At 67.1% G+C, this 47,746-nt stretch carries 42 protein-coding genes; 26 read left to right on the forward strand and 16 right to left on the reverse strand.

The genetic code is table 11. The features are described from left to right. Positions 1-170: 170 nt before the first annotated feature. Genes RT614_RS28275 through RT614_RS28285 form a run of 3 tightly spaced genes read right to left on the reverse strand, consistent with a single transcriptional unit; the run spans position 171 to position 4,754 of the window. Positions 171-1,604, reverse strand: a complete 1,434-nt coding sequence (locus RT614_RS28275; protein WP_313625824.1) for an efflux transporter outer membrane subunit — start codon at positions 1,602-1,604, stop codon at positions 171-173. Between the two features lie 5 nt (positions 1,605-1,609). After that, a complete protein-coding gene (locus RT614_RS28280; protein WP_313625825.1) occupies positions 1,610-3,568 on the reverse strand; it encodes a MacB family efflux pump subunit in 1,959 nt (652 codons plus the stop codon). Position 3,569: 1 nt separating this feature from the next. Then, the gene (locus RT614_RS28285; RefSeq protein WP_313625827.1) at positions 3,570-4,754 is read right to left on the reverse strand and encodes an efflux RND transporter periplasmic adaptor subunit; all 1,185 of its coding nucleotides are present in this window, start codon (positions 4,752-4,754) and stop codon (positions 3,570-3,572) included. Between the two features lie 401 nt (positions 4,755-5,155). Here RT614_RS28285 and RT614_RS28290 point away from each other — a divergent pair, with 401 nt between their 5' ends. The 6 genes from RT614_RS28290 to purU all read left to right on the forward strand — a co-directional run bounded on the left by RT614_RS28290 (position 5,156) and on the right by purU (position 10,444). Next, positions 5,156-6,364, forward strand: a complete 1,209-nt coding sequence (locus RT614_RS28290) for an MFS transporter (RefSeq protein ID WP_313625829.1) — start codon at positions 5,156-5,158, stop codon at positions 6,362-6,364. A gap of 2 nt (positions 6,365-6,366) precedes the next feature. Then, positions 6,367-7,029, forward strand: a complete 663-nt coding sequence (locus tag RT614_RS28295; protein ID WP_409558531.1) for a gamma-glutamylcyclotransferase — start codon at positions 6,367-6,369, stop codon at positions 7,027-7,029. A gap of 116 nt (positions 7,030-7,145) precedes the next feature. Then, positions 7,146-7,775, forward strand: coding sequence for a pyridoxamine 5'-phosphate oxidase (pdxH, locus tag RT614_RS28300; RefSeq protein ID WP_313625833.1), 630 nt, complete (start codon positions 7,146-7,148; stop codon positions 7,773-7,775). Between the two features lie 141 nt (positions 7,776-7,916). Continuing rightward, positions 7,917-8,441 (forward strand): flavin reductase family protein, encoded by a 525-nt coding sequence (locus tag RT614_RS28305; RefSeq protein WP_313625834.1) that lies wholly within the window; start codon positions 7,917-7,919, stop codon positions 8,439-8,441. Beyond that, positions 8,438-9,547, forward strand: coding sequence for an NAD(P)/FAD-dependent oxidoreductase (locus RT614_RS28310; protein ID WP_313625836.1), 1,110 nt, complete (start codon positions 8,438-8,440; stop codon positions 9,545-9,547). The genes RT614_RS28305 and RT614_RS28310 overlap by 4 nt, the downstream gene beginning before the upstream one ends. A 42-nt stretch (positions 9,548-9,589) precedes the next feature. After that, on the forward strand, positions 9,590-10,444 hold the full coding sequence (gene purU / locus RT614_RS28315) for a formyltetrahydrofolate deformylase (RefSeq protein WP_313625837.1): 855 nt from the start codon (positions 9,590-9,592) through the stop codon (positions 10,442-10,444). A gap of 3 nt (positions 10,445-10,447) precedes the next feature. Here the strand turns inward: purU and RT614_RS28320 are convergent, their stop codons facing one another. After that, positions 10,448-11,362, reverse strand: coding sequence for a LysR family transcriptional regulator (locus RT614_RS28320; RefSeq protein ID WP_313625839.1), 915 nt, complete (start codon positions 11,360-11,362; stop codon positions 10,448-10,450). A gap of 123 nt (positions 11,363-11,485) precedes the next feature. Between RT614_RS28320 and RT614_RS28325 the strand changes: the two genes are divergently transcribed. The 4 genes from RT614_RS28325 (at position 11,486) to RT614_RS28340 (ending at position 16,967) form a co-directional block, all read left to right on the forward strand. Then, positions 11,486-13,186 carry an acyl-CoA dehydrogenase family protein gene (locus RT614_RS28325; protein ID WP_313625841.1) on the forward strand — a complete coding sequence of 567 codons (1,701 nt, stop codon included), beginning with the start codon at positions 11,486-11,488 and terminating at the stop codon, positions 13,184-13,186. Positions 13,187-13,256: 70 nt separating this feature from the next. After that, a complete protein-coding gene (locus tag RT614_RS28330) occupies positions 13,257-14,234 on the forward strand; it encodes a tripartite tricarboxylate transporter substrate binding protein (protein WP_313625842.1) in 978 nt (325 codons plus the stop codon). A 12-nt stretch (positions 14,235-14,246) separates the two neighbouring features. After that, a complete protein-coding gene (locus RT614_RS28335) occupies positions 14,247-15,374 on the forward strand; it encodes a CoA transferase (RefSeq protein WP_313625843.1) in 1,128 nt (375 codons plus the stop codon). 201 nt (positions 15,375-15,575) lie between these two features. Beyond that, entirely contained in the window at positions 15,576-16,967 is a 1,392-nt protein-coding gene (locus RT614_RS28340) for an APC family permease (RefSeq protein ID WP_313625844.1), read from the forward strand. A 12-nt stretch (positions 16,968-16,979) separates the two neighbouring features. On the opposite strand, the gene ggt is transcribed toward RT614_RS28340, so the two are convergent. Next, on the reverse strand, positions 16,980-18,740 hold the full coding sequence (ggt, locus tag RT614_RS28345; RefSeq protein WP_313625845.1) for a gamma-glutamyltransferase: 1,761 nt from the start codon (positions 18,738-18,740) through the stop codon (positions 16,980-16,982). Positions 18,741-18,959: 219 nt separating this feature from the next. Between ggt and RT614_RS28350 the strand changes: the two genes are divergently transcribed. After that, a complete protein-coding gene (locus tag RT614_RS28350; RefSeq protein WP_313625846.1) occupies positions 18,960-19,865 on the forward strand; it encodes a LysR family transcriptional regulator in 906 nt (301 codons plus the stop codon). A gap of 90 nt (positions 19,866-19,955) precedes the next feature. Here RT614_RS28350 and RT614_RS28355 read toward each other — a convergent pair whose 3' ends face one another. Beyond that, on the reverse strand, positions 19,956-20,948 hold the full coding sequence (locus RT614_RS28355; protein WP_313625847.1) for a tripartite tricarboxylate transporter substrate binding protein BugE: 993 nt from the start codon (positions 20,946-20,948) through the stop codon (positions 19,956-19,958). Between the two features lie 161 nt (positions 20,949-21,109). On the opposite strand from RT614_RS28355, the gene RT614_RS28360 reads away from it, so the two are divergent. Continuing rightward, a complete protein-coding gene (locus RT614_RS28360) occupies positions 21,110-22,090 on the forward strand; it encodes an AEC family transporter (protein ID WP_313625848.1) in 981 nt (326 codons plus the stop codon). Between the two features lie 70 nt (positions 22,091-22,160). On the opposite strand, the gene fumC is transcribed toward RT614_RS28360, so the two are convergent. After that, entirely contained in the window at positions 22,161-23,558 is a 1,398-nt protein-coding gene (gene fumC / locus RT614_RS28365; protein WP_313625849.1) for a class II fumarate hydratase, read from the reverse strand. Positions 23,559-23,720: 162 nt separating this feature from the next. On the opposite strand from fumC, the gene tsaE reads away from it, so the two are divergent. Together tsaE and RT614_RS28375 are read left to right on the forward strand one after the other, a co-directional pair. Beyond that, entirely contained in the window at positions 23,721-24,260 is a 540-nt protein-coding gene (gene tsaE, locus RT614_RS28370; RefSeq protein ID WP_313625850.1) for a tRNA (adenosine(37)-N6)-threonylcarbamoyltransferase complex ATPase subunit type 1 TsaE, read from the forward strand. Continuing rightward, positions 24,188-25,570 carry an N-acetylmuramoyl-L-alanine amidase gene (locus RT614_RS28375; protein ID WP_313625851.1) on the forward strand — a complete coding sequence of 461 codons (1,383 nt, stop codon included), beginning with the start codon at positions 24,188-24,190 and terminating at the stop codon, positions 25,568-25,570. Before tsaE ends, RT614_RS28375 begins: the two co-directional genes overlap by 73 nt. A gap of 72 nt (positions 25,571-25,642) precedes the next feature. Here RT614_RS28375 and RT614_RS28380 read toward each other — a convergent pair whose 3' ends face one another. Further along, complete coding sequence (locus RT614_RS28380; protein WP_313625852.1) at positions 25,643-26,281, reverse strand: VTT domain-containing protein; 639 nt, start codon at positions 26,279-26,281, stop codon at positions 25,643-25,645. 99 nt (positions 26,282-26,380) lie between these two features. Between RT614_RS28380 and mutL the strand changes: the two genes are divergently transcribed. Together mutL and miaA are read left to right on the forward strand one after the other, a co-directional pair. After that, a complete protein-coding gene (gene mutL / locus RT614_RS28385; protein WP_313625854.1) occupies positions 26,381-28,333 on the forward strand; it encodes a DNA mismatch repair endonuclease MutL in 1,953 nt (650 codons plus the stop codon). 1 nt (position 28,334) lies between these two features. Beyond that, on the forward strand, positions 28,335-29,294 hold the full coding sequence (gene miaA / locus RT614_RS28390) for a tRNA (adenosine(37)-N6)-dimethylallyltransferase MiaA (RefSeq protein ID WP_313625856.1): 960 nt from the start codon (positions 28,335-28,337) through the stop codon (positions 29,292-29,294). A gap of 107 nt (positions 29,295-29,401) precedes the next feature. Here the strand turns inward: miaA and purM are convergent, their stop codons facing one another. Then, positions 29,402-30,451: a phosphoribosylformylglycinamidine cyclo-ligase gene (purM, locus tag RT614_RS28395; protein WP_313625857.1), complete on the reverse strand. Its 1,050-nt coding sequence runs from the start codon at positions 30,449-30,451 to the stop codon at positions 29,402-29,404. 517 nt (positions 30,452-30,968) lie between these two features. Here purM and hda point away from each other — a divergent pair. Genes hda through RT614_RS28415 form a run of 4 tightly spaced genes read left to right on the forward strand, consistent with a single transcriptional unit; the run spans position 30,969 to position 34,219 of the window. Further along, positions 30,969-31,670 carry a DnaA regulatory inactivator Hda gene (hda, locus tag RT614_RS28400; protein ID WP_313625858.1) on the forward strand — a complete coding sequence of 234 codons (702 nt, stop codon included), beginning with the start codon at positions 30,969-30,971 and terminating at the stop codon, positions 31,668-31,670. Next, positions 31,667-32,365: an HAD family hydrolase gene (locus RT614_RS28405; RefSeq protein ID WP_313625860.1), complete on the forward strand. Its 699-nt coding sequence runs from the start codon at positions 31,667-31,669 to the stop codon at positions 32,363-32,365. Before hda ends, RT614_RS28405 begins: the two co-directional genes overlap by 4 nt. Beyond that, the gene (gene pcnB / locus RT614_RS28410) at positions 32,365-33,726 is read left to right on the forward strand and encodes a polynucleotide adenylyltransferase PcnB (RefSeq protein WP_313625862.1); all 1,362 of its coding nucleotides are present in this window, start codon (positions 32,365-32,367) and stop codon (positions 33,724-33,726) included. Before RT614_RS28405 ends, pcnB begins: the two co-directional genes overlap by 1 nt. Positions 33,727-33,730: 4 nt before the next feature. Then, positions 33,731-34,219, forward strand: coding sequence for a 2-amino-4-hydroxy-6-hydroxymethyldihydropteridine diphosphokinase (locus RT614_RS28415; protein WP_313625864.1), 489 nt, complete (start codon positions 33,731-33,733; stop codon positions 34,217-34,219). A 30-nt stretch (positions 34,220-34,249) separates the two neighbouring features. Here RT614_RS28415 and RT614_RS28420 read toward each other — a convergent pair whose 3' ends face one another. Genes RT614_RS28420 through RT614_RS28435 form a run of 4 tightly spaced genes read right to left on the reverse strand, consistent with a single transcriptional unit; the run spans position 34,250 to position 38,036 of the window. Continuing rightward, positions 34,250-35,146, reverse strand: a complete 897-nt coding sequence (locus RT614_RS28420; protein WP_313625866.1) for a sugar kinase — start codon at positions 35,144-35,146, stop codon at positions 34,250-34,252. A gap of 9 nt (positions 35,147-35,155) precedes the next feature. Beyond that, positions 35,156-36,019, reverse strand: coding sequence for a CoA ester lyase (locus RT614_RS28425; RefSeq protein ID WP_313625867.1), 864 nt, complete (start codon positions 36,017-36,019; stop codon positions 35,156-35,158). After that, positions 36,016-37,209: a CaiB/BaiF CoA-transferase family protein gene (locus RT614_RS28430; protein ID WP_313625869.1), complete on the reverse strand. Its 1,194-nt coding sequence runs from the start codon at positions 37,207-37,209 to the stop codon at positions 36,016-36,018. The genes RT614_RS28425 and RT614_RS28430 overlap by 4 nt, the downstream gene beginning before the upstream one ends. Next, entirely contained in the window at positions 37,206-38,036 is an 831-nt protein-coding gene (locus tag RT614_RS28435) for a MaoC family dehydratase N-terminal domain-containing protein (RefSeq protein WP_313625871.1), read from the reverse strand. Before RT614_RS28435 ends, RT614_RS28430 begins: the two co-directional genes overlap by 4 nt. Positions 38,037-38,183: 147 nt before the next feature. Here RT614_RS28435 and RT614_RS28440 point away from each other — a divergent pair, with 147 nt between their 5' ends. Further along, complete coding sequence (locus RT614_RS28440; RefSeq protein ID WP_313625872.1) at positions 38,184-39,077, forward strand: LysR family transcriptional regulator; 894 nt, start codon at positions 38,184-38,186, stop codon at positions 39,075-39,077. Positions 39,078-39,090: 13 nt separating this feature from the next. Here RT614_RS28440 and paaG read toward each other — a convergent pair whose 3' ends face one another. From paaG to RT614_RS28455, 3 genes are read right to left on the reverse strand one after another with little or no spacing between them, the layout of a single operon-like run. Beyond that, on the reverse strand, positions 39,091-39,897 hold the full coding sequence (paaG, locus tag RT614_RS28445; RefSeq protein ID WP_313625873.1) for a 2-(1,2-epoxy-1,2-dihydrophenyl)acetyl-CoA isomerase PaaG: 807 nt from the start codon (positions 39,895-39,897) through the stop codon (positions 39,091-39,093). Beyond that, entirely contained in the window at positions 39,894-41,006 is a 1,113-nt protein-coding gene (locus RT614_RS28450; protein WP_313625875.1) for an acyl-CoA dehydrogenase, read from the reverse strand. The genes paaG and RT614_RS28450 overlap by 4 nt, the downstream gene beginning before the upstream one ends. A gap of 31 nt (positions 41,007-41,037) precedes the next feature. Further along, a complete protein-coding gene (locus RT614_RS28455) occupies positions 41,038-42,228 on the reverse strand; it encodes an acyl-CoA dehydrogenase family protein (protein WP_313625876.1) in 1,191 nt (396 codons plus the stop codon). Positions 42,229-42,443: 215 nt separating this feature from the next. Between RT614_RS28455 and RT614_RS28460 the strand changes: the two genes are divergently transcribed. From RT614_RS28460 to RT614_RS28480, 5 genes are read left to right on the forward strand one after another with little or no spacing between them, the layout of a single operon-like run. Continuing rightward, positions 42,444-42,848: a Zn-ribbon domain-containing OB-fold protein gene (locus RT614_RS28460; RefSeq protein ID WP_313625878.1), complete on the forward strand. Its 405-nt coding sequence runs from the start codon at positions 42,444-42,446 to the stop codon at positions 42,846-42,848. Then, the gene (locus RT614_RS28465; RefSeq protein WP_313625879.1) at positions 42,845-44,017 is read left to right on the forward strand and encodes a thiolase; all 1,173 of its coding nucleotides are present in this window, start codon (positions 42,845-42,847) and stop codon (positions 44,015-44,017) included. The genes RT614_RS28460 and RT614_RS28465 overlap by 4 nt, the downstream gene beginning before the upstream one ends. A gap of 16 nt (positions 44,018-44,033) precedes the next feature. Next, the gene (locus RT614_RS28470) at positions 44,034-45,551 is read left to right on the forward strand and encodes a class I adenylate-forming enzyme family protein (protein ID WP_313625881.1); all 1,518 of its coding nucleotides are present in this window, start codon (positions 44,034-44,036) and stop codon (positions 45,549-45,551) included. A gap of 58 nt (positions 45,552-45,609) precedes the next feature. Beyond that, on the forward strand, positions 45,610-46,581 hold the full coding sequence (locus RT614_RS28475; RefSeq protein ID WP_313625883.1) for a tripartite tricarboxylate transporter substrate binding protein: 972 nt from the start codon (positions 45,610-45,612) through the stop codon (positions 46,579-46,581). Between the two features lie 19 nt (positions 46,582-46,600). Continuing rightward, a complete protein-coding gene (locus tag RT614_RS28480; RefSeq protein WP_313625884.1) occupies positions 46,601-47,569 on the forward strand; it encodes a nitronate monooxygenase family protein in 969 nt (322 codons plus the stop codon). Positions 47,570-47,746: the final 177 nt, after the last annotated feature.

Here is a 47,746-nt window from a genome sequence, read left to right on the forward strand (position 1 = left end):
GGCTCCGGACCGCAATCGTAGCCCCGCCCACCCCAGGCCCACGCCACGCCGGGCGCCTCAAGAACCAGCCCGCTGCCTCAAGAACCAGCCCGCCGCCTCAAGAACCAGCCCGCCGCCTCAAGAACCAGCCCGCCCGCTCAAGCACCAAGCCGTCGCCCAACTAACCTTCATCATTCCGACCCCGCCAGCCCACCATCTCCAACTGCCACCACATCATCCCCACCCAGCGCCTGATAAACAGTCACCTGATTCACCAACCGATTCAGCATATTCTCATCGCTGGCAATCTCCGCCACCCGGCGCTTCTCCTGCGCATCCAGCCAGTCCCTCAGCGGCACAGCTCCAGCCCGGTACCGCACCTCGTAAAGCCGCTCGGCTTCTCGCGCAGACCGTAAGGCCAGGTCCAGTTGTTCCGCCCGAAGCGCCAGTTGCGTCCTGTTCGACAGCGCGTTTTCCACGTCCGCCATCGCCTGGTACAGCGACTGCCGGAAATTGACGACGCGTTCCTCGTAGTCCGCCTTCGAAATCTTGATGTTCAGCTGCATCTGGTTCCACTGCAAAAACGGCAGCGTCAGACCCGCACCTAGCGTCGCGATGGGGTTCTGCAGCACTTCGGACAGCGTGGGACTGGAGCTTCCCAGCGCACCAGTCAGCGTCAGCGGCGGATAGAAGCTGGCCCGCGTGGCGTCGACGGTGGCCAGCGACTCACGCAGGCGCATCTCCGTGGCGCGCAGGTCCGGCCGACGGCCCAGCAGTTCCGCCGGCACGCCGGCGCGGGCCTCGGGCAGTGCGTTGGACGGCAGGCGCGCCGGGTCGGCCATGCTGCGGTCCGGCGGGCCGTCGAACAGGATCGTCAGCGCGTTCGTGTATTCCACCCGCTGCTGCACCAGCAGCGCATGCGCCGCCTGCTGGCTGGCCACGGTCTGTTCGGCCTCGGCCAGTTCCAGCGCCGACGCCCCGCCCGCGGCGTACTGCGCGCGCACCAGGTCCTGCGTGCGGCGCGCGTAAGCAATGCTCTCTTCGCTGCTAGCGATGCGCTGGTTGATGAAGGCCTTCTGCCAGTACAGCGTCGCGGTCGTGCCCACCAACGACAGCGCGGCGCTCTGGCGGTCCTGCTCGGTGGCCAGCGCTTCCCACTGCGTCGCATCACGCTGGCGCGACAGCTTGCCCCACAGGTCCACCTGATAACTGACGGTCAGCTCGGCAGAATTGGCTCGCGTGATCGAGCGGTCGCCGTACAGGTTGCGGATTCGCGAGACGTTGGCGTCGCCGCCAAGCTGGGGGAACAGCTGGTCTTCCGACAGGCCTGCCTGATACTGAGCCCGGCGCACGCGGATTGCCGCCGCGGCAAGGTCGTTGTTGCGCGCCAGCGCGGTCTCGACCAGGCCGTTGAGCACGGGGTCATCGAAATTGCGCCACCACGCGCCGCCATTGGCCAGCGAGGCCTCGGCGCTTGCCGAGTTCCCCGCTGCGGCGTGCGTCCAGGCCGGCGGCACGCTGGTCGCCGGGGCTTCGTAGTCGGTGCGCAGCAAGCTGCCGCAGCCGCCCAGCGCCAGCAGCAAAGCCAGCACGGCGGGTTTGTACAAGGGAAATGCCGCTTTCATTTTCATCATTCCCGGGCCAGGGCCTCGACGGGATCCAGGCGCGCCGCGTTGCGCGCCGGCAGATAGCCAAAAATCACACCGATCAGCGTCGAGCACGTGAATGCCGCCACCATCGATGCCGTGGAATAGATCATCTGGAACGAACCGCCCGTGGCCTTGGACACCAGCACGCCCAGGCCCAATGACAGCAGGATCCCCACCGCGCCGCCGATCAGGCAGACCAGCACCGCTTCGATCAGGAACTGCTGCATGATGTCGCTGCGGCGCGCGCCCACCGCCATGCGCACTCCAATTTCGCGGGTGCGCTCGGTGACGGACACCAGCATGATGTTCATCACCCCGATGCCGCCCACCATCAGCGAAATCAGCGCGATCAGGGACACCAGCAGCGTCATGGTGGCCGTGGTGCGCTCGATCGTCTTGCGCACCGCGTCGGTGTTGAACACGAAGAAGTCCTTCACGACGTGCCGGCGTGTCAGCACGCGGACGATGGCCTGCTCGGCGGCGGTCGGCGGTGTCGCGTCACTGACGCGCACCGTGATGCTCTTGAGGTGCTGCTGGCCCAGCACGCGCGACAACGCCGTCGTGTAGGGAATCCATACGTTCAGCGCATCGTTGTTGCCGAAGACGGTGTCTTTCTTCTGCGTCACGCCGATCACGCGCGCGGGCATCGAGCCCAGGAACACGACCTGGCCGATGGGCTCGGTGTGCGACCCGAAAAGCGCTCGACGCGTGCCCTCGTCGATCACCACTTCCTGCGCGCGGCGGGCAACGCTGGTCTCGTCGAAGAACTTGCCTTGCTCCAGCTTGATCGCGCGCACGCGGAAATACTGTTCGCCGACGCCCTGGATGGACCCGTTCACGGACACGTTGCGAAAGCGCAGCGTGTTGCTGGTGGCCACTTCCGGCGTGACGCTGTCCACGTAGGATTCGCGTGACAGCGCGTCGGCGTCCGCCGGCACGAGGGTGCGGATGTTGACCGCTTTTTCGTCCCCGAAGTCCTTGCCGGGAAAGACCTCGACGGTGTTGGTGCCGATTGCGCTGATGTCTTCCAGGATCTTGCGCCGCGAGCCTTCGCCCAACGCCACCACCGACACCACGGCGGCGATGCCGATGATGATGCCCAGCATCGTCAGCGATGTGCGCAGCCGGTGCGCGTTCATGGCCAGCAGCGCCATCCGCAGCGCTTCGCCGCAGCGGTCCAGGTAGGCCTGCCATGCCGGGCGTTGCGCCAACGCAGGCGGCTCGTCCTTCGTCGCGGCGCGGCGCGCCGCCTCCGGGTTGCGCTTGTCCGCGACGATCTCGCCGTCGCTGATCTCGATGATGCGCTGCGCATGGCGCGCCACGTTCATGTCGTGCGTGACGATGATGATGGTGTGGCCGGCCGCGTTCAGCTCTTCCAGGATGCGCAGCACTTCCTGGCCGGTGTGCGTGTCCAGCGCGCCGGTCGGTTCGTCGGCCAGGATGATGTCGCCGCCGTTCATCAGCGCCCGCGCGATACTGACGCGCTGCTGCTGGCCGCCGGAAAGCTGGCCCGGCCGGTGCTCGGATCGGTCGGCCAATCCCAGGCGCGCAAGCAGGTCCGCCGCCCGCGCCAGCCGCGCCTCGCGGCGCTTGCCCGCATAGACGGCGGGCACTTCCACGTTGCCCTGCGCGCTCAGGTCGGCCAGCAGGTGGTAGCGCTGGAAAATGAATCCGAAGTGTTCCCGGCGCAGTTCCGCCAGCTCGTCCGGGTCCAGCGCGCCGGTGCTGCGCCCGCCGACCTTGTAGTCGCCGCGCGTGGGGCGGTCCAGGCAGCCCAGGATGTTCATCAGCGTGGACTTGCCCGATCCGGACGCGCCCACGATGGCCACCATTTCTCCAGCCTCGATGGTGAGGTTGATGTCCTTCAGGACGGCAATGGTCTGGTCGCCGGCGGGGAACTCGCGGCGCACCCCGGACAGGGAAATCAGGGGGCCGTCCATGTCAGGCCCCCGGTTTCGCGACGGCCGGCGTGGAATCCGCCGACACGACGCGCTCGCCCACCTCCAGGCCTTCCAGCACCTGCGCCTGTACGTTGTTGTTCATGCCGATACGGACCTGTCGCGTCTCGGTCTTGTTGTCCTGCAACACTACGCGGACCTCGTAGCGGCCGTCCGAGCCCCGCTTGCCCAGCGCCGACGCGGGCACCACCACGGCGTTCTTGGCCTCGCCCAGCACGATGAAGACCTGCGCGGTCATGGAGATTCGGAGCTTTTCGTCGGGGTTGGGCACGTCGAACAGGCCGTTGTAGTAGACGGCGGCGCTGGTCGACGTGCTGGTGGACGACGTCAGGGACGAGGTCGCGTCGTCCTTCTGGATGGAATCCGGTGCGGGCTCCACCGCGCGCAGCGTGGCGCGGTAGCGCTCGTCGGGCTCGCCCAGGATGGTGAAGTAGACGGGCAGGCCGGTCTTGACTCGTGTCACGTCCGCTTCGGAGATCTGCGCCTTGATCGTCATGGTGTCCACCTGGGCCACCTTGATGATGGTGGGCGCGCTCTGGATCGAGTTGACGGTCTGGCCTTCCTTGGTGACCACGGCCACCACCATCCCGTCGATGGGCGAGACGATCCGGGTGTAGCCCAGGTTGACGCGGGCGGTGTCGACCTGGATCTCGGCCTGGGCGATCTGCGCGTCCAGCGAGGCGATCTCCGCGCGGGTGACGCCCAGCGTGGCCTCGGCGGATTCATAGGCCTCGCGCGAACTGGCGTCGGCCGCCAGCATCATGCGCTGCCGCTTGAAGGCAAGTTCGGCCTGCTTCAGCATGGCGACCTTGGCCGCCCGTTCGGCGCGCCGCGTCTGCAAGGCCGCCTCGGCGTTGCGCAGCTCGTTCTGCTGGGTCAGGTCGTCGATCTCTGCGACAAGCTGGCCCTTCTTGACCCGGTCGCCCAGCGCCACTTTCAGGGACTTCAATTGGCCGGTGGCCTGCGCGCCCACACTGACCCGCTCGATGGCGTCGATCGTGCCGCTGGCCAGCACGCTGTCTTCGAGGTCCGCGCGAGTGACCTCGGCGACGGCGAACGTCGGCGGCGGAAGCGCCGAGAAAAACGCGGCTCTGCCGGCGAAAGCGAGAAGCAAAAGGAATGCGGCTATCAGGGCGTAGCGCTTGAACTTGCTGCGGGACTTTTTCATGGAACTGGACGAAAGGGACGGCGGGGCGCCGCCGGTGGCGCCGTAATGCTGGCAAATGACGGCGTCGGCAACGGGGACTGGCCCCGAAAGCCTGCACATCCTAAACGGCAGACGGTTTCAAACGATTGCCGGCAGACCTGCGAAACGTGAAAAACGGTAAGGCGGGTGGCTAACCCAAGGATTACTCCGTTGCGCGAACGATACAACGCGTTCGCATGAGGGCCAGGAACCCTTTTACCGCACCTGCGCCGAACGTGCCGTCATCTTGCCCCGTAAGCACATGACTTGGCTTCTAGATGAACGCTATCTCCGCGCAGTGACTAGTCACTGTTTGACGCAGCACAAAAATCCCCCTGCTCGACATAGGGCGATGTTACGAACAGAATGAACGCAGTTAAGCCGTGTCTACCTCTCACAGATCCCCCTCCTCGCCATCCAGTTCCCCGGAATTTTCCGGGGCGGTGCTTTTGTGCCTGCTGGCAATGATGAATCACGTGGCGTTGACAGGGGGACGGATTACCGTATCCCTGACCGCGCTGCAGATGGGCCTGTCCACGTTCAAGGTGGGCACGCTGGTGGCGGTGTTTGCGGTGCTGCCCATGCTGTTTTCGGTGCGGGCGGGACGCTGGGTGGACCGGGTCGGCATTGTGCGCCCCTTGGTCATTGGGACCACTTTGGTCGCTATCGGCACGCTTCTGCCCTTTATCTCGCAGACACAGCTAGCCCTTCTGGTCGCGTCGTGCTGTATCGGCATCGGCTTCATGCTGCACCAGGTTGCCACGCAAGACCTGCTGGGCCATGCCGAACCCGAACAGCGGCTGCGCAATTTTTCCTTCATGTCCCTCGCGTTGGCGGGCTCCGGCTTCTCCGGCCCCCTTATCGCGGGCCTGGCGATCGACCACCTTGGAACGCGCGTGGCGTTCGGCATTCTGGCCCTCGGTCCGCTGCTCTCGGCCGGCGGGTTGTACGTGTTGCGGCACCAATTGAAGGCCGTCGACGCCGCCATCACGGGCGCGCGCGAAGCCCAGCGCCGCCGCGTGACGGAATTGCTGGCCGTGCCCGCCCTGCGCCGCATCCTGATGGTCAACACCATTCTGTCCGGCGCCTGGGACACTCACCTGTTCGTGGTGCCGATCTTTGGCGTCGCGATCGGGCTGTCCGCCACCACGATCGGCGTCATTCTTGCCTCGTTCGCGGCGGCAACTTTCGTCATTCGCCTGGTTCTCCCCCTCATCCAGCGCCGCGTGCGGTCTTGGACGCTGGTGCGCGTGGCGATGGCCACGGCGGCGATCGATTTCATGTTTTATCCGCTGTTCACGGACGTTACCGTCCTGATCGTGCTGTCTTTCATCCTGGGCCTGGCGCTCGGCTGCTGCCAGCCGAGCATGCTTTCCCTGCTGCATCAGCATTCCCCGCCCGGCCGCGCGGCCGAGGCCGTGGGCCTGCGCATGGCGCTGATCAACGGCTCGCAGGTGTCGCTGCCGTTGACCTTCGGCGCGCTGGGTGCGGTAATTGGGGTTGCCCCGCTGTTCTGGGCCTATTCCGTGGCCTTGATGGCCGGGGGGTGGGTCAATCGCAATCCCCCGCACGAGCCTGAACGGAACAAGTAGTTGTGAACATGCAGTCATCCCCGCCCGCCTCGAACATTTCCGGCGCCGCCCTGCCCTTTCGCCTTTGGACTCCCGAAGAACGGCAAGCCTCGCTCGACGACGCACTTCGGCATTGGCAGGCGGGCGAAGACGTGTGGGTCTATGGGTATGGGTCGCTTATCTGGCGGCCGGACTTCGACTTCATGGAGCGACGCCTGGCGACGCTGCGCGGCCACCATCGGGCGCTGTGCCTGTGGTCGCGGGTGAACCGCGGCACGCCGGAGTGCCCGGGCCTGGTATTTGGCCTGGACCGCGGCGGCTCGTGCCGCGGCGTCGTGTACCGTCTGGCCGGCGACCAGGTCCCCAATTATTTCCCCGCGCTCTGGGAGCGCGAGATGTCCACAGGCGCCTACTTGCCGCGCTGGATCAATTGCGCCACGGACCAGGGCGTCGTGCGCGCGCTGGTCTTCATCATGAACCGCAGCAATCCCGCTTACATCCGGGCGCTGCCCGAAGCGGAGCTGTTGGCGATCGTGCGCCGCGCCGCAGGGCGCTACGGCCCTTGCACCGACTACGTCGTGCAGACGGCCCAGGCCCTGCGCGCCGCCGGCATCCACGACGCCCGGCTGGACGCCATCGCCCGCCGGCTCGAGCTGGACGGCCGCCCCCTGCCCGAAGGCGCCTGAAAGGTCGCTGCAGTATCGGTGCCCCGGACTTGCCCGGGGCCTGAGCGGGGTCAATGGAGAGCCGGGCTTCCAGGCGGTATAAACTTCCTGTTATCAACGCTGAACCCCAAGCCCCCATGTCCGTCTCTGATCTGCGTCAAAGCTACGAAAAGAACGTGCTGCTGGAAACCCAGGCAGCCGCGTCTCCGTTTGAGCAATTCGCCCGCTGGTTCGACGAAGCCCTGGCGTCCAAAGTCCCGGAACCCAACGCCATGACCCTGGCCACGGTGGACGCCAACGGCCAGCCCAGCGCCCGCATCGTCCTGATCAAGGGCTTCGATGAGCAGGGCTTCACGTTCTTCACCAATTACGAATCGCGCAAGGGCCTGGACCTGCAAGCCGAGCCGCGCGCCTGCCTGCTGTTCTTCTGGCAGCCGCTGGAACGCCAGGTCCGGATCGAAGGCGTGGTCGAAAAGGTGCCGGGCGAAGAGTCGGACGCCTACTATCACAGCCGACCGGCCGGTTCGCGCATTGGCGCATGGGCCTCGCGCCAGAGCCAGCCCATCACCCGTGAAGAATTGGAAGCCCGCGAAAAGGAATTCCGCGAGCGCTTCGGCGAACAGCCGCCGCGTCCGCCGCATTGGGGCGGCTACCGCCTGAAGCCGACCGCCATGGAATTCTGGCAAGGCCGGCCGTCTCGCCTGCACGACCGCCTGCGCTACGTCGCGGACGGTCCCACCTGGAAGATCGAACGCCTGTCGCCCTGACGGGCGCCCCCCACAACCGGGCGCCCCTGACCGGGCGTCCTTGACCGGGCGTCCCCGTCCGGGCCTTCCCGAATCCGGGCGCCCTGAACCGAGATGCCCTGAAAGCCGGGCCCTTGCGGGCCCGTCTGAATTGACTACTGCATGCCCGCCTCCGTCCCTGATTTCGACTCCGCCTTTTTCCGCACCGCACTGGGCCGCTACGCCACCGGCGTGACGGTTGTGACGACCGCCGGCCTGGACGGCGCCCCCATCGGCCTGACGGTCAGTTCGTTCAACTCGGTATCGTTGAATCCGCCGCTGGTGCTGTGGAGTCTGTCGCTGGGTTCGTCGTCGATGGCTGCCTTCGAGCAATGCGAGCGCTACGTCGTGAACGTGCTCAGCGCGCACCAGATTGCGCTGGCGCGCCGCTTCGCCACCGGCAAGACGCCGGATCGCTACGCCGGACTTGAAGTGCATCATGCGCCGGGCGGCACGCCCATGCTGGACCCGCATTGCGCGGCCTGGTTCGAATGCCGCAACCGCAGCCGCTACGTCGAGGGAGATCACGTCATCATGGTCGGGGAAGTCGAACGTTGCGGTCATAGCGGCGAGCCGCCCCTGGTGTTTCACGCGGGCGGCTTCGATCTGACGCCGGCCGGCGCGCGCTCCAAGGACGCCAATTCATGAATGTCGATATCGATTGCGTCGTCATTGGCGCCGGCGTGGTGGGCCTGGCGATCGCCCGGGCCCTTGCCCAGTCGGGTCGCGAAGTGCTGGTGGCCGAGGCCACCGAGGCCATCGGAACCGGCACCAGCTCGCGCAATTCCGAGGTCATCCACGCGGGCATCTATTACCCTGCTGGCAGCCTGAAGGCTCGTCTCTGCGTGCGCGGCAAGCACCTGCTCTATGCCTATTGCGCCGAGCGAGGCGTGCCCCACAAGCGTATGGGCAAGCTTATCGTGGCAACCACGCCGGAGCAGGCGGCGCAGCTGGAAAGCATTGCGCAGCGCGCCCGCGCCAACGGCGTGGACGATCTGCAGTACATCTCGGGCGACGAGGCCATGCGCCTGGAACCCGCCCTGCAGTGCACGGCGGCGCTGGTGTCGCCGTCCACCGGCATCGTGGACAGCCACGCGCTGATGCTGGCGTTCCAGGGCGACGCCGAAAACGCGGGCGCCCAATGCGTGTTCCATACCCCGCTGGTGTCGGGACGCGTCCGCCCCGAAGGCGGCTTCGAGCTGCAATTCGGCGGCGACGAGGCCATGAGCCTGACGTGCAACGTGCTGATCAATTCGGCCGGCCTGCAAGCGCCCGCGCTGGCGCGCCGCATCGACGGCGTGCCGGCAGCCAGCATCCCGACCGACTATCTGTGCAAGGGCAGCTACTTCACGCTGTCCGGCCGCGCGCCGTTCTCGCGCCTGATCTACCCCGTGCCCCAGCACGCCGGCCTGGGCGTGCACCTGACCCTGGACATGGGTGGACAGGCCAAGTTCGGCCCGGACACCGAATGGGTCGGCACCGAGGACTACACGCTGGATCCGTCGCGCGCAGACGTCTTCTATGAAGCCGTGCGCAGCTACTGGCCGGCCCTGCCCGACGGCGCGCTGGCGCCCGGATACACCGGCATCCGGCCCAAGATCTCCGGCCCGCACGAACCGGCCGCCGACTTCGTCATCGCCGGCCCCGCCGTGCACGGCGTGCGTGGCCTGGTAAACCTGTTCGGCATTGAATCCCCCGGGCTGACCTCCAGCCTGGCCCTGGCGGAAGAAACCCTGGCGCGCCTGTCCGCCTGATCCCGCCCGACCTCACCTTTTTCCAATTCAGCCATCCCCGCCATGCAGCACAACGACTACATCCTGACCCTGTCCTGCCCTGACCGCACCGGCATCGTCTACCGCGTCAGCGGCCTGTTGTTCGAACTGGGTTGCAACATCCTCGATTCGCAGCAGTTCGGCGACGAAGAGACCGGCCGCTTCTTCCTGCGCGTGCACTTCGACCTGCCCGTCAGCGTGTCCGCCGACGACCTGCGCGGCCGTCTGGACACGATGTCCGCGGAATACGGCATGGAACTCAAGCTGCACGACGCCCGCCGCAAGGAGCGGCTGCTGATCATGGTCAGCAAGCAGGGCCACTGCCTGAACGACCTGCTGTTCCGCGTGCACAGCGGTCACCTGCATGCGGAAGTGGCGGCCATCGTCTCCAATCACAACGACTACGCCAGCCTGGCGGCGTCCTACGGCATCCCGTTCCACTATCTGCCCGTCACGCCCGACACCAAGCTGGAGCAGGAAAAGCAGGTGCTCGACATCGTCGACAAGGCGAACATCGATCTGGTGGTGCTGGCGCGCTACATGCAGATCCTGTCCGCCGACATGTGCCGCGCGCTGAACGGCCGCGCGATCAACATCCACCACAGCTTCCTGCCCAGCTTCAAGGGCGCGCGTCCCTATCACCAGGCGCATGCGCGCGGCGTGAAGATCATCGGCGCCACCGCCCACTACGTGACCTCGGACCTGGACGAAGGCCCGATCATCGATCAGGACATCGAACGCGTCGATCACACCATGACCGCCCAGGATCTGACGCAAGTGGGCAGCGACATCGAATCCCTGGTGCTGTCGCGCGCGGTGCGCAGCCATGTCGAGCACCGCATCCTGCTGAACCGCAACAAGACCGTCGTCTTCCGCTGATCCTCACGCCTTTGCGGGGGCCTGCGGGCCCAGGGACGGGAATTCCCGCGCCACCAGCGCCACGGCGCGCTCCTGCAAGGGCGAGCGCGCCGCCTCGGGCCATATCACCTGGCTTATCGACCGCGCCTGGTGTTCAAACGCGATGAATCGCGTGCCCGCCAGCCCGCTGCGCGACAGGCACGCCGGCACGATGGACACCCCCAGCCCCTGCGACACCAGCGACGCCACGCTGAGCCAATGGCGCACCTCGTGCCGGATCGCCGGCATGAAGCCGGCCGACACGCACATCGACAGCACCGTCTCGTAATAACTGGGCGACGCCGCGCGCGCAAAGAACACGAAATCGTCCTGCGCCAGGTCCGCCAGTTCAAGCGTCTGGCGGCTTGCCAGCGGGTGGGCGTCGGGCAGGCACACGACGAAAGGCTCGGCCAGCAGGTCGCGCGCCTGCACGCCTTCCGGCACCGGATTGGCGTGGATGAAGCCCAGATCCTGTTCGCCCCGCCGCACGGCTTCGATCTGGTCGTGCGAGTTCAGCTCCGTCAGCACGTGCTCCACGTCCGGCAGTTCCGCCCGCATGGCGTTCAGCAGCGCGGGCAGTCCCCGATACAACATGGATCCGACGAAGCCGATGCGCAGGCGGCCGCGCAGGCCCGCATCCACCTGGCGCACCAGCGTGCGCACTTCCTGCGCCTGGCGCAGCACGATGAGCGCCTCGCGGTAGAGCACCGTTCCAGCGTCGGTCAGCTCCACATGGCGGCTGGTACGGGCCAGCAGGCGGGCGCCCACGTTTTCCTCAAGTTGGCGGATGGCGTAGCTGAGGGGCGGCTGGGAGATGTGCAGGCGCTCGGCGGCCCGGCTGAAGTGCCGTTCCTCCGCCACCGCAATGAAGTAGCGCAATAGGCGCGGATCAAGATCCACGGCGTCCTCCTCGATTTGGCTTCTATATTTTTTTTGGATTGATCTACATCAAAACAGTATTTGAGTAGATTGATCAAGCCCCGCACCATGGGACATCCCCCGATTCGACCCCAGGATGCCGTCATGGATACCCCCGTCATGCCCGTTGCCGCCACCACCACGCCCGTCCCGGACTCCCGGGGGTTGAATCTGTTCGACGCGGATCCCTATGCCAAGGCGCTCAGCCGCCTGTACCTGCCCTCCGCCCTGCACGATCACCTGCTGCCCCATCTGGGCCGCCTGGGCGAGCTGGCCGGCGGAGTCATGGACGAACTGGCGTCCGTGGCGGACAAGCACCCGCCCACGCTGTCGGTGCGCAGCCGCGCGGGCACGGATGAATCCCGCATCGACAAGCATCCGGCGTACGTAGAGCTGGAACGCCTGGCGTACAGCGAATTCGGCCTGGCCGCCCTGTCGCACCGCGGCGGCGTGCTGGGCTGGCCCGAGCCCATGCCGGCCGCCGCCAAATATGCGCTCAGCCATCTCTTCGTGCAGGCGGAATTCGGCCTGTGCTGCCCCGTCAGCATGACCGACTCGCTGGCGCGCACGCTGCGCAAGTTCGGCGATCCCGCGCTGGTCGAGCGCGTGCTGCCGCAGGTCACGTCGCAGGACTTCGATACGCTGCGCCAGGGCGCCATGTTCATGACGGAACAGGGCGCGGGCTCGGACGTCAGCGCCACCGAGGTCACGGCCGAAGCCCAGGATGACGGCACCTGGCGCATTCACGGCGACAAGTGGTTCTGCTCGAATCCGGATGCGGGCTTTGCCATGGTGCTGGCGCGCAGCGAGCCGCAGCCCGGCTTGAAGGGCGTGTCGCTCTTCCTCTTGCCGCGCGACCTGGCGGACGGCACGCACAACCACTACCGCATCCTGCGCCTGAAGGACAAGCTGGGCACCCGCTCCATGGCCAGCGGCGAAATCCGCCTGGAAGGCGCGGTGGCGTGGCTGGTGGGCGAACGCGGCCGTGGTTTCAAGCACATGGCCGACATGATCAACAACTCGCGCCTGTCCAACGGCATGCGCGCCGCCGGCTTGATGCGCCGCGCCGTGACCGAGGCCGTCTACGTGTCGCAGCACCGCCGCGCCTTCGGCAAGCGCCTGATCGACATGCCGCTGATGCAGCGCCAGCTTGTGAAGATGACGGTGTGGGCGGAACAGGCGCGCAGCGTCATGTTCCAGACGGCCCGCGCGCTGGCTGATGCGGATCAGGGCGCGGCCGATCCCGCCCTCGCCCGCATCCTTACGCCCCTGATCAAGTTCCGCGCCTGCCGCGATGCGCGCAAGGTCACCGGCGACGCCATGGAAGTGCGCGGCGGCTGCGGCTACATCGAGGAATGGACCGAGCCCCGGCTGGTTCGCGACGCGCACCTGGGCTCCATCTGGGAAGGCACCAGCAACATCGTCGCCCTGGACGTGCTGCGCGCCATCAAGAAAGAAAACTCGCTGCCCGCGCTGCGCAGCCACATCGACCGCTTGCTGGCCGACGGCGTGCCCTGCCCGCCCGATCTGGCCGATGCGCAGGCCCGCGCCCTGGAGCAGACTTATGCTCTGGCCCGGCACGCCGCGGATGGCGACCACGCCGAACTGGCCCGCCAGGCGGCTTCGCTGCTCTATCACGCCGTATCGATGGCCGCATTGCGCTGGGAAGCCACTGGCGCCGGCCTGGAGAGCCGGGCCCGACTGGCCGACCAGGTGTTGCTGCACCGCCTGACGCCGCGCGATCCCTATGCCATCCCCCCTGACGAAAGCGCGGCCTGCCGCGCGATCCTGCAGTACGCGCTGTAACGCGCGCCGCCGTATCCGCTATAACCCGACGCCGGCGGCACAGCCGGCGCGCCATCCACTGGAGACAAGCATGAAACGCTACTTCGCCCCCCTGATGCTGGCGGCCGCCGCCGCCATCGCCGCCCCGGCCGTCGCCGCGGACGCCTACCCGTCCGCCCGGCCCGTCACGCTGGTCGTGCCTTTCCCGCCGGGCGGTCCCACCGACGCCCTGGCGCGCCGCCTGGCCGAAAAGCTCCGCGAACCGCTCAAGCAGAACGTCATCGTTGAAAACCGCAGCGGCGCCGGCGGCAACATCGGTTCCGAATACGTCGCCGCCGCCAAGCCCGACGGCTACACCATCCTGTTCGGCACGTCGGGCCCGCTGGCGATCAATGTCAGCCTCTACAAGAACCAGGGCTACAACCCCGAGACCAGCTTCGCGCCCATCATCCGCATCGGCCACCTGCCCAACATCCTGGTCGTGAATCCGTCGGTGCCGGCCAACAATCTGCAAGAGCTGATCGCCTACGCGCGCAAGAATCCCGACAAGCTGAGCTACGCCTCATCGGGCAACGGCGCGTCGTCGCACCTGGCCGGCATCCTGTTCAATCGCATGGCCGACACCAAGATCATGCACATCCCGTACAAGGGCACGGGCCCCGCGCTGAACGACCTGCTGGGCGGCCAGGTGTCGATGTCTTTCACCGACATCCTGACCGCGCTGCCCTACGTCAAGGCGGGCAAGCTGCGCGCCATCGGGCTGGCGAGCGCGCAGCGTTCCGACGCGCTGCCGGACCTGCCCACGCTGTCCGAACAGGGGCTGGCGGGTTACGACGTGAGCGTCTTCTTCGGCATCGTGGCGCCCAAGGGCACTCCTGCCGACGTCGTCAATACATTGAACCAGGCGTTCAAGACCGCGTTGTCCGACCCGGCCGTCGAGCAGACCCTGCGCACGCAAGGCATCGTCGAAGCGCAGGACAAGACGCCTCAGGGCCTGTCCACGTTCATCAGCACTGAAGTTCCCAAGTGGCGCGAACTCATCAAGAGCGCCAACGTATCCATCGATTGAAGCTGAAAACCCATGGCCCATACCCTACCCAACGCCGGCGCCCTGGCGGGCTGCAAGGTGATCGACCTGTCCCGCGTGCTGGGCGGCCCCTACTGCACGCAGATCCTGGCGGACCACGGCGCCGACGTGCTGAAGATCGAGCCGCCCGGCGGCGACGAAACGCGCGGCTGGGGCCCGCCCTTCCTGGGCGAGACGGCCTCGTACTTTGTCGGCGTGAATCGCAACAAGGACGGAATGACGCTGGACCTGTCGCAGGCGGCGGGCCAGGAGTTGCTGCGGCATCTGCTGGCCGACGCCGACGTGCTGGTGGAAAACTTCAAGCCCGGCACGCTTGAAAAGTGGGGCTTGGGCTACGAAGAACTGAAGCAGGCGTTCCCCGCGCTCATCCACTGCCGCGTCAGCGGCTTCGGCTCCGACGGCCCGCTTGGCGGACTACCCGGCTATGACGCCTGCGCGCAGGCGATGTGCGGCCTGATGAGCGTGAACGGTGAGGCCGACGGCGAGGCGACGCGAGTCGGCCTGCCCGTCGTGGACATGGTGACGGGGCTGAACGCGGCCGTCGCCATCCTGCTCGCCTTGAACGAGCGCACGCGCAGCGGGCTGGGGCAGTTCCTGGACATCACGCTGTACGACTGCGCGCTGTCGCTGCTGCACCCGCATGCGCCCAATTACTTCTACAGCGGCAAGGTGCCCCAGCGCAGTGGCAACGCGCATCCCAACATCGCTCCCTATGAAACCCTGCCCACCGCCAGCGGCCCGGTGTTTCTTGCCGTGGGCAACAACCGCCAGTTTGCGATGTTGGCGCAAGTGCTGGACGCCGGCTGGCTGGCGGAAGATCCGCGCTATGCCACGAATGCGGACCGCCTCAGCAACCGGCCGGCGCTGCGCGACGACCTGTCCGCCCTGCTCGCGAAGCACGACGCCGCCGCCCTGGCCGACCGCCTGCTGCGGGCCGGCGTGCCCGCGGCCGCCGTGCAGACGGTGGACCAGGCGCTGGCGCATCCCCACACCCGCCATCGCGGCATGGTGCTGGAACAGGGCAGCTACCGCGGCGTGGGCTCTCCGATCAAGCTGTCGCGCACGCCGGCGACACTGCGCAAGCTGCCTCCGGATCTGGCCAAGCCTGCCGGGCAGGACTGACCCAGAGCATTCAATCGCGCCCGGCACACGCCGGGCTTTTTTTCGCGCCTGATTCACGGCGCACGACACGTTTTTCACAGCCGCCAACAACTTAGACATTTCGTTTCAGCACGCGTCCCCGTTGCCGCCTTAGACTTTTTTCAGCACCTCGCGTTGCCTTGGCACGCATCTCCCCAGAGCCACATAAGAGGAAAAAAGACTATGGCCACGAAAGATACGCAAGACCACGCTCAGCTGAAAAGGGTGATGGGCCCGAAGCTGCTGCTGTTGTTCATCGTCGGCGACATCCTGGGCACAGGCGTCTATGCGCTGACCGGCCAGGTGGCCGCCGAAGTCGGCGGCGCGGCCTGGCTGCCATTCCTGGTTGCGTTTGCAGTGGCGCTGCTGACCGCGCTTTCCTACCTTGAACTGGTCACCAAGTATCCCCGCGCCGCGGGCGCCGCGCTCTATGTGCACAAGGCGTTCGGCGTGCACTTCCTGACCTTCATCGTCTGCTTCACGGTCATGTGCTCCGGCCTGACATCGGCCGCCACCGCCTCGCAAGCGTTTGCCGCCAACCTGTTCGCGGCCATGGGCATCCAGGCCGACAAGACCTGGATCACGATGGGCGCGCTGGGCTTCATGCTGCTGGTCATGCTGGTGAACCTGCGCGGCGCGGCCGAAAGCGTCAAGGCCAACGTGGTGCTCACGCTGATCGAGCTGTCGGGTCTGCTGATGGTCATCCTGCTGGGCTTTTACGCCATTTCGGGCGGGCAGGCCGATTTCTCGCGCGTCGTGGCTTTCGACACGCCGGAGGACAAGAGCGTCTTCCTGGCCGTCACGTCCGCCACCGCGCTCGCGTTCTTCGCCATGGTGGGCTTCGAGGATTCCGTCAACATGGCCGAGGAAACGCATGATCCGAGCCGGATTTTCCCAAAGGTCATGCTGACCGGACTGGGCATCACGGCCGTGATCTATATGCTGGTGTCGATCTGCGCCGTGGCGCTGGTGCCTGTGGGTGAACTGGCCAAGAGCAACACGCCGCTGGTGCTGGTGGTCAAGCGCGCGGCGCCGGACCTGCCGGTCGAATACATCATGCCCATCATCTCGATGTTCGCTGTCGCCAACTCCGCGCTGATCAACATGATGATGGCCAGCCGGCTGCTGTACGGCATGTCGCGCCAGGGCGTGCTGCCGGCCTTCCTGGCCCACGTGCACCGCAAGAACCAGACGCCGTGGACGGCCATCCTGTTCACCACGGCGCTGGCATTTGGACTGATCATCCTGGTGGCGCTGGCCGACTCGCAGGCCATCCGCGCGCTGGGCGGCACCACCGCGTTGCTGCTGCTGGGCGTCTTCGCCTTCGTCAACGTCGCCGTCCTGGTGCTGCGGCGCGACAAGGTCCAGCACCACCACTTCACCATCAGCCGCATCGTCCCCTGGCTGGGCGCGGCGGCGTGCCTGTTCCTCGTCACGCCGCTGACGGGACGCGACGTCATCCAATACCAGGTGGCGGGCTGGCTGCTGCTGCTTGGCGTCGTGATGTGGGGCCTGACCTACCTGGCCAAGCGCCGCGAGTCCAGGATGGAACTGGACCCGTCGTCGCTGGAATGAATGCCGGCGGCGTCAGCCGCCTTGCGCCAGGCCTTCGCGGCGCGGATCCGCGCCGCCCTGCAATCCCGCGGCATCGATGACGATGCCGTGGATGCCGCTGGGAAACTCGGTGATTCGCACCGGGTGGCCCATGCGCTCGAGTTCAGGCGCTAGCGCTTCCAGCGGCGTGCCTTTCTCAAGCTCGGTCTCCTTGTTGCGGCTGCCCATGTTGGGCAGGTCTATGGCCGACTGGATGTCCAGTCCCCAGTCCAGCACGCCCACGATGGTCTTGGCCACGTAGTTGATGATGGCGCTGCCGCCCGGCGATCCCACCAGCATGTGGGGCTTGCCGTCGCGCAGCACGATCATCGGGGCCATCGCGCTGCGCGGGCGTTTGCCCGGCTCGATCCGGTTGGCGACGAGTCGACCTTCGGGATCCTTGAACGACGAAGAAAAGTCCGTCATCTCGTTGTTCAGCAGAAAGCCGCGCACGAAGATCTTGCTGCCGAATTCGCTTTCGATGGTGGTTGTCATCGTCAGCGCATTGCCTTGCGCGTCCACCGCCACCAGATGGCTGGTGGACGGCAGTTCCAGCGCGTTGTCTTTGCCCAGCGACAGCAGCTTGCCCTCGGGGTCGCCCGGCAGCGCGACCTTCATGCTGCGGTCCGGCTGGATCAGGGCCCCGCGCGCGCGCAGATAGGCCGGGTCCAGCATGGCGCGAACCGGCACGCGCACGAAGTCGGGATCGGCCACGTAGAAATCGCGGTCGGCAAAGGCCAGCCGTCCCGCCTCCGAAAAATAGTGGACCGCCTGCGCGCTGCCGGGCGCATAGCGGTTGAGCGGAAATTGTTCCAGTTCGCCCAGCATCTGCAGCACGGCGATGGGACCGCTGCTGGGCGGGCCCATGCCGCAAAGCTCATAGCCGCGATACGCGCCACAGACAGGATCCCGCGTCTTGGCGCGATAGCCCGCCAGATCTTCCAGCGTCAGGTCGCCCGGTGTGGCATGGCCATGCACGGCGGCCACGATGTCGCGCGCGATGTCGCCCTGATAGAACGCATCCGCGCCCTGGGTCGCAACGGCGTGCAACGTGCGCGCGAAGTCCGCATTCTTCAGCACGTGCCCCACCGGCCAGGGCGCGCCATCGGGCGCATAAAAATATGCGGCGGCCGCCGATTGCTCGGGCAGCGCCTTGTTGCCCGCCAGCAGCGAATGCAGTCGGGGCGATACGGCAAAGCCCTGCTCCGCCAGCCGGATGGCAGGCTGGAACAAGTCGGCCCAAGGCAGCTTGCCCTGTTCCTTGTGCGCCAGTTCAAGTCCGCGCAGAAGGCCCGGCACGCCCACCGACATGCCGTTGTTGACGGCCTGCGCGAACGGCAGCGGTTTGCCCTGGGCATCGAGGAAGCGGTCGGGACGCGCGGCCGCCGGCGCGGTCTCGCGGCTGTCGTAGGTGCGGATGCGGCCATCCTTCGCCGAATAGACGACCATGAACGCCCCGCCTCCGATGCCGGACGACTGCGGCTCCACCAGGTTCAGGACGAGCTGTGTGGCGATGGCGGCGTCCACCACGCTGCCTCCGCGCCGCAGCATCTCGTCCCCGGCCTGCGTGGCCAGTGGGTTGGCCGACACCATCATGAAATGCGGCGCGCGGACAAGCTGGCGCGACTGGACGCCGCTGGCCGCTTCGGGATTCAGGTCCTCGACCGGTGGCGTGCGCGCGTAGCCCGCCGACAGAAAGGACAGGCCCGTCATAGCGGCGGCGAGCAGCAGGACGGCGTGGCGGCGTAGTCGCATGGTGGGCTCCGGGGGTCGCCGGGACGTCCGGCTGGGGTCCATGATAGTCAAGGGCCGGGCGGCTGTCGCGCCGCGAACAGGCCCCTCGCGGTGAATGGGCGCGCGAAGAGCCGTGCGCAAGCGCTTCGTCGCTCGTCGCTGGTCGGCCGTCGTCGGTCGCCCGCCGCCCCTTCCCGGCATAGAATCGCGTTTCCGGTCCACCATCCCCCAGTTCGTGCCATGCGCCTGCGCCACATCGAGATATTCGAAGCGATCCGCCGCACCGGATCCCTGACCGAAGCCGCTGCGGCGCTGCACATCTCGCAACCCGCCGCCAGCAAGCTGCTGGCCCACGCCGAAAGCCAGCTCGGTTTCAAGCTTTTCGACCGTGTCAAAGGTCGGCTGGTCGCCACGCGGGAAGCCGAGATCCTCACGCCCGAGATAACGCGCCTGAGCCAGGACCTGAACAGCGTGCGCCGCCTGGCTTCGAACCTGCGCGACCGGCCCAACGGCCATCTGCGCCTGGGATGCGCCCCCGCGCTGGGCCTGGGCCTGCTGCCGGGCGTGGTGCGCGACAGCCGAGAGGCGCAGCCCGGCATCACCTTCGACATCCACACCCACCACAGCGCCGAATTGGTGCAGGGCTTGCTGGCTCGCGAGCTGGACCTGGCCGTCACGTTCGACACGAACGACTACCCCGGCCTGACACGCATGGGGCTTGGACACACAGAGCTGGTTTTCCTGAGCCGCAAGTCCGCCAGCGGCCCCATGCGTTTATCCGAGATCTCCACGGCGTCCGGCGAAACGCTGATCGTGCTGGACGCCGGCGACGCCGCGGGCGCGCTGCTGCAACTGGCGCTGGATGCGCAGGGGCTGGCTCCGCAGGTCGCCATCCAGGTGCAGACCCATTACGTGGCTTGCGCGCTGGTGGATGCGGGCTGCGGCGACGCCATCGTCGACGCCATCACCGCGCAGGCCATGCTGCGCCCGGGCATGCGCCTGCGCCGCCTGGAACCCGCATTGCGCGTGCCGATCAGCATCATGACGCGCAACCAGGATCCCCTGTCGGCATTGCACCGCGACCTGATCGAACGCCTGCGCGCGGCATGCAGCGCGCGGCTGGCCGGGCTGGACGCGCAGCCCTGAAGGGGCATTCCGGCGGAACGCAAAACGGGCGCCCTGAGGCGCCCGCTTCGTGTGCGTCGGCCGGGGCAGCCAGGGCCGCCCCGTGCAGCATCAATCCAGCTTGATGTTCTGCTTCTTCACGACGTCCTGGGCCCAGTCGAACTGCTCCTGGATTTCCTTGGCGAACTCTTCCGGCGTGTTGCCCGACGGAGCCGAGCCTTGCTCGTCCAGCGCCTTGATGACCTTCGGGTCCTTCAGGGCGACGACGGCAGCGTCACGCAGCTTGTTCACGACGTCCATCGGCGTGCCCTTGGGAGCCAGGAGGCCATACCAGACCGGCTGGTTCAGGACGGGGTAGCCCGCGTCCTTGAAGGTCGGGACGCCCTTGACCGCGGCGATCTGCTCGGGCCAGGCGATGGCCATGGCGTTCAGCTTGCCGGCCTGGATCTGCGGCATCGACGACGGCAGGTTGTCGAACAGGATTTCGATCTGGCCGCCGACGGCGTCAGCCAGCGCGGGACCCGAACCCTTGTAGGGCACGTGCACGATGTCGGTGCCCGTGGCCATCTTGAACGATTCGCCCATCAGGTGCAGCACGCCGCAGGTGCCCGAGCTGCCGTAGGAGTACTTGCCGGGATTCTTCTTCAGTTCTTCGATGAAGCCCTTGAAGTCCTTGGCGGGGAACTTCGGGTTCACGGCCACGACGTTCGCGGTGTTGGCGAAGTTGGTGACCGGCTGGAAGTCCTTGATCGGGTCGTACGGCAGGTCCTTCGGACGGCATGCCGGATTGACGGCCATCGTGGAAACGGTGGCGATGGAAAGCGTGTAGCCGTCGGCAGGCGCACGCGCGGCTTCAGCCGCGCCGATGGCGCCGCCCGCGCCGCCCTTGTTTTCCACAACCATCGGCTGACCGAGTTCCTGGCTCATGCGCTGCGTCACGAGGCGCGCGATGATGTCGGTGGAGCCGCCGGGCGCGAACGGAACGATCACGCGGATGGCCTTGCTGGGGTACTTGTCTGCGGCGTGGGCGACCGAAACGCCCAACGTGCCGGCAGCGCCGGTAGCAAGGGCGATGGCCACTGCCAGAGAGCGGACCTTATTCATAGATGTGTTTCCTCCAAGATTGCGAGCCCGTATGTAGACGGACCGTTGTGTGATGTGCCCGCCTGTAGGCGGACCAGCAGATAACGGTGCGGGCGCATTGCTTGTGCGCAGCGTGTCTAGGCTGCATTTATGGATTGCTTGTGGCACACGCGCCCGCCAGAATGTCGGAGAATAGCAGCAAATGCTTACACCCGCATAGCGCGCCAATTCCCGGCCTACGCCTGACAAAATCCACTTCCCACATGTCGGTTGCACTCCTGGTTTTCCCTGATTTCATGCTGGTCGCGCTTGGTTGGGCGCTACGTCACAAACTGGGTTTCTCACGCGAATTTTTTGCAGGCACGGAGCGGCTGGTCTACTTCGTGCTGTTCCCCGCGCTGCTCTTCCAAGCCATCCTGCGCACCCCCATCACGGCAGGCAATGCCGCCATGCTGCTGCAGGCCACCGCCGCAGTCGTCGCCGGCGGCGTTGCCCTTGCCTGGCTGGCGGCGCTGGCGCTGCGCCCCTCGTCGCTGGCCCTGGCTTCGTCCGCCCAGTGCGGCTACCGGTTCAACACCTATATCGGCCTGGCGCTGTCGGCCAGCCTGGCGGGCTTGCAGGGCCAGACGATCATGGCGCTGATCGTCGGCTTCGCCGTGCCCATGGCCAACGTCGCGGCGGTGTACGGGCTGGCGCGCCACAGCGGCGGCAACCTGCTGCGCGAGCTCGCCCGCAACCCGCTGGTGGTGTCCACGCTGCTGGGCCTGGCCTGCAACCTGGCCGGCCTGCAATTGCCCGGCCCGGTGGACACGGTGCTCGCCAGACTGGGCGCGGCCGCCATCGCGCTTGGCGTCATATGCGTGGGCGCCAGCCTGGCCTGGGAAGGCGGCAAGGGCTACGGGCCGCTCATCGCCTGGATGCTGGCGGTCAAGCTCGTCGCGCTGCCCGCCCTCGCCTTGCTGACGGCGCACCTGCTGGCTCTGCCGCCGCTTGAATCGCGCATGCTCCTGCTGTTCGCGGCGCTGCCCACGGCGTCTGCCGCGTATGTGCTGGCGATGCGCATGGGCGGCGACGGCCGCATGGTCGCGGTTCTGATTTCACTGGGCACCCTGCTCTCGGCGGTCACGATTCCGATGTGGCTGCTGCTGGCGGGACAGGCCTGATTTCCGCAAAGATTTCCGCAAAGAAAATGGCCGCCCGACGCGGGCGGCCATCGCTATCGCGCGGCGCCGATTACGACGGCTTGTGCGCGTTCGTCATCGAACCGGGCACGACCCATTCGGCAAACTGTTCCTCGGTCACGTAGCCCAGCGCCAGCGCCGATTCCTTCAGCGACAGGCCTTCCTTGTGCGCCTTCTTGGCAATCTGCGCGGCCTTGTCGTAGCCGATGTGCGGGTTCAGCGCCGTCACCAGCATGAGCGAACGGTCCACCAGTTCGGCGATGCGGTCGCAGTTCGGCTCGATGCCGGCGGCGCAATGCTTGTCGAAGCTGGCCATGCCGTCGGTCAGCAGGCGCACGGACTGCAGGAAGTTGTGGATCACCAGCGGCTTGTAGACGTTCAGCTCGAAGTTGCCGCTGGCGCCGCCGATGTTGATGGCCACGTCGTTGCCCAGGACTTGCGAGGCCAGCATGGTGATCGCCTCGCACTGCGTCGGGTTGACCTTGCCCGGCATGATCGAGCTGCCCGGCTCGTTTTCGGGAATGCTGATCTCGCCCAGGCCCGAGCGCGGACCGCTGGACAGCCAGCGCACGTCGTTGGCGATCTTCATCAGGCCGGCGGCCAGGGATTTCAGCGCGCCGTGGGCGAACAGCAGCGCCTCATGCGAGGCCAGCGCCTGGAACTTGTTGGGCGCCGACACAAAAGCCGTGCCGGTGGCGTGGGCCAGTTCGGCCGACACCTTGGCGCTGAACTGCGGATGCGCGTTCAGGCCGGTGCCCACGGCGGTGCCGCCGATGGCCAACTGGTGCAGGCCCGGCAGGGTGGCGCGGATCTGCTGTTCGGCCAGGTCCAATTGGGCGACATAGCCGGACAATTCCTGGCCCAGCGTCAGCGGCGTGGCGTCCTGAAGGTGGGTGCGCCCGATCTTGACGATGTCGTAGAACTTGGCGCTCTTGGCGGCCAGCGTGGCGCGCAGCGCCTTCAGGGACGGCAGCAGATGATGCTCGACCTGCACCGCGGCGGCCACGTGCATGGCGGTGGGGAACGTATCGTTGGACGACTGGCCGCGGTTGACGTGGTCGTTGGGATGCACCTTGCGCTCTTCGCCACGCACGCCGCCCAACAGCTCCGACGCGCGGTTGGCCAGAACCTCGTTCATGTTCATGTTGCTCTGCGTGCCCGAACCGGTCTGCCAGACGGACAGCGGGAATTCATTGGGCCATTTGCCGGCGATCACTTCGTCGGCGGCGCGCATGATGCCGTCGGCCACCTTGGAGTCCAGTTCGCCCAGGTCGGCATTGACCTTGGCCGCCGCGCGCTTGAGCCGCGCCATGGCATTGACCAGAGGCTCCGGCATCTTTTCAGTGGAAATCGCGAAAAAATGCAGCGAGCGCTGCGTCTGGGCGCCCCACAGGTGATCTTCAGGGACTTCAATAGGGCCAAACGTGTCTTTTTCGATGCGGGTCTTCATGGCGCTTGCAACTCCGTGGCGGCGTCAGTCGCGGGCGGCGGCGGGCCGTCGTTCACGACATTATTGAGAATAACAATCAGTTATAGGTTAGCAGAAACCCGCATTCCTATAATTGCTCCAGTCTGTGCTCCGATCCTCGTTTTTTACCACTCGGCCCGCCCCATGTCCGCCCCTCTTTCCAGCCTGACCCTGCACCTGCCTGACGAAGCCGCCACGGAGGCGTTGGCGCGCCAGATCGCCCCCCTGGTGACTGGTGGCCGAAACGGCCCGGCAGGCGCATGTATTCACCTTCAAGGCGACCTCGGTGCAGGAAAGACGGCCTTCTCCAGGGCATTGTTGCGGGAAAGCGGCATCACAGGCCGAATCAAGAGTCCAAGCTACGCGCTGCTTGAATCCTATAAAGTTTCTAACTTATACTTCTATCACCTTGATTTTTATAGATTTAGTGATTCGCGCGAATGGTTGGACGCAGGATTCCGGGATTTACTGCGTGACGACGCGGTCGTTTTGATCGAATGGCCGGAGCGGGCGGGGGGTCTTTTGCCCCCGCCCGACCTGCTGATTTCCCTTGCCTATGCAGGCGACGGACGTGACGCCACCCTGACCGCGTACACCGCCCGAGGACAAACATGGTTGAACGCGATTGTCCCACCGCCCCAGACGGCGCCCTCCCCTCGGCAGGCGCCACCCGACGACGCCTGATCAGCGTCGCTGCCACCCTGCTCGTCCTGCCGGTCGTACCGCGACTGGCCCAGGCTGCGACGATCCTGGCAGTGCGCACCTGGCCCGCCGACGAATACACCCGCGTCACGCTGGAACTCGACAGCGAGCTCAAGGCCGAACAGTTCACGCTGGAAAATCCCCACCGCCTGGTGGTTGATATCGAGGGACTGACCCTCAGCGCGGCTCTGAACGACCTGGTTTCCAAGGTCCGCCCTGACGACCCCTATATCCAGAGCCTGCGCGTTGCGCAGAACCGCCCGAACGTGGTCCGGCTGGTGTTCGACCTGAAGCAGCCCGTGGCGCCTCAGGTCTTCACGCTCAAGCCGGTGGCGGACTACCAGTACCGCCTGGTGCTGGACTTGTACCCGAAGGTCGCCCAGGATCCGCTCATCGCCATCCTGAACAAGCAAAGCGGCCCCGACGTCGACGATCCGCTCGCGCGCATCCTGGAAGACATCCAGCGCAATCCGGTCACCCGGGCCGACCCGCCCGAGCCGCCGCGCGTGCGCGGCCAGCAGCCGGCGCCGGCTCTGCCCACACCGCCCAAAGCCCCGCCCACCGCCAGCCGCGGCAAGCAGCGCATGCTGACCATCGCGCTGGATCCCGGCCACGGCGGCGAAGATCCCGGCGCCATCGGCAGCAGCGGCCTGCGCGAAAAAGACGTGGTGCTGCGCATCGCCCGGCGCCTTAAGGCGCTGATCGACAGCCAGCCCTACATGCGTGCTTATCTGACGCGCGACGACGATTATTTCGTGCCGCTGCACGTGCGGGTGCAGAAAGCGCGGCGCGTGCATGCGGACCTGTTCGTTTCCATCCACGCCGACGCCTGGGTCAAGCCGTCGGCCAATGGCTCGTCGGTGTTTGCGCTGTCGCAGCGCGGCGCCACCAGCGCCCAGGCGCGCTGGATGGCCGACAAGGAAAACGCGGCCGACCTGATCGGCGGCGTCAACCTGGGCACCCATGACCGGCAGGTGGCCAAGGTCCTGCTCGATCTCTCCACCACCGCGCAGATCAACGATTCGCTCAAGGTGGGCAACGCCTTCCTGGACGAAATCAAGAAGATCAACCGCTTGCACAAGAACAGCGTCGAGCAGGCCGGCTTTGCCGTGCTGAAGGCCCCGGACATCCCGTCGGTGCTGGTCGAAACCGCCTTCATTAGCAACCCCCAGGAAGAGGCCCTGCTGCGCAGCGCTTCGCACCAGGACAAGCTGGCGCAGGCCATGATGACCGGCATCCAGCGCTACTTCACGGCCAATCCGCCGCTGGCTCGCCTGGGCGACGTCAGCTGACCGGCGCAGCAATACGAAAAAAGGGCTGTGCGCCATAGCGCACAGCCCTTTTTCTTTGTCCCGCCCGCGGCCCTATTGGGTCCGACGCGCCCGGAAGAGCTTGATGAACGCGGCGCCCACCACCGGCACGACGGCCGCGGCCAGACCCACCAGGACGATGGTGTTCAGGTGGTCGCGGACGATCGGGATATTGCCAAAGAAATAGCCGGCCGCCACCAGGCTGATCACCCACAGCAGCGCGCCCATGATGTTGAACATCTGGAAGCGCGCCGCCGACATGTCGGCCACGCCCGCCACGAACGGCGCGAACGTGCGCACCACCGGGATGAAGCGCGACATGACGATCGTCTTGCCGCCATGCTTTTCGTAGAACGCGTGCGTGCGCATCAGCGCGCCGCGATCCAGGAAGCGCAGGTTCATCGAAAACACCCGCGGCCCGATGTACCGGCCGATCGCGTAGTTCAGCGTATTGCCGGTGACCGCCGCGACGATCAGCAGCACGGACATCAGGACCGGGTCGATATGGCCGGTGGCGCCGAACGCGCCGGCAATGAACAGCAGCGAATCGCCGGGCAGGAAGGGCAGCACCACCAGCCCCGTCTCCGCGAAGACGATCATAAATAGCACCAGGTACACCCACGTGCCGTATTGCTCGACCCAGACGCCCAGCGTCTGGTCGATGTGGAGCACCATATTGAAAAACTCTAGCATTGAAGCGGCCCTGATATCGGAAGGGAATCAGTCAGCGACTATAGCCGACCGGACCATGACGCTAAAATCCTCCATACAGCTACACCAGACTTGAGCCCAATGACAGAACGCCGTTCCATCCTCGCGCTACCCGACCTGCTGATCAGCCAGATCGCCGCTGGCGAGGTCATCGAGCGCCCCGCATCCGTGCTCAAGGAAATCCTGGAAAACGCCATCGACGCCGGCGGGCGGGCCATCGAGGTCCGTCTTGAAGGCGGCGGCATCCGTCGCATCGCCGTCACCGACGACGGCGGCGGCATTCCGCCCGACGAGCTTCCGCTGGCGCTGGCGCGCCACGCCACCAGCAAGATCCGCTCGCTCAACGAGCTGGAATCGGTGGCCTCCATGGGATTTCGCGGCGAAGCCCTGGCCTCCATCGCCTCGGTGGCCCAGGTGTCCATCATTTCGCGCACCCGCGACGGCGAACACGCCTGGCAGATCGACGCCGGCAGCATGCACGTCGGCCCCGCTTCCGGCCCGCCCGGCACCACCGTGGACGTGCGCCAGTTGTTCGACGCCGTGCCGGCCCGCCGCAAGTTCCTGCGCTCGGAAGCCACGGAATTCGGCCATTGCGTGGACGCGATGGAGCGCATCGCGTTGGCGCACCCGCAGATCGCATTCCGCCTGTTCCACCACGACCGCGCGCAGCGCCAGTGGCTGCCGGCCGAACCGCCGCAGCGCATCCGCGACGTGCTAGGCGCGGAATTCGCCGAGCACGGCCTTTTGCTGTCGCATTCGGTCGGCACGGTCAGCCTGGCCGGCATGATCACCCGCCCCACGGCCGCGCGCGCCCGCGCCGACCGCCAGTATCTCTACGTGAATGGCCGCTACGTGCGGGACCGCACCGTCAGCCACGCCCTTCGGGCGGCGTATGCCGACGTGTTGCACGGCGACCGCCAGCCCGCCTACGTGCTCTTTTTGGACATCGACCCTGCCGCCGTGGACGTGAACGTCCACCCGGCCAAGCATGAAGTCCGATTCCGCGACAGCGGCGCCGTGCACCGCTTCGTTTCGCATGCGGTCAGCCAGACCCTGGCGCAGACGGGCGGATCGTCGGCCGTCGCGCCCGCCGCGCAAGACGCTGACGCGGAATTCGAAACCGTGGCGCGCCCCGCGACCGAAGCGGCGGCTACGCCCGCTGGCGCCTCCCCCGCAGCGCCCGCGTATCAATCCGCGCCTCGGCCCACCGCGGACGCAACGCGTCCCGGCTACGGCGGCGGCAACGGCGCGGCCTACGGCCTGCGCCCTTCGCCCGCTCCCCAACGCCCCCACACGCAGGTGCCTTTCCGCCTGCATGCGGAACCCGCCGGCATCCCGGCCGCCGACTGGCAGTCGCTCTATCGCCCGCTGAACGACGACTCCGCCGCCCGGACGGCGCCCCTGCGCGAACCCACGCCCGCTCCCAACGCCGCGCTGCCCACGGATGAAGAACATCCTCTGGGCATGGCGGTGGCGCAGCTGCATGGCGTCTACATCCTGGCGCAGAACCGGCGCGGCATGGTGCTGGTGGACATGCACGCCGCCCATGAACGCGTGGTCTACGAACAGCTCAAGCAGGCGCTGGACGCCCGCAGCCTGCCGCGCCAGGACCTCCTGGTGCCCGTGGTGTTCCACGCGCAGGAGAAAGACGTGGCGCTGGTGGAAGAGTTCGAAGAACAGTTGAACGAACTGGGATTCGAGTTGCGGCCATCTGGTCCCACGTCCATCGCCGTGCGCTCGGTGCCCGCCATCCTTGCCCGCGGCGACATCGAAACCCTGGCCCGCGCCGTGCTGCGCGACCTGGGCGCCGTCGGCGTGTCGCGCCTCTTGACCGAACAGCGCAACGAACTGCTGTCCACCATGGCCTGCCACGGCTCGGTGCGGGCCAACCGCAAGCTGACTCTCGAAGAGATGAACGGCCTGCTGCGCCAGATGGAATCCACCGAAAGGGCCGACCAATGCAACCACGGCCGCCCTACCTGGGTGCAGTGGTCCATGTCGGACCTGGACAAGCTTTTCCTGCGCGGACAATAGTTTGCCCTCTACCCTGCCCCCCGCTTCGAACCTCGTCCTATGCCTTGCCGGTCCCACTGCGGCCGGCAAGAGCGCCTCGACGCTTGCGCTGGCCGAGCGCTGGCCCATGGAAATCGTCAACGTTGATTCGGCCACGATCTACCGCGGCATGGACATCGGCACGGCCAAGCCCTCGCCCGAGGAACAGGCGCGCGTGCCCCAGCATCTGCTCGACATCCTGGACCCCGCGCAGTCGTATTCGGCGGCTGAGTTCCGCGCCGACGCGCTGCGGCTGATCGCCGAGATCCGCGCGCGCGGCAACATCCCGCTGCTCGCGGGCGGCACCATGATGTACTACAAGGCCCTGCGAGACGGCCTGGACGACCTGCCGCAGGCCGACCCGGCGCTGCGCGCCGAACTGGAGGCACGCGCTGCCCGCCTGGGCTGGCCCGCGCTGCATGCCGAACTGGCGGTGCTGGATCCCGTCACCGCCGCGCGCCTGGCGCCCAACGACAGCCAGCGCATCCAGCGCGCGCTGGAGATCTGCCAGTTGTCCGGCCAGCCCATGTCCGCGCTGCTGCAGCGCGGACAGCGCAAGCCCGACGACGACGCGAACCGCTACGTCACCATCAGCCTTGAACCCTCGGACCGCCTTGCGCTGCATGCGCGCATCGAACAGCGCTTTGACGCCATGCTGCGCAACGGCCTGCTGGACGAGGTACGCGGCCTGCACGCCCGGCCAGACCTGCATCCGGGTCTGCCGTCCGTGCGCTGCGTCGGCTATCGCCAGATGTGGGCGCATCTGGACGGCGAGATCGACCTGGACACCGCAAGGGAACAAGGCATCGCCGCGACCCGGCAATTGGCGAAGCGGCAGATCACCTGGCTGCGCGCGCAACCCGAACGCGTCATCGTGGACTGCCTGGCGTCGGACGCCGTGGCGCAGACGACAGACGCCGTGGCGCTGGCGCTTGCGAACTAGGTCCTGTCGCGCCCAGGAACGACGCCAACGCTCCATGCGCGCGCCAAGCGAAAAAAATGACCGCCGTTGCCGGCGGTCATTTTCATTGCAGCAAGGACGCCGCGCGCTTACACCACGAAGGTTTGCGCCATGCCGGCTTCCTGGGGAACGATCTCGCCCAGCTTGCTGACGGTTTCGCCCTGTTCACGCAGCGTGGCGGCGATGGCGTCGGCCTGGGCCGGATCCACCACCAGCACCATGCCGATGCCGCAGTTGAACACGCGGTACATTTCCGTGTCTTCGACGCCGCCCTGTTCTTGCAGCCACTGGAACAGCTTGGGCATTTCCCAGGCGTCGCGGTGCAGCTTGGCGGCCAGGCCGTCCTGCAGGATGCGCGGCACGTTGTCCAGCAGGCCGCCGCCCGTGATGTGGGCCAGGCCCTTGATGGCGGTGCCGTGCTTGGCCAGCGCGGCCAGCACCTGCTTCACGTAGATGCGCGTGGGGGCCATGACCACGTCGACCATCTTCTGGCCGTGGAAATCGTCGTCCGGCTTGGCATTGGCGCGCTCGAGGATCTTGCGCAGCAGCGAGTAGCCGTTGGAGTGCGCGCCGCTGGACGCCAGGCCCAGCACCACGTCGCCTGCCTTGATGGACTTGCCGTCGATGATGGCGGACTTTTCCACCGCGCCCACCGCGAAGCCGGCCAGATCGTATTCGCCGTCGGGGTACATGCCCGGCATTTCAGCGGTTTCGCCGCCGATCAGCGCGCAGCCCGACAATTCGCAGCCCTTGGCAATGCCGCCCACCACAGCCGCCGCCGTGTCCACCGAAAGCTTGCCGCAGCCGAAGTAGTCCAGGAAGAACAGCGGTTCCGCGCCCTGCACCAGGATGTCGTTGACGCTCATGGCGACCAGGTCGATGCCGACGGTGTCGTGGCGGTTCCAGTCGAACGCCAGGCGCAGCTTGGTGCCCACGCCGTCGGTGCCCGACACCAGCACGGGCTCCTTGAAGGTCTTCGGCACTTCGAACAGGCCGCCAAAGCCGCCGATACCGGCCAGCACCCCGGGGCGCATGGTGCGCGCGGCAAGGGGTTTGATACGGTCGACCAGGGCGTCGCCTGCGTCGATATCGACACCGGCGTCGCGGTAGGTCAGGGGGGCTTTAGGTTGGTTCGTCATGAGAAATGCCGTGGGGTATGTAACAATTGCTGGGATTTTGGTGGAACGCCCTGCATTTTACGATGACCGGGGCGCGGGCAGGCATGCGGGGCGCAAACCCAGGCCAGCCGTGGCCCTGGGACGCGACACCATCCCCCCAGGTGGTTTAAAGTGTAGGGTTGGCCGGTATTGATTTTGCCAGTTTCTGGCGGTTAGGGCTCAGGGCACCGTTCCGAGCGCAACCCCCGGGCACTGGTTGGGGTCATAAACCCGGGTCATAAACCCGGGTCATAAACCCGGGTCATAAACCCAGGTCATAAACCCGGGGACATAAGCCCGGGACATGAACCCGGATTACGAACCCGCGGCGTATCACGCCGGCCTTGCCAGGGCGCTTTTTGGCCCGTGTATCACCGATTTTCTTGGCTTTTCCGGCGCCCCGGCAGTGTTTGCCCGGCATTTCGCCCGCGGAAATCCGCTGCACAGTCCTGCGGCGCTGGTTTCCGGTGGTCTCGGAAGAGCCCGATTGATAACTCTCATGAACCGCCAGCTGCTGCTCGACGTTCTCCCCGCGCCAGCGCCATCGCTGAACAACTATATCGCCGGTCCCAACGGGGAAGCGCTGGCGGCCGTGCGCGCGCTCAAGCCGGGACGGGCCCTGTACATCTGGGGCGCCGCGGGCTGCGGCCGCACCCACCTCTTGCGCGCCCTGACCGCGCGCACCGACGCCGTCTTCATCGACCCGGCCACCGGCGAGAACATGCTGCGCCGCCTGGCCGAAGCCGATTCCAAGTCGCCGATGCCCCACTTCGTGGCCGTTGACGACGTTCATCGCATGGACGACAGCCGCCAGGCCGCGCTGTTCGCGCTGTACAACCGCTGGCGCGAATCCGCGGCCACGGGCCGCGCCTTTGCGCTGGCGCTGGCCGGCGACCGCGCCCCCCTGTCCATGCCCCTGCGCGAAGACCTGCGCACCCGCCTGGGCTGGGACCTGGTGTTCCGCCTGGATCCGCTGTCCGACGCGGACAAGCTGGCCGCGCTGTCGGCGCAGGCGGCCGAACGCGGCCTGCACCTTGCGACCGAAATCATCAACTGGATGCTCACGCACCACGAGCGCGACATCCGCAAGCTGGCGGCGCTGCTCGACGCGCTGGACCGTTATTCCCTGGCCACCGGCCGGCCCATCACCCTGCCCCTGCTGCGCGCCATGCTCGCAGATCCTGATTTACACCGCACATGACCTCTCGACGTCTCGCCCTGTTCGACCTGGATCACACCCTGTTGCCGCTGGACAGCGACTATCAATGGGCTGACTATCTGGCGCGCACGGGCCGGGCGGGCGATCCCGTCGAAGCCCGCCGCCTGAACGACGATCTGATGGACCGCTACAACCGCGGCGAACTGACGGCCGAGCAGGCCGCCGAGTTCATGCTCGGCCTGCTCGCCGCTCACTCGCCCTACGACCTGGCGTCCTGGCACGAAACCTTCATGGACGAGGTCATCCGCCCGTCCATCACCCCCGCCGCGCGCGACCTCGTGGAATCGCACCTGGAAGCGGGCGACCTCTGCGCCATCGTCACGGCCACCAACAGCTTTGTCACCGCCCCCATCGCCCGCGCCTTCGGCGTGCCCCATCTGGTTGCGACCGACGCGGAATACCTGCGCGGCCGCTATACCGGCCGCATTCTGGGCACGCCCAGCTTCAAGGAAGGCAAGGTGGTGCGCGTCAACGACTGGCTGGGCGGCATGGGTCTGGGACTTGCGGATTTCTCCGAATCGTTTTTCTATAGCGATTCGGTCAATGATGTACCCCTGCTCGAAAAGGTGACCCGTCCGATCGCCGCCAACCCCAGCCCCACCCTGCGCGGCATCGCCCTGGAACGCGGCTGGCAAGTGATCGACCTGTTCGACCACATGGAAGATTCGAAGTCCTAATGATCACTGAAACCATAAAAAAATTCGTCGGCCGACTGTTCGCGCCGACGCCCAAGGGGCCGTTGCGCATCGCGCGCGACAAGCACGGCATCGACCGCCGCAACGTGTCGCGCCACGCCATCAAGGTTTGCGAAGTCCTGCGCCAGCACGGCTACGAAGCCTATATCGTCGGCGGCGCGGTGCGCGACCTCATCGTGGGCCTTGAACCCAAGGACTTCGACGTGGCCACCAACGCCACGCCCGAACAGATCCGCCCGCTGTTCCGCCGCGCGCGCATCATCGGCCGCCGCTTCCAGCTGGTCCACGTGGTGTTCGGCCAGGAGATCATCGAAACCTCCACCTTCCGCGCGCCCGCCTCGGAAGACCAGGAAACCGACGAGCACGGCCGCATCCTGCGCGACAACGTGTTCGGATCGCAGGAAGAAGACGCCAAGCGCCGCGACTTCACGATGAACGCGCTGTATTACGACCCGCACAACGAGGAAGTCATCGACTACCACGATGGCGTGGCCGACCTGAAGAAGCGCCAGATCCGCATCATCGGCGATCCCACCAAGCGCTATCGCGAAGACCCTGTGCGCATGCTGCGCGCGGTGCGCTTCGCCGCCAAGCTCAACGGCACGATCGACCCGGCCACGCGCCAGCCGATCAGCACCATGGCGGACCTGATCGAAAACGTCCCGGCCTCGCGCCTGTTCGACGAAATGCTGAAGCTGCTGACCTGCGGCCACGCCATGGACTGCCTGCGCCAGCTTCGCGCCGACGGCCTGCACAACGGCCTGCTGCCGCTGCTGGACGTGGTGCTGGAGCAGCCCGGCGGCGAGCACTTCGTGGAGCTCGCGCTGGAACGCACCGATGCGCGCGTGCGCGCCGGCAAGACCATCAGCCCCAGCTTCCTGTTCGCCGCGCTGCTGTGGCAGCAGGTGGACGTCCGCTGGAAGCAGTTGCGCGCCCAGGGCGAGCACACCATCCCGGCGCTCTCGTCGGCCGCCGACTCCGTGCTGGACGAACAGACCGAAAAGCTCGCCATCCAGCGCCGCTTCTCGTCCGACATGCGCGAGATCTGGTTCATGCAGCCGCGATTTGAACGGCGCATGGGCAAGACCATCTACCGCATGATCGAACAGCCGCGTTTCCGCGCCGCCTGCGATTTCCTGCAGTTGCGCGCCGCCGCCGGCGAGTTCGACAGCGTGCTGGCCCAATGGTGGATGGACCTGGCCAACGCCGACGACGTGACCCGCGCCGACATGATCGAGGAAATCGCTCGCCAGCCGCGCGACGCCGATGCGCCGTCGGCGCCGGCCCGCAAGCGCCGCCGCACGCGTCGCAGCGGTCCGCGCAGCGCCCCCAGCGCCGACTGACGCCATGCCGCTTCCGCTTGTCCGCGCCTATGTCGGCCTGGGCGCCAACCTTGGCGACAGCGCGGCCACGCTGCGCCAGGTGATTGCGGAACTCAAGACAACGCCGGGCGTTGCCGCGGCGACGGCGTCGCCGTTCTATCGCAGCGCGCCCGTGGACGCCACGGGGCCTGACTTCGTGAACGCCGTGGCGGCGCTGGACACCAGCCTTGCCCCGCTTGAATTGCTGGACGTCCTGCAGGCGCTGGAAACCCGGCACGGGCGCCAGCGTCCCTACCGCAACGCGCCTCGCACGCTGGACCTGGACCTGCTGCTGCACGGCGACGCGCGCCTGAACGACGAACGGCTGATCCTGCCGCATCCCCGCATGCAATTGCGCGCCTTCGTGCTGCTGCCTTTGCGGGATCTGGCGCCGGGCCTGAGCCTGCAGGGCCGGCCCATCGACGCGTGGGTCGACGCGATCCGCGACCAGGCGATCGAGCGGATCGCCGAATGACCGCGCGCGGCGCACGCCGCGCGCCGCCCCTCATTCCTTGGGCGTGAACGCCATCATCGCCCGCTCGACGTCTTCGACGAGCGGCAGCCCTGCCTCATTGCCCAGATGCTGGATCTTGTGCGCCGACGCGGCGCGCGCAAACGTGAAGTGCTCGATCCACGGCTGCTCGGGCCGCGTCAGGTAGGACCACACATAGGCGCCGTGGAACACGTCTCCGGCGCCCGAGGTATCGACGATGCGTGAAGCCGGCACGTCCAGCGACGGCAACGTATCCACCCGCCCCGTCTCGTCGTACCAGAGCATGCCGCGCTCGCCCATGGTGACGGCGCCGATGCGGCAGCCGCGGTCCTTCAGCAGGTCAAGCAAGCCTTCAGGCGTCAGGCCCAATTGCTCGCACATGCGTTCCGCGCAGACCGCCACGTCGATGAAACGGAGCAGTTCGTCGGTGTTCTCGCGCACGCCGCCGCCGTCCAGCGACGTCAGCACGCCCGCCTGGCGGCACGCGCGCGCGTAATGCAGGGCGGCGTCGGGCTGGTGGCCATCCAGGTGCAGCGCGCGATAGCCGGCGATGTCCAGGCGCGGAAAGTCATTCAGGTATTCCACGTCTCGCGCGCGCAGGATCGCGCGTTTGCCGTGATTGGGCATGATGAAGGACAACGAGGAGCGGCGCACCTTGCGGGCATGCAGCGCCACGCCGTGCGCGGCCGCCATGTCGGTGTACATGTGGCCCAGCCAGTCGGCCGCCAGCGAACAGATCAGGTCGGGCGGCAAACCCAGCCGCGCACATGCGAACGCGGCGGTGACGGCATTGCCGCCGAAGGACACGGCGTAGTCCCGCGCCACGCTTTTCTGGTCGCCGGTCGGCCATTGGTCGGCCACGACGGTGACGTCGATGTAGGTATGTCCGATGAAGAGCGCTTCGCCCATGGACCTGCCTTATCCCCCGGTCACGCCAGGCCCGCCGGGATGGCTTCCCGACGACTCGCCCGCCTGCGCCAGCACCAGCCGGGCGCGGGCGATGACGGGCGCGTCGACCATCTTGCCGTCCAGCATGAAGGTGCCCGCGGACGTGTCGCGGTGGGCGGCGACGACGCGCCGCGCCCATTCAAGTTCTTCGCGGGCGGGCACGAACGCGGCGTGGATGACCGGCACCTGCGTCGGATGGATGCACAGCATGCCGCCGAAACCCATCTGCTGCGCGCGACTGGCGGCGCCGGCCAGCCCGGTTTGGTCCTGCACGCCGGGAAACACGCCGTCCAGCGCGGGCGCAAGGCCGGCGGCGCGGGTATGCAGCAATACCTGCACACGAGCCTGGTCCAGCACCGTTTCGGCGCCGGGGGTGTCGGGCGTCAGGCCAAGGTCCAGGCCGTAATCGAGGCTGCCGAAAGCCAGACGCGCGACGCTGGGCGTCGCGGCGATCTCGCCGGCGTTGAGGATGCCCTGCGCGGTTTCCAGGATGGGAATCACGGGCAGCCCGGCCTGAGCCGCGTGCCGCACCTGCATCATGCTTTCGGCCTTGGGCAGCAGGATGCCCGCCACGCCGGGCTTGCTGCGACAGGCTTTCAGATCGTCGTCGTGCCAGGAAGTCGAAGCGTCGTTGATGCGCACCCACACCCGCGCTTGGGGATTCATGCCCAGGAAATCACATAGGGCTTCGCGGGCCGTCGCCTTGGCCAGATGTTCCACCGCGTCTTCGAGGTCCACGATGACGGCATCCGCGCCGGCGGCCAGCGCTTTGGGTATGCGTTCGGCCCGGGACGCGGGAACAAACAGGGCGCTACGAACGACGGGATGCATCACACGACCTCCGAGGCATGGAGTTTCGCGACCTGTTCGGGCGCGTATCCCAGTGATGCTAGCACCGCATCGGTATTCTGGCCCACCGCCGGCACGGCCCCCATGCGCGGCTGGAAGGCGCTGCTGCTGGCCGGCGGGATCAGCGCCGGCAACGCGCCGACCGGGCTGTCCACCTGGCTCCAGCGCTGGCGCGCCTGCAATTGGGGATGCGACCACACCCCGGTCATGTCGTTGACGCGCGCATTGGCGATCTGCGCGTCCTCCAGGCGTTGCGTCACCTGTTCGATGGACAGGTCGGCGAACGCCTCCACGATCAGCGCGCGCAGCGCGTCGCGGTTGGCGGTGCGCAGCGAATTCGAAATGAAGCGCGGGTCTTCCGCCAGTTCGGCCTGGCGCAGCACCTGCGCGCAGAAAACCCGCCATTCACGCTCGTTCTGCAGGCCGAGCATGATGGTGGAGTCGCCACCCACCGGGAACGGCCCGTAGGGGTAGATGGAGGCATGCGCGGCGCCGGCGCGAACCGGCGGCGCCGCGCCGTCGAACGCGTAGTACATGGGAAAGCCCATCCACTCGACCATGCTCTCCAGCATGGACACGTCCAGGCGGCTGCCCAGCCCCGTCTTCTGCCGCAGCAGCAGGGCGTTCAGGATGGCGGAATACGCATACATGCCGGCAGCGATGTCCGCGATCGAGCAGCCGGCCTTGACCGGGTCGTCCTTCGTGCCCGTCACTGACAGAAAGCCGCTTTCGCTCTGGATCAGCAGGTCATAGGCCTTCTTGTCCTGGTAGGGGCCGCCTTCGCCGTAGCCCGAGATGTCGCAGACGATCAGCCGCGGATATTTCTGGTGCAGCGCATCGAAGGACAGGCCCAGCCGAGCCGCGGCGCCCGGCGCCAGGTTCTGCACCAGCACGTCCGCCGATTCCAGCAGGCGGTCCATGATGCCGCCGGCTTCCTCGCGCTTCAGGTCCAGCGTCAGGCTTTCCTTGGAGCGGTTGGTCCAGACGAAGTGCGAGGACAGGCCGCGCACGCGCTCGTCGTAGCCGCGGGCAAAGTCCCCGCTGCCCGGACGTTCGATCTTGATGACGCGCGCGCCCATGTCCGCCAGTTGGCGGGTGCAGAAAGGCGCCGCGATGGCGTGTTCCAGGCTGACGACGGTAATGCCGTCCAGCGGGCGGGAGGCCTGCATATTCATTCGGTGAACCTCAATTCGGCTTGGTGGGCCAGCGTGCCGTCCTGCTCGGCCCAGAGCTGGGCGAGGCCCGGCTCGGTCAAGCGGCCGGCCACCTGGAAGGGCGCGGGCGAAATCAGCGGGCGCAAGCCGCGGTAGGACAGATGCGTAAGCCGGGCCTTGGGATGGGCGCGCGCGAAGGCGGCGACCATTTCCGTGGCGATGAGCGGACCATGCACCACCAGGCCGGGATAGCCTTCGACGCCGGTGACGTAGGGATGGTCATAGTGGATGCGGTGGCCGTTGAACGTGACCGCGGAATAGCGGAACAGCAGGACCGACGTCGGATTGACCGTATCGCTCCACTGCGCCTGCGGCGCGGGCTCGCTGCCCGCCAGCTTGGGCGGGGTGGGCTGGCGATAGACGATGTCCTGCTCTTCCACGATGGCCGCTTCTCCCGACTGCAGGTATTCGTGCCGCACGGTCACGAACAGCAGCGAGCCGGTGCGGCCCGCCTTTTCCTTGACCTCGGCGACCGTGGACACGCGCTCGGCCGGCACGCCCACCTTCAGCGGCTGGCGGAATTCGACCCGGCCGCCTGCCCACATGCGGTTGCGGTCCTGCGCCGGAGGCAGAAAACCGCCCCGCGAGGGATGCCCATCCGTCCCCAATCCATCCATCCCGATCGTGGCGATGAAGAACGCCCATTGCCACAGGGGCGGCAGGTCGTCTCCCTGGCCAGGCACGGGGCCGCCCAGGGTCGCTGCGATGCGCGCGGCGTGGCCGGGATCCATGGCGTCGGCCTTGCGTTCGCCGCTGCCGATCCATGCGGCCGGATCTGTAGATGTCATGCCGAATCCTCTGAGGGAGTTTTTACAGCCTGAAGCATGCCCGCAAGCCGCTGACTATGTGAATTCGTTTTTCCTCAAGGCGGGGTTTGCTGCGCCTGAATCGGCCATCCGCGCCGAGCCGCGCCGCCGGGCCGTAATATATGGCGCATGCACTTCGACCTCGCCGACCTCCGACTGTTCATCCACATCGCCGAATCCCCCAGCCTGACCCAGGCGGCCAAACGGGCGCACCTGTCCCTGGCCGCGGTCAGCGTGCGGATCAAGGCGCTTGAGAACCAGCTCAATACGCGCCTCCTGTACCGCGACAGCCGCGGCGTGGAGATCACCCCCGCCGGGCAGAAACTGCTGCAGCACGCGCGAGTCATCATGCGGCAGGTGGATCACCTGAAGCACGACTTCCAGGAGCAGTCCGACGGCGACGCGGGCCATATCCGAATCTTCGCCAACACCACGGCCGTCACGGAATTCATGCCGGACATCCTGGCGCAATTCCTGGCCGGTCATCCCGGCGTCACCGTGGATCTGCAGGAACGCCTGACGCGCGACATCGTGCGCGGCGTGCTGGACGGCACCACCGACCTGGGCATCGTGGCGGGCCCCGTGGACGCGCCCGAACTGCAGACCATCCACTTCAGCACCGACAAGCTGGTGCTGGTCGTGCCCAATGGACATCCACTGCAGGACGAAGACAAGGTGAAGCTGGCGGACGCAGTGCGTTACCCCTTCATCACCATGCACGAAGGCTCGACGCTGGTGGCCTTTCTGCGCGACCAGCTCGAGCGGATCGGCCAGCGCCTGCCGCAGCGCATCCAGCTCTACAGTTTCGATTCGATATGCCGCATGGTGCAGGCCGGCGTCGGCGTCGGCGTCATTCCCGACTCGGCCGCGAAGCGCTACGGCGCCGACACCAAGCTGCGCGTCGTCGAGCTGGACGAACCGTGGGTGGTCCGCGAGCGCAAGCTGCTGGTGCGCGACATCGACGCCCTGCCCGGCTGCGCGCGCGAACTCATCGCGCAGATCCAGTCGCCGCTCGCGCCCTGAACCCGCGCGCACATCACTTGCCCTGGAATGCCGGCGTGCGCTTTTCGGCGAACGCGCGCATGCCTTCCAGGTAGTCGTCGGTGTAGCCCAGTTCGCGCTGCAGGCGGCATTCCAGGTCGAACTGCTGCGCCAGCGTGTTGCCGCTGGACGCGTGCAGCGCCGCCTTGGTGGCGGCGTAGGCGCGCGTGGGGCCCGCGGCGAGCGTGTCCGTGACTTGGCTGATCGTGTCGGCCAGCGCGGCGTCGGGCACCACGCGCCAGATCAGGCCCCAGGACTCGGCCTGCGCCGCAGAGACCGATTCACCGAACAGCGCCGCGCCCATCGCGCGCGCCGACCCGACCAGGCGTGGCAGGAACCAGGTGCCGCCCGCATCGGGCAGCAGTCCGATCTTGCTGAACGCCTGCACGAAGCGGGCGGACTCCACGGCAAACACCACGTCGCAGGCCAGCACCAGGCTGGCGCCTGCGCCGGCCGCCACGCCGTTCATCACGCACACCACGGGGACAGGCAGGGCGCGAAGGCGGTTGATGAGCGGCCGATAGGACTTTTCCAGCATGAGGCTCAGGTCGCGGCGGGAGCCATCCTCTGCGGGCTTGCGCTCGCCCAGGTCCTGGCCCGCGCAGAAGCCCCGGCCCGCGCCCGTGATCACCAGGCCTCGCAGGCCCGCGTCGGCCTCCAGCACGTCCAGCGCTCGCGCCAGTTCGCCGTGCATCACTTCCGTAAAGCTGTTCATCCGCTCGGGCCGGTTGAGCGTAATGATACCCACGCCGCGTTCCAGCGTGAAGCGGATCTGCGTGAATTCTGCCGCGTCGGCGCTCATGCCAGATCCTCCAGTACGGCCAGTTGCTCGGCGGTATCGCCAAGCAACTGGTCCACGACCGTCAGGCGTTTGAAATAGTCGCCGACCTCCAGCTCATCCGTCATGCCCATGCCTCCGTGCAGTTGCACCGCCATCTGCGCCACCAGCCGCCCTGCCCGCGCAGCCTCGAGTTTGGCCGACGCGATCATGCGGCGCTGCTGCGCGGCGTCCGGTTCCGACAGCGCCGCGACCGCCACATAGGCCATCGACAGCGCCAGTTCCTTGGCCACCAGCATCTCGGCCAGGCGATGCTGCAGCGCCTGGAAAGACGCCAGCGGCTGGCCGAACTGCTTGCGCGTCTTCAGGTAGTCGACGGTGATGTCCAGCAGGCGCTCCATGGCGCCCGCCGCGTGCGCGCACAGCGCGGCCGTGCCCCACTGCAACGCCCGCGCCAGGGCCTGGTCGGCGACGGCGCCCTCGGCGAGCAGCGCGCTGGCTGGCAGGCTGACCGAGTCCAGATCCAGCCGGGCGCAACGTGCGCCATCCAGGGTGGGCGTATCGGTGATGCGCACGCCCGATGTATCGGCGGGCACGGCCAGCAGCACCGTTTGGCCGTCATCGCCGCGCGCGCTGACGAACCAGGCGGCGGCGGCCGCGCCGTGCCAGACCAGATGCTTGGCGCCTTCCAGCCGCCAGCCTTCGGCGGTGCGCGTGGCGCGGCAATCCTGCGCGTCGGTGTCGTAGCGGCGGCCGGGCTCTTGCCAAGCCACGCTGACGATGGTCTCGCCGGAGGCGATGGACGGCAGCCACTGGCCGCGCGCCGCGTCGCCGCAGGCATCGGCCAGCGCGCCGCCCATGACGGCGCTGGGAATGACCGGTTCGGACACCAGCCCGCGGCCCAGTTCGACGTGCACCGGCAAGAGGCTTGCCGGCACTTCGCCGAAGCCGCCGTGGTCCTGCGAAATGTTCAAGCCCAGCACGCCCAGCTCCGCCAATGCGTTCCAGGCCTGCGGGTCCAGCTTGCCGGCCGCCTGCCGCGCGCGGCGCTGGGGAAAGGTCCATGCCTGGTCCACCAGGCGGCGCAGGCTGTCCGCCAGCATGCGCTGTTCTTCGGTGTAGATGAAATCCATGCGTCGTGTTCCTGTGCGATTGCGCGCCGGCCTACAGGCCCAGCACCAGGCGGGCGATGATGCCCTTCTGCACTTCAGTCGTGCCGCCATAGATCGAGGTCTTGCGCATATCCGCGTACCCCGCCCCTGCGGCCGCTGCCATTTCTGGTCCGGGTCCGTGGAAGTCGTTGTCGGCCAGCAGCCAGTCCGGGTCGTAGGGCCAGCATTCAGGGCCCGCGACCTCCATCTGCAGCATGGCGAGGTCTTGCTGGATCTCGGACCCGCGGATCTTCAGCACCGAGGCCTCCGGCCCCGGCGTGCCGTCATTGCTGGACGCCACGCGCAGCAGCAGCATCTCCAACGCCATGATGTCGACTTCGACGCGCGAGATCCGGTCGCGCATCCGGCTGTCTGCCAGCAGCGGCCTGCCGTGCGATTGCGCGCGCGCCGCCATGTCCTTCAGGATGCCGAGTTCGCGGTAGCAATGGCCCAGCCCGGCGATGCCCGTGCGCTCGTGGCCCAGCAGATACTTGGCGTAGGTCCAGCCCTGGTTTTCCTCGCCGACCAGGTTGGCCGCCGGCACGCGCACGTTTTCCAGCCACACCTCGTTGACGTCGTGGCCGCCGTCCAGCGTGCGGATCGGCCGCACGGTGACGCCCGGATCGCGCATGTCGAGCAGCAGCATCGAAATGCCGCGCTGCGCGCGCGCGTCGGGGTCGGTGCGCGCCAGGCAGAACATCCAGTCGGCGTACTGCGCCAGCGTCGTCCAGGTCTTCTGGCCGTTGACGACGTAGTCATCCCCGTCACGTTCGGCGCGGGTCTTCAGCGAAGCGAGATCCGATCCGGAGCCCGGCTCGGAGTAGCCCTGGCACCACCAGTCCTGCACCCGGATCATGCGCGGCAGCAGTCGGGCCTTCTGTTCGGCGTTGCCATACTTCATCAGCACCGGGCCGATCATCGACAAGCCAAACGGCAGCAGCCTAGGCGCGCCGGCCTTGAAGCATTCGACCTCGAAGATCAGGCGTTGCAGCGCATTCCAGCCCGTTCCGCCGTATTCCACGGGCCAGTTCGGCGCACCCCAGCCCTGGTCGGCCAGGATGTTGTGCCAGCGCACGTAGTCGTCGCGTTCCAGCCGCTGATGCCGCAACACCTTGTTCCGGATATCGTCCGGCAGCTTGGCGGCGGCAAAGGCGCGCACCTCGTCTCGAAATTGGCGCTCTTGCGGCGTCCAGGTCAGGTTCATGGTCCACCTCCTTTGCCCGGTATCTAGCCACGGCCCGTACGCCCGGACAATCTGCCTCTTCCGAAGACGGCCTTCGCGCCGCGTGTAGGGAACCTGCGCCACTACGCATTGGCAAAAGTCCTGCTTCAGCAATGAAGAATGGCCGAAGCCGGCCGGTGTGCCGACACTAGGGCCTGTTCAGATTCGCCCGTCATTCATTGGAATTTCATCGCACCATGACTGCACCCGATCAGACCGACAGCGCGTCGCAAGGCGTCGAAGCCCAGTACCGCCAGGCGCTCGACGAAGGCCGCTTCCTTATCCAGCATTGCGCCGGCTGCGACCGCGCCGTGTTCTATCCCCGCATGCTCTGCCCCCATTGCGGCGCGGACAAGCTTGCCTGGACCACGCCCGACGGGCGCGGCACCGTCTACTCCACCACGGTGGTGCGGCGCAAACCCGAAGCCGGCGGCGACTACAACGTGGCCCTGATCGACCTCTCCGAAGGCGTCCGGCTCATGAGCCGCGTCGAAGGCGTCAAGCCGGAGGCCGTGCGCATCGGCATGGGCGTGCGCGCCCAGGTGATCCAGCAGGACGGCCACGGACTGGTCGTATTCGTTCCCAACAAGGAGGCGCAATGACGCTGAAGGACTTGCGCGGCGCGGTGGCGGTGGCCGGAGTGGGCCACGCCGGCCTGGGACAGGCCGCGGGCTACACCGAAATGGAAATCCTGGTGCAGGCGGCGCAGCGCGCCGTGGCGGACGCCGGCCTGACGATGCAGGACATCGACGGCATCTGCACCGCCAGCGTGGCCGCGCCGATGTGGGCGATGCCCGTCATCGAGCACCTGGGCATCCGCCCCACCTTCATTGACAGCACCATGCTGGGCGGCTCCAGCTTCGTGGCGCACCTGATGCCCGCGCTGCATGCGCTGGCGTCCGGCCAGTGCAATGCCGTGCTGGTCTGCTACGGCAGCACGCAGCGCACGTCCACGCTCAGCCGCGCCGAGATCGGCCGCGTGCGCAAGCAGTTCGATCCGCAGCCCTACGAGACGCCCTACGACCCGCTCAGCCCGCTGTCGTCGTACGCGCTGGCCGCCGCGCGCCACATGCATCAGTACGGCACGCGCCGCGAAGACCTGGCGCAAGTGGCGCTGGCCGCCAACCAGTGGGCGCAGCTGAATCCCGAGGCGCAGCTGCGCGAGCCCGCCACGCTGGACCAGATCCTGTCCGCCCGCATGGTGTCCGACCCCTTGAGCGTGCGCGACTGCTGCCTGGTCACCGACGGCGCGGGCGCGTACGTGCTGGTGCGCGCCGACCGCGCTCGCGACCTGCCGCGTCCGCCCGTGTACGTGCTGGGCAACGCCACGGCGGTGTGGAACCGCCAGATCTCTTCCATGGAAGACCTGACCGTGACGGCCGCCAAGGAGTCCGGCGAGCGGGCCTTCGCCATGGCCGGCCTGGCGCCCAGGGACATCGACGTCGTGGAACTCTACGACGCCTTCACCATCAACACGCTGCTGTTCCTGGAAGACCTGGGCTTCTGCGGCAAGGGTGAAGGCAAGGATTTCATCGCGGGCGGCGCCATCGCGCCCGGGGGCCGGCTGCCCGTCAATACAAACGGCGGCGGACTGTGCTGCGTCCACCCCGGCATGTATGGCGTGTTCATCATGATCGAAGCCGTCCGGCAGTTGCGCGGCGATTGCGGCGACCGCCAGGTCGCCGGCGCCCAGCTTGCGCTGGTGCATGGCAATGGCGGTACGCTGTCCAGCCAATCGACCGCCATCCTGGGCACCCAGGCAACTCTTTGATCCGCACGCAACACCCATGTCTCAAGCAGAACCCATCACCCGCATCCACGAAGTCCTGGCGCATCAGGCGCACAAGCAGCCCGACGCCATCTGCCTCTACGAAGAAGGCGGCGGCACGCTCACGTATGGGCAGCTTTGGCGCCGGGTCCAGGACACGGCTAACTGGCTGCAGGCGCAGGGGGTGCGCTCGGGCCATCGGGTGATGATGGTGGGCGAGAACTGCGCGGCGATGATCGCGGCGCTGTTCGGTTGCGGCGTGGTGGGCGCGTGGCCCGTGGGCGTGAATGCGCGCCTTTCCCCGCGGGAGATCGACAACATCCGCCAGCACGCGCAGCCGGAACTGCTGCTGTACACCAGCGGCGTATCGCCGGCCGCCGCAGCCCATGCCGCAGCCGCCGGGGCCGTCGATGCGGACGCCGCTGTCTGGGGCCCCGGGTTGCAGGCCGCGCGCGCCCCCTCGCCAACCCAGGCGGAAACCGGCGACCAGGCCAGCGAAGTCGCGACGGTGATCTACACATCCGGCACCACCGGTGCGCCGAAGGGCGTGATGGTGCCGCACCGCGGCCTGGTGCATTTCGCGCGCGTCTCGGCGGCGTCCAGGCGCCTGACGCCGCGCGATATCGGTTACGCCGCGCTGCCGATGTCGCATATCTTCGGCATCGCCACCGTGCTGATGGCGACGCTGCATGCGGGCGCCAGCCTGGTGCTGCGCAGCCGCTTCGATCCGGCCGATGTATTCAAGGCGCTGGCGCATCCCGGCGTCAGCATCCTGCAGGGCGTGCCCACCATGTTCAGCCGCATTATGGCCGCGGCGCCGCCCCGCGCCGACCTGCGCGCGCCTGCCCTGCGCTATGTGTACACCGGCGGCGCGGCGCTCGACCCCACGCAGAAGCGCGACGCCGAACGCTACTTTGGCGTTCCCATGCACCATGGCTACGGCATCACGGAATACGCAGGGTCCATGTTCATCACCGATATCGACGCGCCGCGCGACGATTGTTCCGCCGGCTACGCGGTGGACGGCGTCGAAATGCGCATCGGCACCCCCGATGCCGCGACGGCTCCCGGCGAGCGCGGCGACATCCTGATCCGCGGGCCCGGCGTCATGCTGGGCTACTACCGCAATCCGGAACAGACGGCGCAGGCGCTGCTGCCCGGCGGCTGGCTGAACACGGGCGACATCGGCTATGTGGACGCCAGCGGCGCACTGTTCATCGCGGGGCGTTCGAAGGATCTGATCATCCGCTCGGGGTTCAACGTCTATCCGATCGAGGTCGAATCGGTCATCAACGCGTTCCCCGGGGTTCGCCTGTCTGCAGTCGTTGGCCGCAATACCGCCGACCACAACGAAGAGGTCATTGCGTTCGTCGAGCCTTTGCCGGGCGCAACGGTCGACACGAACCTGTTGATGCTGCACCTGCGCGCCCAGCTTGCGCCGTACAAGCGGCCGTCGCAGATCATTCCCGTCGAGACGATTCCCACCACCGTCAGCGGCAAGATTCTGAAGCAGCCGTTGAAAGAAAGGCTGGCGTAGGCGCGGGACTGACGTTCCGCTCCACGACCCGCCACCCATGCACAAAGGAGACAAGAGCGTGAACATCAAAACCCTTATCGCCGCGGCCGCAGCCATGGCCGCATTCGCCGCCCCTTCCGCGCAGGCGGAAACGTATCCCGACCGTCCCATTCGCCTGCTTGTCGGCTATGCGCCGGGCGGCCCGGTGGACACGACGGCACGCGTCTTCGCCAAATACCTGGGCGACAAGCTGGGCCAGACGGTGGTGGTGGAGAACCGCGCAGGCGCGAGCGGCATGATCGCGTCGGACGCAACCGTCAAGGCAGCGCCCGACGGCTACATGCTGGGCTTCGCCGCCAGCCCCACGCTGACCATGTCGCCGCTGGTCCAGCGCAGCACGCTCTTCGATCCGCGCAAGGATTTTTCGTTGATCGGCCTGGTGGTGGACTACGCCAACGTGCTGCTGATCGGCCCGCAGATCCCGGCCAAGAACGTGGGCGAACTGGTGACGTACGCGCGCGAGCATCCGGACGCGGTCTCGTTCGGCTCCGCCGGCATCGGCGCGTCGAACCATCTGTCCGCGGAACTGCTGAAGAAGCAAGCGCAGGCATCCATGCTGCACGTGCCCTATCGCGGCAATTCGCCCGCGATGATGGACGTGGTCAGCGGCAAGGTGACGTTCATGTTCGACATCACGAGCACGGCGATTCCGTTCATCAAGAGCGGCAAGGCGCGCGCGCTGGCCGTGACGTCGAAAACGCGCAATCCCGAGCTGCCGGACGTGCCGACGATGATGGAAGCCGGCATGAAGGATTACGAGGTGGTCGGCTGGTACGCGCTGGTGGGGCCGAAGAAGCTGCCCGAAGCCGTGTCGGCGCGCCTCACCCGCGCGCTGGGCGAGGTGTCGAAGGACCCGGCCTTCCGTCAGGCGATGACTGAGGGCGGGTACACGATCAATACCGGCGATTCCAAGGCCCTGCAGGCCCGTATCGACCGCGAGTACGCGTTGTGGTCGGACGTGATCCAGACCGCCAATATCCAGGCCAATTGACCGTTACCGGAGTTTTACGATGAATCCCCCGTCCGCACTGCGCGACCACGTCCGCCTGCCCGTCATCGGAGCGCCCATGTTCCTGGTCTCGGGGCCACAGCTGGTGGTGGCGCAATGCTCGGCGGGGATCATCGGCACTTTTCCGTCGCTGAATGCGCGGCCACAAGAGCAGTTGCAGGAGTGGATCACGCGCATCGAGACCGGCCTGGCCGCGAAGCGCCGCGCCGATCCGTCGGCGAAGGTGGCGCCATACGGCGTGAACCTGATCGTGCATCCCAGCAATCCGCGCTGGCAAGGCGACCTGGCGATCTGCGCCGAACGCCAGGTGCCGCTGCTGATCACGTCGCTGCACGCGCCGGAGGCGGTGGTGAAAGCCGCCCACGCGTACGGCGGCATGGTCTATCACGACGTGACGAACGTGCGGCACGCCAAGCGCGCGCTGGACGCAGGGGTGGACGGACTGATCCTGGTTGCAGCGGGCGCAGGCGGCCACGCGGGCCAGATCAATCCGATCGCGCTGGTGAACGAGATCCGCGCGTTCTACGACGGGCCTTTGGCGCTGTCGGGCTGCATCAGCCACGGCAAGGACATCCTGGCGGCACAGATCCTGGGCTGCGACTTCGCGTACATGGGCACGCGCTTCATCGCCACGCAGGAGTCGCTGGCAGGCGATGGATACCGGGAAATGGTGCTTGCGGCGCAGGCGGCGGACGTGACTTATACCCCTTACTTTTCGGGCGTTCCTGCTAATTATCTGTCGGCCAGCATTCAGGCGGCGGGACTGGATCCTGTGGTTCTGGCGAGCAACGGCGTGGCGCCGCCGGCAAACATGGACAAGAGTACGCGGCCCAAGGCCTGGAAGGATGTTTGGAGTGCTGGGCAGGGGGTGGGGGCTGCGCAGGAGATTCTGGCGGTGGGGACGTTGGTGGAGCAATTGGAGGCGGAGTATCTGGGGGCTCGGGAGGAGGCGCTGCGGGGGTGGAGGTGATGGTGGAGGAGGTCTTTGAGGCTGGTGTACGCCGGAGTTCTTGAGACGCCCGGCGCGGCGTGGGCCTGGGGTGGGCGGGGCTACGATTGCGGTCCGGAGCCTTCGCTCCGGACTGCCCCGTCCTCAACCTTGTATGGTGTGGGTGCGCCTTCCTCTGTAGGAGGGTGCTGGGGTAGG

The organism is Achromobacter sp., from assembly GCF_032102605.1.
Classification (GTDB): Bacteria; Pseudomonadota; Gammaproteobacteria; order Burkholderiales; family Burkholderiaceae_B; genus Achromobacter.

Bases quoted from the DNA above. Each gene is read 5' to 3' on its own strand.
- hda (WP_313625858.1), top strand. From the start codon at position 30,969: ATGAACCGCCAGCTGCTGCTCGACGTTCTCCCCGCGCCAGCGCCATCG.
- RT614_RS28405 (WP_313625860.1), top strand. From the start codon at position 31,667: ATGACCTCTCGACGTCTCGCCCTGTTCGACCTGGATCACACCCTGTTG.
- RT614_RS28480 (WP_313625884.1), top strand. From the start codon at position 46,601: ATGAATCCCCCGTCCGCACTGCGCGACCACGTCCGCCTGCCCGTCATC.
- RT614_RS28435 (WP_313625871.1), bottom strand. From the start codon at position 38,036: ATGACATCTACAGATCCGGCCGCATGGATCGGCAGCGGCGAACGCAAG.
- RT614_RS28380 (WP_313625852.1), bottom strand. From the start codon at position 26,281: ATGCTAGAGTTTTTCAATATGGTGCTCCACATCGACCAGACGCTGGGC.
- RT614_RS28470 (WP_313625881.1), top strand. From the start codon at position 44,034: ATGTCTCAAGCAGAACCCATCACCCGCATCCACGAAGTCCTGGCGCAT.
- pcnB (WP_313625862.1), top strand. From the start codon at position 32,365: ATGATCACTGAAACCATAAAAAAATTCGTCGGCCGACTGTTCGCGCCG.
- RT614_RS28430 (WP_313625869.1), bottom strand. From the start codon at position 37,209: ATGAATATGCAGGCCTCCCGCCCGCTGGACGGCATTACCGTCGTCAGC.
- ggt (WP_313625845.1), bottom strand. From the start codon at position 18,740: ATGCGACTACGCCGCCACGCCGTCCTGCTGCTCGCCGCCGCTATGACG.
- RT614_RS28350 (WP_313625846.1), top strand. From the start codon at position 18,960: ATGCGCCTGCGCCACATCGAGATATTCGAAGCGATCCGCCGCACCGGA.
- purM (WP_313625857.1), bottom strand. From the start codon at position 30,451: ATGACGAACCAACCTAAAGCCCCCCTGACCTACCGCGACGCCGGTGTC.
- RT614_RS28415 (WP_313625864.1), top strand. From the start codon at position 33,731: ATGCCGCTTCCGCTTGTCCGCGCCTATGTCGGCCTGGGCGCCAACCTT.
- RT614_RS28330 (WP_313625842.1), top strand. From the start codon at position 13,257: ATGAAACGCTACTTCGCCCCCCTGATGCTGGCGGCCGCCGCCGCCATC.
- tsaE (WP_313625850.1), top strand. From the start codon at position 23,721: ATGTCCGCCCCTCTTTCCAGCCTGACCCTGCACCTGCCTGACGAAGCC.
- RT614_RS28355 (WP_313625847.1), bottom strand. From the start codon at position 20,948: ATGAATAAGGTCCGCTCTCTGGCAGTGGCCATCGCCCTTGCTACCGGC.
- RT614_RS28450 (WP_313625875.1), bottom strand. From the start codon at position 41,006: ATGGATTTCATCTACACCGAAGAACAGCGCATGCTGGCGGACAGCCTG.
- RT614_RS28335 (WP_313625843.1), top strand. From the start codon at position 14,247: ATGGCCCATACCCTACCCAACGCCGGCGCCCTGGCGGGCTGCAAGGTG.
- RT614_RS28285 (WP_313625827.1), bottom strand. From the start codon at position 4,754: ATGAAAAAGTCCCGCAGCAAGTTCAAGCGCTACGCCCTGATAGCCGCA.
- RT614_RS28455 (WP_313625876.1), bottom strand. From the start codon at position 42,228: ATGAACCTGACCTGGACGCCGCAAGAGCGCCAATTTCGAGACGAGGTG.
- RT614_RS28465 (WP_313625879.1), top strand. From the start codon at position 42,845: ATGACGCTGAAGGACTTGCGCGGCGCGGTGGCGGTGGCCGGAGTGGGC.
- RT614_RS28325 (WP_313625841.1), top strand. From the start codon at position 11,486: ATGGATACCCCCGTCATGCCCGTTGCCGCCACCACCACGCCCGTCCCG.
- RT614_RS28440 (WP_313625872.1), top strand. From the start codon at position 38,184: ATGCACTTCGACCTCGCCGACCTCCGACTGTTCATCCACATCGCCGAA.
- RT614_RS28360 (WP_313625848.1), top strand. From the start codon at position 21,110: ATGTCGGAGAATAGCAGCAAATGCTTACACCCGCATAGCGCGCCAATT.
- RT614_RS28340 (WP_313625844.1), top strand. From the start codon at position 15,576: ATGGCCACGAAAGATACGCAAGACCACGCTCAGCTGAAAAGGGTGATG.
- RT614_RS28280 (WP_313625825.1), bottom strand. From the start codon at position 3,568: ATGGACGGCCCCCTGATTTCCCTGTCCGGGGTGCGCCGCGAGTTCCCC.
- RT614_RS28420 (WP_313625866.1), bottom strand. From the start codon at position 35,146: ATGGGCGAAGCGCTCTTCATCGGACATACCTACATCGACGTCACCGTC.
- paaG (WP_313625873.1), bottom strand. From the start codon at position 39,897: ATGAGCGCCGACGCGGCAGAATTCACGCAGATCCGCTTCACGCTGGAA.
- RT614_RS28375 (WP_313625851.1), top strand. From the start codon at position 24,188: ATGGTTGAACGCGATTGTCCCACCGCCCCAGACGGCGCCCTCCCCTCG.
- mutL (WP_313625854.1), top strand. From the start codon at position 26,381: ATGACAGAACGCCGTTCCATCCTCGCGCTACCCGACCTGCTGATCAGC.
- RT614_RS28305 (WP_313625834.1), top strand. From the start codon at position 7,917: ATGCCCGCCTCCGTCCCTGATTTCGACTCCGCCTTTTTCCGCACCGCA.
- RT614_RS28460 (WP_313625878.1), top strand. From the start codon at position 42,444: ATGACTGCACCCGATCAGACCGACAGCGCGTCGCAAGGCGTCGAAGCC.
- RT614_RS28310 (WP_313625836.1), top strand. From the start codon at position 8,438: ATGAATGTCGATATCGATTGCGTCGTCATTGGCGCCGGCGTGGTGGGC.
- pdxH (WP_313625833.1), top strand. From the start codon at position 7,146: ATGTCCGTCTCTGATCTGCGTCAAAGCTACGAAAAGAACGTGCTGCTG.
- RT614_RS28275 (WP_313625824.1), bottom strand. From the start codon at position 1,604: ATGAAAGCGGCATTTCCCTTGTACAAACCCGCCGTGCTGGCTTTGCTG.
- purU (WP_313625837.1), top strand. From the start codon at position 9,590: ATGCAGCACAACGACTACATCCTGACCCTGTCCTGCCCTGACCGCACC.
- fumC (WP_313625849.1), bottom strand. From the start codon at position 23,558: ATGAAGACCCGCATCGAAAAAGACACGTTTGGCCCTATTGAAGTCCCT.